Source organism: Sphingobacterium zeae (genome assembly GCF_030818895.1).
GTDB lineage: Bacteria > Bacteroidota > Bacteroidia > Sphingobacteriales > Sphingobacteriaceae > Sphingobacterium > Sphingobacterium zeae.
Genome location: NZ_JAUTBA010000001.1, coordinates 1,268,773 through 1,326,443 on the forward strand (window position 1 = coordinate 1,268,773; position 57,671 = coordinate 1,326,443).

Sequence of the window (57,671 nt, forward strand, 5' to 3'; positions counted from 1 at the left end):
GGATTATCGCCACCCATTGGGGTATCACCGATTTGAATTTCCCTCGTTTTCCATCTCGAATAATCTACCTTGGAATTGCAATAGATTCCAGGCAATGTCAACATATTACTTGTGTCCATATCTAACACAAAGTTAACTTTTCTTGACTAAAAATCGGCTGTCAATTAATATCTTCTAATTTTTATTGATGCAATACCACCGTTGATGTCAAAATCGAATTTTTGAGTAGCTGTGTCGTAATTTATCGATTTTGCTTCTCCTTCGCTTTTGAGGAAATCACCCTCATAATCTGTAGACGATAACGCATTATCGCTTGTAATACGGCAGGCCGCGTTTTTTGGGATCATGATTTCGATTGAGGACGCTCCGGCGTCCATCGAAATTTTTGTTGTAGCCAGTGGCTGACCCAATTTTAGTTTTAAACTTGTTGCACCGGCATCGATATCTAATGCCTCTATTTTATAGGGCGAAAGATCCAGCTTGGCATCAATAGCGCCCACATCAAAATTCAGGTTCCATACGATGTTAGGGTTTAAAGCAATAAAAGTATTATTATTTTTGCTATTGAAATCCTTGTTTTGGAATTTCCCTTTTAAGTTGATGTCAATTTTTTCGGTAGACTCTCCATGTACGGTTACGCCTAGTAAATATTCTTTTGAGGTATTATATGCCGAGAAGATCTGTGACGTCGTGCTGCTATCATTTCTTAATGAGGTGGCGCCTAGATCAAGATTCAAGGTAGCGCTATGGATTTTATCGTGCAGTGGTACGTTTAGCTTTTCTGTCGTATAGTTCGTTTTATCATTTGGATCATCATTATATTTGACGCCAAGTGTTTTACTTTTTAATAGCTGTGTTAAAAGTGGTTCTTTGGGGGTAGATAGGCCGATGTATGTCAGAAACCCTAAAATGACCACGGTAGAGCCAATGGCAACAAATTGTCCAATCTGTTGATCTCTGGGTACTAGCATACGAATTCCTGCAAGAACGATAAATAGCGGCCAATATCTAAAAATACCTGCCCAATTGAATGAAATTGTGTCAAGCTGTGACAATAATAAGACAACGCCTATAAAGAGAATGGTGATACCAGTTGTTATTCTTCGTGTATTCATAACTAATTCTGTTTGTTAATATATCTCAAAAGTAATTCGATTTGGGAGATACTGTATGAATGTTTAGGCTATTATACATAAAAAATCGGTAAATGTGACCAATTGATCGGTAAGTAATTTCGTTTTTCCTTTACTTTTTGGCTTTTCGCTTGTTTATATATTAGCGGGAATTAATTACCTTTAATGGATATCTCGGCTTAATATAGTCCTATAATTGACGTAAAACATTGAAATTAAATAGATAACATGATCTTTCATCACATTGGTGCATATCTCATACTCCTCAAATCAGTATTTAAAAGACCGGAGAAAGGCCGGATTTATTGGAAGGAGACTGTATTGGCAATGACCGATATTGGTATCGGCTCGCTCGGCCTTATCGTCATTATCTCCACGTTTATTGGTGCTGTTATGACCATGCAAATAGCCTTTCAAATGGTTTCGGACTTGATACCTAATTCGATTATAGGCTCTATCAATCGGGATTCGAATATCTTGGAATTGGGGCCAACAATCTCTGGCTTGGTTTTAATGGGAAAAATTGGTTCGTCTATATCTTCACAGATTGGATCTATGCGTGTCACTGAGCAGATTGATGCCTTGGAAATTATGGGGATCAATGCTCCTGGCTATTTAATTTTGCCTAAAATTTTGGCTGGTGTCACCATGATTCCGATGTTAGTGATTATTTCCATCGTGTGCGCCTTGGTGGGCGGCTTGTTGGGGGGATCCCTTTCGGGAGCTGTTACGCAGGCAGATTATATTTTGGGGATTCAAGATGGCTTTAATGGTTTTACCGTAACGGTGGCACTAGTAAAAGCGGTGGTCTTTGGATTTATTATTACATCGATATCTGCTTACAAAGGATATCATGTGAAGGGCGGGGCTTTGGAAGTTGGGCAGGCGAGCACGGAAGCTGTTGTGGTAGGCTGTATTACCATTCTAGCGGCGGATTATGTAATTACGGCACTAATGCTTTAAAAAGATTTTATGATTCAAATCGAAGATATTAACAAGTCGTTTGGTGATAATCATGTACTGAAAGGTATCAGTGCGAATTTTGAACCCGGTAAAGTAAGTTTGATAATTGGCGGTTCGGGGTCGGGAAAGAGTACCTTACTGAAGTGTATCGTGGGGTTGCATCAACCGGAAAAAGGAAAGGTCATTTTTGACGGTAAAGATTTTACTCGGATGAATTTTGAAGAGCGTGTTCCCATTCGTAAAGAAATAGGTATGCTTTTTCAGAATTCAGCATTATTTGATTCGATGACTGTCGAACAAAATATTATGTTTTCTTTGGATATGTTTACGGACATGTCGAAAGCGGAGAAATTAGACCGGGCAAATCATTGTCTAGAACAGGTGAATCTGGAGGGGAGGAATAAGCTTTTTCCTGCCGAGCTCTCAGGCGGGATGAAAAAGCGTGTAGGTATTGCACGTGCGATCAGTATGAATCCCAAATACCTTTTTTGTGATGAACCTAATTCGGGGCTGGACCCTGAAACTTCTATTGTTATTGATGAATTGGTTTTGAAGATTACTCAAGAATTAAAATGTACAACAGTTGTTGTTACGCATGATATGAATTCTGTGATGGGAATAGGGGAATATATTTTATTTCTTTACCAAGGCGCGAAATTTTGGGAAGGGTCCAATAAGGATATGATGCGCTCGGATGTGAAAGAATTGAACAACTTTGTCTTTGCAAGTCCATTGATGAAAAGTGCTAAGGCCTCAATGGGGGAATAACGCATGAAATTATTGTTTTAGTGCGCCCGATTTTTAGGCGTTGATCGTGCTTAGGATCAAGCGGATTTCTTTTATATTGAAATTTAGCTTAGTTTTGTCGGAAAATTTTGATTTTGGCAGCAACAAATATACAACTATTGACTCCACAGCATTGGAGCGACTATGAACTCATTGATTGTGGTGATTTTGAAAAATTGGAACGCTTTGGTGATTTAATTCTGATCAGACCTGAGCCTCAGGCTGTATGGCCTAAGGCGTTGAGCGAAGCAGAATGGAACAAGCGTTATCATATCAAATTCAAAGGTCGGTCGGCTACTTCTGGAGAATGGTTGAAGAAAAATCCGAAGGTTCAGGATCGTTGGCATATCGAATATAAAAATAGCGACGTGGCCATCAAATTTAGATTGGGCCTGACATCTTTTAAGCACGTGGGGATATTTCCGGAGCAGGCTGTAAATTGGGACTATATTTCGGAATCTGTTCGTTCGTTTAAAACGGAAAAACCGAAGGTTCTCAATCTTTTTGCATATACGGGAGGAGCATCTCTAATAGCGAAAGCTGCTGGCGCGGATACAACGCACGTGGATTCGATTAAACAGGTTGTTACCTGGGCGAATGAAAATATGGAAATTTCTAACTTGGATAACATTCGTTGGGTTGTTGAGGATGCGTTGAAGTTTGTAAAGCGTGAACTGAAAAGAGGTAATACCTATAACGGAATTATTTTGGATCCACCAGCTTATGGACATGGACCGAAAGGCGAGAAATGGAAATTAGAAGACCACATTATGGAAATGATGACAGAGGTTGTTCAGCTATTGGATCCTAAAGAACATTTTTTGATTTTAAATACGTATTCTTTAGGTTTCTCTTCGGTTATTGTGGAAAATTTAATTAAGACTGCTTTTCCAAAGGTTGAAAACTTAGAAATAGGTGAGCTATTTTTACAAGCAACTGCAGGGCCGAAACTTCCACTTGGCGTATTTGGTAAATTCCGTAAGATAGCGAAGTAAGACGGTCAAAAGATTTCTGATAACAACCACGGGGCGCTTAAACAAGCGCCCCGTGGTTGTTATCAGATACAATTTTTTAATATGTATTAGGGCATTACATATGGATGTCCTTCAACCGTAACGATGCGAGTTCCAGCTGCTTTGGGATGGCTGCGATCATGTTCTGTGGGATATGTGATAAATGTTGAACTAGCTCTTCATAGTAAGCAATTCCGGCTTGTAATTGCGCTTTAAATTTGGCTACGTACTTTATCTTTTTATCGTTTATGATGTTTTGATTGTCTGTTACATATTTTTGAATATGATCAATATACAGGTTGAGCTCGTTGATCAGGACAAATGGGCGATTGTTATTGTCAAAGACTGAGATACGGCCATAGATATGGTCGATCATTTCCCGTAAAGTATATTGTTTTTTAAACCAAACGAGATTTGGACCCGGGCAAATGGCTACGGCGGTCTGTTCTTTAGTCTTCTGGATATTGTACTTGAGATAGGCAGGTGCTGCGAGTCCTTCACAAAGACAGGTCTTTTCGGTAATGGCCTCAAAAGCTTTTTCGTATTCAGCAGCAGACAGGTTCTGTTGTGTTAGTTCCTGTATCTTTTGATGTTGATATACGCGTGATGCGGTGCAGATGGGCTTGTCACTGAACTCGGTGTTGGAAATGAGATACTCTTTTTTGCAGGGGCTTCCAGGGCGGCCTTTTTTAATTCGTTCTACCCGAAGGTGCTCAGCGCCACTTTTTCTAAAGTTGTTGAATGGAATCCCTAATGGAGATGCTCCACTGCAGTAGAAGTCTTCTTTTTCGGCAAGTTCCAATGTTTTCAACGTTTCTTGATCTACCGTAGTTGCTTCGGGTACCATTAGGAATGGAGATCCCCAGCCTACAGCGTCAAATCCGTAATAATCTAAAAAAAACTCATGTTCTAAAGCGGTACCCACCCCTCCTTGAACCGTATATTTGATAACGGGAGGTATGGTTAGAAAGCGCTTTTGAGCATTCCAATATTCTTTGTATATCTCGAAAAGTTCGGCTTTTAAACTTTCTTTCTTTTCTTTGAATTCTTGAAGGATTGGACCAAGAAGAAAGCCATCCGTTGCGAAAGCATGTCCACCGCAGTTCAAACCGGATTCTATTCTGAATTCAGATACCCAAACCCCTCTTTTGGCGAGATATTTTGCCTGAATGAGTGCCGATCGGAAATCACTTACTTTGAGTGTTACCTTTTTGTCGAACATACTTTCATTATCAGGGAAGAAAGCTGGCAATTCAGCAAGGTAAGCATATAAGTGTGGATTCATTCCAGCGGAAAGGATAAGTGAAGAATGAAGATTGGAATTTGCAAAGCCACGTAAGGCTGCTAGTGCATCAGAAAAGCGCTCGTCTAATACCTTACCGTTTTTATAATTTATCTTGTCAACTTTGGACATGATATTAACATCAATGTCACCTGCCTTTAGATAAGTGATCAATAAATCTTGGAGTTCGGTCTTAATGGCCAGATTTGTTTCAATTTCCATAGCGTGATACAGCGGCTTGGATGGATGTGAATCTGGTAGAAGCTGAAAGTATTTTGCCAATTCTGAGCCTTCTGTAAAGGGTTGATGTTTTAAGGCTGTAATTTGTTTATTGACCACAAATTGTACCAGATTGAGGTACGCTGTGATTCTATTTGCCCGATAATCTTCTTCAGATGTGAGGATTGGTTGATAGGGGATTTGATATTCTCCACAGTAATAGCAGCGCATGCGCTCGATTAGTTCATCGTCAACGATAGACATCACGGAGGAGATTCCGTACTGGGCAACCTTAATTGCTGAATCGATCGAGAAAGCTAAGCCTAATACGGGGATATGAAAAGTGTGCGTCATTCTTAAATATTTCTTTTACGAAATAATGGAGAATAACGCAAAAAAAAAGTAATGATTGTTTTATGGGGAGATGATTGTAATCACTATTCAAATACAATTGTTTTGTAGTCGTTGCGCATGACACGATCCTCGCTAAGCAGGCGAATTGCCCGGCTTAAAACGGCTTTTTCTATTTCCTTTCCGGCAGTAACCATATCCTTTACTGTGTAGGTGTGGTTGACATGCCGTATATCCTGGACGATGATCGGACCTTCATCAAGTTGGTCGGTCACGAAATGCGCTGTGGCTCCAATAATCTTAACACCTCTTGCATGTGCCTGTTTGTAGGGGTTGGCGCCTATAAATGCCGGTAGGAAGGAATGGTGGATATTCACTAATTTATTCTCAAAAGTTCCAACAAACGCTGGTGATAAGATTCGCATGAATTTAGCTAAAATGATATAATCGAAATGATATTGTTGGATTTGTGCTATCAGTTTTTTTTCGAACGTTTCCTTTGTCAGGTTTTCATGTGAGATACAGTGAAAAGGAATGTCAAATTTTTCTGTAAAAGAGCGTAGCGATTCATAATTGCCAATGACAGCCTGTACTTCGGCTCCCCAAGTTTCGAAATGCTGTCGTACGAGTATGTCTGCAAGGCAGTGATGCTCTTTGGTCACCAAGACAACAATCTTTTTTCGGGTATTGGGGTTGATCTGTATTTGAGCAGACGGAGGAAGTACCTCAGCCAAGGAGTCGGAAAGTTGTTTTTGATCCATTACTAGACCGTTACAGACTACACGCACGAAGAATTTATTGGCTTCTTCATCTACATATTCGCGCATGGTGACAATATTGAGCTGATATTTTGCTAGCGTGTTGGAGATGTTGGCGACTAGTCCAACGGCGTCTTGACATTGGATCAAAATTAAGGTTTGGTTGTACATGAAATTTGGATGTAGGTTATTGAAAAAAAGCGGGCTATGTTAACCCGCTTTTTTTGTTAGTTCTTCTTCAAGGTCAACTTCAACACGTAGATTTTCGACGATATGTTTTTGTCTATCGGGCGTGTTTTTACCCATGTAATATTCTAATAACTGTTGGATTTTATTGTCTTTGGACAAGATAACCGGGTCAAGGCGGATATCTTTTCCAATAAATAAACCAAACTCGGAAGGTGATATTTCACCCAGACCTTTGAATCGGGTAATTTCGGGTTTAGCGCCTAATTTTGCGATTGCTTTTTGCCGTTCTTCGTCGGAATAACAATAAATTGTTTCCTTTTTGTTGCGGACACGGAAAAGGGGCGTCTGCAAAATGGAAACGTGACCAGCTTTGACAAGGTCTGGAAAAAACTGCAAGAAAAATGTCAATAACAACAGACGGATGTGCATGCCGTCGACGTCGGCATCGGTAGCGATTACGATATTGTTGTAGCGTAACCCGTCGAGACCATCTTCAATATTAAGTGCATGTTGTAAGAGGTTAAATTCTTCGTTTTCATAAACAATCTTTTTGGACATACCGTATGAGTTTAACGGTTTTCCTTTCAAACTGAAAACAGCTTGAGTCTGCACATCCCGCGATTTGGTAATGGAGCCAGATGCCGAATCCCCTTCAGTGATAAACAAAGTTGTTTCTTGGTTACGTTCATTTTTATCGCTAAAATGCACTTTACAGTCACGTAGTTTACGATTATGAAGCGAGGCTTTTTTTGCCCTTTCGTTGGCCAGTTTTTTAATACCCGCGATGTCCTTGCGCTCACGTTCGGATTGCAGGATTCGTTTCTGAAGGGCATCTGCCGTAGCTGGATTTTTATGCAGGTAATCATCCAATGCTTTTTTTACAAAGTCATTAATGAAGCCTCTTACAGTCGGGCCTTCAGGACCGACACTTTGGGAACCCAATTTTGTTTTAGTTTGAGATTCGAAAACAGGTTCTTGTACTTTGATGGCGATTGCTCCGATGATTGAAGACCGAATATCCGATGCGTCAAATTCTTTTTTGTAGAATTCGCGGATCGTTTTGACGAGTGCTTCACGAAATGCTGCCTGATGTGTTCCCCCTTGGGTTGTATGTTGTCCGTTTACGAAGGAATAGTATTCCTCTCCATATTGTTGTCCATGTGTCATGGCAATTTCAATGTCTTCACCACGCAGGTGAATAATTGGATAGCGCATGGATTCGGCATCAATATTACGTTCCAATAAGTCTTTTAGACCATGCTCGGAAATAAATTTCTGATTATTGAAATTAATCGTAAGCCCAGAATTCAGGAACACATAATTCCAGATCATGTTTTCAACAAATTCTAGTCTGTATTTATAATTCCGGAAAATGGAGTCGTCTGGATAGAATGTTACCGCTGTGCCATTTCGTTGCGTTGTTTCTTTTTGTTCATCATGGACTAACTCTCCCTTAGCGAATTGCGCGATGCGGGTAATATTTTGCCGATAGGACTGTACGGTGAACTGACTGGACAAAGCGTTCACTGCTTTCGTGCCGACCCCATTTAAACCGACGGACTTTTGGAAAGCCTTACTATCATATTTACCACCTGTATTGATTTTAGAAACAACATCAACAACAGAACCAATTGGAATACCACGTCCATAATCGCGTACGGAAACCTTATTCTCGTTTACCGTGATATCAATCGTTTTACCAGCTCCCATAACAAACTCATCGATGGAGTTGTCAACGACCTCTTTCAATAAAACATAAATACCATCATCATAGGCCGAACCGTCCCCCAACTTTCCAATGTACATTCCCGGACGAAGGCGAATATGCTCTTTCCAATCCAGGGACCTAATGCTGTCTTCGTTATATGTACTCATAAATTTATGTAGAACTTAGCTAACAAAAGTAAAAAAAATAAACTACGATAAGTAGTTTAAAAGGCTAAATTTTTTAGATATCCCCAGTTTATGTCCACATGGTGAAAATTGCTGGTTTGCCGGGAAATGTTTACATTTAGTGTAAGTAATTTTAAAGCGAATAATTTATGGGATTCTTTGATAAAATCAGGAATGAGTTTGTCGATATTATCGAATGGGTCGATAATAGTACAGATACAATTGTGTGGAAATTTCCAAGGTATCAGAATGAAATAAAAATGGGTGCACAATTGACCGTAAGGGAAGGACAGGCTGCCGTATTTTTAAACGAAGGTGTGGTGGCTGATGTCTTTCAGCCCGGTCGTTACGAATTGACGACCCAAAACATGCCAATCATGACTACCATTAGAGGCTGGAAGTATGGATTCAACAGTCCTTTCAAAGCGGATGTTTATTTTGTGAATCTTCGTCAATTTGTTAATCAGAAATGGGGCACCAAAAATCCAATCATGTTGCGGGATCCTGAATTTGGCCCCATTCGTCTCCGAGCTTTTGGTAATTTTTCCTTTCAAGTGAAAGATGTTACTGTGTTTATGAAACAGCTGGTTTCAACAACACCGGTATTTACGGTTGAAGATATCACAGAACAGCTTCGAAACATTGCGGTATCGAGAGGGATGGATGCTATTGCTGAGTCCAAAATTCCTGCGTTGGATCTCGCATCCAACTACGATGAAGTATCGGCCTTGATACAGCAGAAAATTGGAGCCGATTTTGAAGAGTTGGGATTAAGTTTAACGAAGTTTTTAATAGAAAATATTTCTTTCCCAGAGGAAGTTGAAAAGGCACTTGATAAGCGAAGTAGCATGGGAGTTGTTGGTAATCTTGGGGCATATGCTCAATTTCAAGCGGCTAATTCGATGGAGAAAGCTGCTGAGAATCCAACTAGTGGAGGTATCGTCGGCGCGGGGTTCGGCGCTGGATTAGGGGCAGGAATGGTTGGTCAGATGGGAAATGTCTTTCAACAAAATAGTTTTGATGGAAATAATCCAACTGGAGCAGGGGGCGCAGGTGCTTCTGCTACAACAGCGGGGCCGCCGCCGCTGCCTAAAAGCGTGGCATATTATCTCGCGATTAAAGGAAAACAGGAAGGACCATTTGATCATGAACAGCTGCGCGGTCTTGTAAAAGCGGGCACGATGACACTTGCCACCTTGGTTTGGAAAGAGGGACTTGAAAACTGGATTGAAGCTGAAAAGGTAGGCGAATTAAAGGATCTGTTTTCGCAGAACCCGCCACCGATACCAGGAGTTTAGGATAAAACGGACGACCAAGTTTTATGAGTTTTGAAGAAAAAACCTCCGAGATAGAGCAAGGACTGAAATGTCAGGGTTGTGGTGCAATTTTGACTTATCAGCCTGGTACTTCCTATTTAGCATGTTCCTATTGCGGAACCAGAAATGAAATAGCTGATCAGTTGCCAGAAAATGGTCGTATTGAATCAACAGATTATAAGGTCTTTGGAGCCGCGATGGAAGGACTCGAAGATGAACGATATAGTTATTTAGCTGAGGTTGTGCATTGCGGAAACTGTGGTGCAAATTCAAGGTTAAATGCGCACGTCACCGCGGATTTGTGTGCTTTTTGTGCTTCACCATTGGTTATTGACCATCAGCAAAAGCGTATTGTAAAACCGCATGGTCTTGTTCCCTTTTCCGTTGATTACAAAAATGCTTTTGGGTTATTGACACAGTGGGCCGGTAAGATATGGTTCGCTCCGAATGACTTTAAGCGAATTTTTAATTCAAGAAATGATCGTTTAAAAGGAGTGTATATACCATTTTGGTCTTATGATGCAGATGTACATTCTGACTATGTGGGGTCACGTGGCGAGTATTATTATGTGACGCGTACAAGACGCAATTCGGATGGTGAGACGGAAGAATACCAAGAAAGACGAACAAATTGGTATCCAGCTTCAGGTAGTATCTATAGTCAATTTAAGGATATTGTCATTTCGGGATCAACATCTCTTCCCGAAAAGTTCTCTGATAAAATCGGACCTTGGAATTTGGGTTATCTAAAACCTTTCAATGAGCAATATTTAAGTGGCTTTATCGCGGAAACTTTCAGTGTAGATCATGTGAAAGCAGCGACAACTGCCCGAGCGATCATGGACCGGGAAATCGAGCGACAGGTTGAGCATGACATCGGTGGCGATACGCAGGATATCGATTCTATTGATAGTGATTTTAAATCCATTAAATTGAAATATATTCTTTTGCCAGTTTGGTTGTCTGCTTATCAATACAAGGGAAAGAGTTATCAGATCATGGTTAATGCATTTAATGGTAAAGTGTATGGGCAACGGCCTTATAGCTTTTGGAAATTAGCTTTTTTGATATTAGCAATCCTTATTGTTCTGTATGTCTTAAGCTTTATGGGATGAAACATAGCTAATAAAAGAAAGCGCTGTTCTCTTCGTTTGAGAACAGCGCTTTTTTATATGCTAAAAGGTGCCTATTTGTTTAACGATAGTAAGAATCCAATGGTAAAGTTGGCATCCCAATCAAAAACAAAGGTATCGCAGTTGGTCGCATCTTTAATTGCTTTATAAATGTTAACACCGCTTTTTGTTTTTATTTTATCTGTGTTGTAGGAAGCTGGGTCATTCAAAACGGTAAAACGTTCTTCTCCTTGGCGCGTTTGCGAAGCAAGTTCAAAAGGAACGCCACCGATGATAAAACAAACTTCTCTTTTATTTGCGGGAATCTTTTCGCCTAATTTTTTTACTTCTGCATAGACAGCATCATCTTTGAGATCTTTCTCATAGTACTTCGCACCGGGTGCTTCGACAGATTTTGTATCGCCATCGATCCATGAAATTTTTGTATTACCAGACCCAATGTCAACAACAAATGCATTGTCTTCATATGCTTTTGGAAGGACCGATTTTAATGCAAGCTTTCCTTCTTGCTCTGCTGTAACCAAGTTGACCACAAAGCCCATTTTTCTAAGTTCGCTGCTAATGATAGTTGTTTTGGGTTCCTTTTGCGCTCCAGAGCTAATGACAAAATGTATATTTTTCGATTTAACACCTTTATCCAGCATCATGCCGATATAGTCTTTTAATCCTTTGCGAATATCTTCGGTATTTGCCAATCCTTCATAAGCAAAAGATTTTCCAAAATCTTTGGAAACGATTTCCCAACGATTCTCTTTATCCATATTGACGACGAAGGAATTGAAACCAGAGGCGCCCACTTCAACCACTCCTTTGTATTCACCGTCAACAGGCTTTTCAGGTTGATAGTTGAATGAACGTGTATCTTTCGAGCCAGATGAGTGATTTGAATCCGCATTTTTGTGACTGGTTGAGTCTGTTTGTACAGTAGGGTTAGCATCAAATTTGCCCGATTGCATTGCCCAGTAACCGATTGCGAGGATAGGTAAGGCAATAATAATTGCTTTAATAGGCCATCTTAATCTTGCCCATGTTGATTTTTCTTCCATAATGTTGAAGTAATATAATTTTATAATTAATCAAGTAGTGTAAATCCTTTATCCACTTTCTCTTCGGGCTTAAGCTCATAGCTAGCGTCTGTCATCTGTGTTACATTCAAAACCTTCAGATTACGCTCGTCTACTTTGCGGATGAATTCCTCTAGTTCACCCTGGGTTGGCGCTCCACCGACAGTGATGTTGTTGTTTTGATCCAAAAAATCCAAATTGGACCGGATAGAGGCTATATTTTGGCTAATGGCACCTGTTGCGGCGTTCATGGCTTCCTGGAAGGCCCAGCCATCTTTGATATTGAACACATCAGCAAGACCGTCGGTGGCATTCTTCATTTTTTGGGTTGCTTCTAGCTTCTTTGAAATGATGGAAATGCTGCTATCTAAGGTGCTAACATAAATTCGGGCGGCGCTTTCATTGTCTTTGAGTACTTCCAATACTTTAGCAAACTGATTGGCATACTGAACATAGCTACGCGCATTTTGCTCTTCTGATTCTCCTTCTTTTCCCAATAGAAAGGCTTTAGTACGCGTTTCTTTAGCATCTCTTGCATAAGCATTTGCTTTTTCTGCGTTATTTTTATTGGCTTCTTCTTTTGATTTTTCATCGAGATTAGCTGCTTCCGCTGTAAAACGTTTGGCATACGTATATTTTTCTTCCGCAGTCTTTTGTGCTGTTTCACCGCTTTGAATCATATCAATGCGGACTCCATCGACATTGCTAATTTTTTCCTTTACTCGTTTCAGCGTGTCTTTTGCATCTCTTGACAGCAATTGTAAGGTTTCTATTGGGTTATTTCTAATGATCGATTTTTCTCCTTTAAAGAGTAAAACGGTGCCAAGTCGATGCAATAGTGCGATAATCTTGGGGGCTAACAGTAATAAGGTAATCAGGATAATACTAAATATGACAAAAAGTATGCTTTTTCCAGCATATTCCAACATAATCGGTAAATATTTGAAAAATGCAAAGGCGCCACCGAGTAAAATTGCCCAAAAGAAAACCTTTGATGCAGTCTTTTTTGCTTCTGTAGATTGTAGCTGTGCAGGCAGATGATCGCCCAATACCTGAAATATCGGAAGTTGCGTCTTTATCTCAGCGGGAATGTTAACATACTGATCTTTTCTTTCCATTGATTTATTTTTATGTTATCGATTGAATTAATCATACGTAGTGCAGTATTGATTTCGGTAACAACCTCATCAACGGCTGCATTGCCGATGTTTATTTTTTGTTCAATATCTTTAATTCTGGGTTCGTACTTTTCATTAATCTGTCCCAAAGCGAGCTGTTTTTTCTGTAAATCATCTTGCAATTTTGCAATATTTTCCGTTATTGTTTTGATTTCAGCAGTCAGATTTGCAATCTCCATGGTTCGGTCCTGTTCAGTTTTTCTCTTTTCAGCCTGTTTCTGTTCCGATTCTTTGACAATGGTTTCTTTGAGTTTATTAGCATAATTTGTGCCAGTTGCGATCAATTTTTCTTTAGACAATGAACTGTCTACAAATTTAAGTGAGGTATAAGCTGCTTTGAGTGTGTTTTCCTCCACTTTTCCCATTGCTGCTGCAGCATTCCATACCTCAAAAAAGTCTACCCCTTGTTCATTTAGTTTTTCTAGAATAGCATAGACCTTTAATTTCATTTCTTTAAGGTCGGTAGTTCCATCGTTGGCCGTTATCGGGATTGGAGGAGGTGTTTTTCCAGTTGTTGGCGGAGCTGGAGAATAGGATGGTTCCTTAAAAGGGGTGTTTGGAATAGCATTTGGTGCAGGCGCCGATGGCGTTTGTGGGCGCTGGCTTTGCTGGGGTTGATCATCTTCAAAAATTAATTTTTTCAGACTGTTTAATATACCAGATCCTCTTTTAGTGTCGTCGTTGCTCATCATGTCATAGTTGCTTATATCTTTACTAAAATAATAAAAAATACTATTCTCTTCTAATGAATTGCGCTATGGAATAGCTGAAATGGACACGGGGGTATGCGAGCTTGGATAAAAGCGATGAAATGCAACGTGGGGAGAGTGAATCAGCTGCTATGGCACTTTATGTTTGGGGTAAAAACAAAGATTCCCAATCAACAATTGGGAATCTTTGTTTTGGCGGTAACGGTCCTGTGGGACTATTATCTGCCAAAATCGTCCTGTACGCGAACGATATCGTCTTCATCAGAAGGGTTGTTGGCATCTGTATGTTGCCAAATTTCTGCTAAAATACCGAAGCCGTCCAATCCAATTAAACGGTGGCGTTGTCCTTGGCGCAACCGGATTGTTTCCCCTTCTTTCAATGTAGACACAACAGATTCTTCATCTGTGTCAGAAACCATAACCCCTACGTTACCTTGAATAACACGCCAGATTTCAGCCCGGCGGTGGTGGTATTGCCAAGATAGTCTTTTATCCGGTGCAACAATTAGAATTTTAGGACTTAATTTTCCGGATATTCTTAATTCTTGCACATCCATTCCGCCGAAATATTCATCTGCAAATTCCTGTGCCTGCGATTCGTCAATGACGAAAAATCCGCCCCAAGGACGTGCTGCATCTGATTTATCGATACGAAAACCTTTGGAAGTGAGCATTTCCTGTACATTTTCAAACAATGCAATTTTATCTATAGCCATATTACAATTCTAAAAATTTGTTATTTGTTAATTTAGCAGCTAAATATAGAAAAAATCTATTAATAATTTAAGTTAACCGTTTTAGCAATATTTATGTACTGACTATAGTCGTTTCTTTAGTTGTGCTCAATGCTATGTGCGAGGTAAAGTTAAAAATGAAATTGCTAATTTTGTGATCAATCTAATTTCAGGATATGTCAAACTTTCAAGTCGATCGGGAAAATACTGCATTTATGCAAGCTGTTGCTTTCGTTAACCAAACGAATCAAAACGTATTTATTACAGGGAAGGCAGGTACTGGAAAAACGACGTTCTTGAAGTATATAAAGGAGCATAGTTACAAGAAGATGGCGATTACCGCACCTACTGGGGTTGCGGCGATGAACGCCGGCGGAACGACTTTGCACTCTTTGTTTTGGCTTCCTTTTGGAACTTTTATAGAAGATTATGAGTTGCGGTGGGACGAGCAGGATAGTCATATTTACAATAAATCCCGTCTCTTTAGCACGATTAAACTGACGAAGCAACGCCGGGCGATTTTGCAGGAACTTGAACTGTTGGTGATTGACGAGGTGTCGATGGTTCGCGCAGATACATTGGATGCGATTAATGTGATCTTGCAATCTGTTCGTCGCGATATGCGGCCTTTTGGGGGATTGCAGGTTTTGTTTATCGGAGACTTGTACCAGCTGCCGCCTGTCGTGAAAGATGCGGAGTGGAATGTATTAAAAGATCATTACTCTTCTGTTTTCTTCTTCAATGCCAAGATATTGAGAGATAATCCTTTGGTGATGTTAGAGCTTAATAAGATCTATCGTCAGCAAGATGAGGGCTTCATTTCCATTTTGAATGCGATACGAAACAATCAATGTACAAGTGATATGCTCAAGACCCTAAATGGTTACTATCAGCAGGACTTTGTTCCGAATGAAGAGGAGCAGTATATTACATTGACCTCCCATAATCGAAATGCAGATGAAATAAACGGTGCTAAATTGGCCTCATTATCGGGTAAAATGTTAAATCTTAAAGCGGTAGTAAAGGACGATTTTGCACAGGGCTCCTATCCTGCAGAGGAAACATTGTCATTGAAAATAGGGGCACAAGTCATGTTTATTCGCAACGATTCCGGTGATGAACGTAAATATTACAATGGAAAGATCGGTACGGTAAAGGACATCGATACGGTGCAGGGCACGGTAACGGTTACATTTCCTGATGGGTCGGAATCTGTAACGGTAAAAAGGGAGACCTGGGAGAATATCCGGTATAATTACGATAAGGGGCAAGATCAGATTAAAGAGGAGATATTGGGTACATTTTCGCAATTTCCACTTCGATTGGCTTGGGCTATCACTATTCATAAAAGTCAGGGTTTAACTTTTCAAAAAGCGATCATTGACGCAGGGACCTCGTTTGCCGCTGGACAGGTGTACGTTGCATTGAGCCGTTTAACGAGTTTAGATGGACTTGTATTAAAATCCATTATCCCTTCTTATGCCATCCGTACCGATTACCAAGTGGTCGAATTTGCGCAGCGTGCTCAGGGTCAGGCTGATGTCAATGAGATTTTGGAGCAATGCCAACGGAATTATCTTGGCCAGATTTTAATGCACGGTTTCCGTTGGGACGGGCTATTGGCCGAGACTTCGGAGTTGCTAAAATCACTTGAAGAGCGTAATATTGATGGAAAGGAACAAGCCGTATTATTTTTCCAACAATTGGTCAAGCACCTTCAGACCCAAGAGAAGGTTGCACATAAATTTATTGTTGTACTGTATGATTTGTTGCGGGATAAAAACGCAATCGATTATGACGTCATCTGTGAACGTTCTACTGCTGCGGTCAATTGGTTTTTACCGAAAATGGATGTAGATCTGATTGAGGCTTTAACCAAACATATTGAGGAGTACCAGATACGAAAACGTACGAAGAAATATATTGATGAGTTAAAAGCATTATTGCTTGATTACAAGCGAAAACGCGAGCAGTTGCAACATTGTCTACTTATTGCTGATACGCTTTCAAAACGGGAAGATTTTCAAACAGCGATGCTCGATGTTGCCGCTAGTGTGAAGACCAAAGAAAAAGATGAATTGGCTGCGCAACGTGCAGATGAAGAAGGGCCGAAGAAGTTGGATACAAAGGAGATTTCCTTAGAAATGTTTAAGGATGGAATGAGCATCGCTGATATAGCAGGTAAGCGCGGGATGGTTGCAGGCACGATTTACGGACATTTGATTACCTTTGTAGGTACCGAAGTGGAGGCTACAGAATTGATCGAGCAGGAGAAGTTGGATCGTATACTTGATGTGATTCGGACAAACCCGGATAAATCGTCTTCTGAACTTAAAATGCTTTTAGGTACAGATATAGACTACCCAGATATTAAAATTGGACAAAAAGTTTTGGGATTGTAGGCAATAAGGATTTATGATGTATATTTGTAACAAATATTGTGATGTAGTTTGTTGAGAGCCCATTGATAACCTTAAGATTGCTTATGGAAGACAAGAAAGACCCTAACAAGTGGCTTGTGTTGACAACTATTTCTACTCAGATGGTTTTTACCATTTACGTATTTTATTTATTAGGAGATTGGTTGGACGGCAAGTTTGATAGTGATAACCAGTTATGGATGAAAATCCTTACCCTTGCTGGGATTGGGATTTCTCTCTACCAAGTCATTAGACAAGTGAATCGATTAAACGATAGATGATAGTATATTTAAAGCAGGCACTTATTTTATTTTTTGTTGCGGTATTGGTATTTGCCCTTCATTTCTTTTTGTTAAAATCTTTTGATGGGATACAAAATCTAGACGATCTACATTTTCCATTGTATGAAATATATGTTTTTCAATTGATTTTATCGATTATTATTATGGCAGGAGTGAGTTATTTTTCCACGCAATTTCCACAATATGTCGGTTTCGTTTTTTTAGGATTATTGACGTTAAAGTTTGTCCTAAATTATGTATACATCCATAATGGGTTGGCAAAACCACAGGCTGATATTTTAAAATATAACTATTTGATCGTTGTCGTTTTATTCCTTTTTTACGATGTAGGATTTGCTTATAAGGCTTTAAACAAATCCTAGGGGAGGAAACGATAGTTTTTTCAAAAAAATGTAATATTAGAGTAGCTTTTGTGCTTTATATGTAGTATTTTCGCAAAAATTTTAAATAACATAATAGTAGTATCGTGAGTCTTAAAAGAACACTTCAATTTTTAGCAGTTATTCTGTTTGCAGTTGCGCCATTTTTAACAAAGGCCAATGAGCATGCACACGGAGAAAAATCGCAGGCTGAGGAAATCAATAGCCATATTGAGCATCACTTACAAGATGATTATTATTTTAGCTTCTTTTCCGATGAAGAGACAGGTAAACATTTTGGCTTTTCATTGCCAGTTATTTTGATTGACAATGGCTTGAAAGTTTTTATGGCTTCTGCATTTGATCACGGTAATAAGGTTGCTGCGGTTGATGGTCAATACTATGCATTATACCATGGGAAAATTTACAAGACCGATGCTACTGGTAATTTAGCTGGTCATGAATACCGCAAAAATGCCGATGGTAGTTATGTTATGACTGTAAACGAGAAAGGAAAGGAAGTGAAAAAGGAATTTGAAACTTCTTATGTTGTCGGTTCTCATGAAATTCATGATGCTGTCGATTTTCATCCTACTGTAGCGATGCCTTTAGATTTCTCGATCACAAAGAGTGTTGTAGGTTTATTTTTGGCTGCATTTTTAATGTTTTGGGCATTTATAAGTTTGGCTAAAACCTATAAAAAGGGTGCTAACAACTTACCTAAAGGTGTAGGACGTGTATTAGAGCCTTTGGTTATCTATGTGCGTGATGAGATGGCAATTCCAAACATTGGTCATCGTTATAAAGAATTTATGCCCTATTTATTGTCTGTATTTTTCTTGATCTGGATTTTGAACTTGGTTGGTTTGACACCACTAGGATTTAATGTGACCGGTAACATTACAGTAACATTATGTTTGGCTCTTTTTACTTTTTTAATTGTAAATATCAAAGCAAACGCAAACTATTGGAAACACATTTTCTGGATGCCGGGTGTTCCTGTTCCATTTAAATTCGTTTTGGCACCAATTGAAGTGTTGGGGTTGTTCACAAAGCCATTCTCTTTGATGGTTCGTTTGTTTGCAAATATTACAGCTGGTCACACGGTAGTGATGGGATTGATTGCAATTGTTTATTTATTGCAACACCAATTGACAGTAGTGGGTAGTATAGGTGTTTCTATGTTCTTGACAATCTTCTTGATGGTTATTGAATTATTGGTTGCCTTTTTACAAGCGTTTATTTTTACGATGTTGTCATCCTTATTTATCGGTATGGCTGTGGAAGAACATCACGATCATTAATTAGCAAATTTTTTAATTATTCAAATCATACATTATGTACAATTTAATTGGAGCCGGTTTAATCGTTATCGGTGCAGGTTTAGGTTTAGGTAAAATTGGTGGTTCTGCAATGGAAGCTATCGCTCGTCAACCAGAAGCAGCATCTAAAATCCAAACTGCAATGATTATCATTGGTGCCTTACTTGAAGGTTTAGCATTCGGTGCTTTATTATTAGGTAAATAGTCACAACGGTTTTATGATATAACCTGCAACGGTTGGTTGCAGGTTATATTATTCCTGAATCTTAAAAAATAAAAATTATCATTATATAGTATAACAATGGATAAATTAATACATTCGTTTTCGTACGGTTTGTTTTTTTGGATGGTCATCGTCCTTGTAGTTATTATCTTTTTATTAGGTAAATACGCTTGGAAACCAATTGTTGATGCCCTAGACGAACGCGAAAAAGGTATTGCAAGTGCTTTGGAGGCAGCTGAAAAAGCTAAATTGGAAATGGCTCGTTTGACAAATGAAAACGAACAATTATTGAAAGAAGCACGCGCAGAACGCGACGTTATCCTTAAGGAAGCAAAAGAGCTTAAAGATAAGATCGTAGCTGAGGCAAAAACTCAGGCGCAGGCTGAAGGTGCAAAAATGATTGCTCAAGCGAAAGAAGAGATTAATGAACAAAAGAACAAAGCTTTGGCTGAGGTTAAGTCTCAGGTTTCTTCTTTGTCTTTGGATATTGCTCGTAAGGTGTTAAACAAAGAATTTGAGGACCAAGGAAAGCAAGAAGCTTTAGTAGCAGATTTGCTTAATGACGTTAAATTGAACTAATCCGGTCACTCAAATTACGAAATAGAATTATGTCAGTATTTAAAGTAGCATCGAGATATGCGAAGTCATTAATTGACTTGGCAGGCGAGCAAGGCTCACTGGAAACAATCAAGACCGATATGGATTCGTTCATTGCGGTTTTGAAATCCAGTACCGAATTGCAAGCTGTTTTGGCCAATCCTATTGTCCCTTTGGACAAAAAGAAAAACGTATTGGATGCGCTATTTAAAGATAAGATCAATCCAAATATCTTGGCGTTCTTTAAGATCATGATCAATAAAGGTCGTGGTGAGATAGTATATGCCACTGCTCAAGAATTTATTCGTGAGTATAATGAGGTAAAAGGAATTGTGAAAGCTACAGTTACATCTGCAGCACCACTTTCTGAAGCTAATTTGGCGGCGATGAAAGATGTACTTGCAAAAGAAACCAATGCTCAAGTGATATTGATCAATAAAGTTGATCATAGTTTGATCGGTGGTTTTGTGGTCAATATCGGCGATCGCCAGATTGACGCAAGTATTGCTGGTAAGTTGAATAAATTGGAAAGATATTTGAATCAGAATAATTAGTTTTTTCTGAGACTTGAAGTAAAATAAATCAAAAAACCCCTTATAATAATTAAAATGATAGAGGTAAGACCAGATGAAGTTTCGGCAATTCTAAGAGAGCAATTGTCGGGCTTTAAATCAGAAGCCGAACTAGAGGAAGTGGGTACCGTACTTGCTGTGGGTGACGGTATTGCTCGTATTTACGGCTTAACTAAAGTTCAGTCCGGTGAGTTGGTTGAATTTGATAACGGATTACAAGGTATTGTATTAAACTTGGAAGAAGACAATGTTGGTGTTGTACTTTTAGGTCCTTCTGATGAGATCAAAGAAGGAGATACTATTAAACGTACCAACCGTATTGCATCCATCAAAGTTGGTGAAGGCTTATTGGGCCGTGTTGTAAATACTCTAGGTCAACCAATCGATGGTAAAGGACCTATTCAAGGCGATTTGTATGAAATGCCTATCGAGCGTAAAGCTCCAGGTGTTATCTACCGTCAACCGGTAACTGAGCCATTACAAACAGGTATCAAAGCGATCGATGCGATGATCCCAGTTGGTCGTGGTCAACGTGAGTTGGTTATTGGTGACCGTCAAACAGGTAAAACAGCTGTTTGTATCGATACAATCTTGAACCAAAAAGAATTCTATGATGCAGGAGAACCTGTATTTTGTATCTACGTTGCCGTAGGTCAAAAGAATTCTACCGTTGCGAATATTGTGCGGACATTGGAGGAAAGAGGTGCTATGGCTTATACAGTAGTTGTTGCTGCATCTGCTGCTGATCCTGCTCCACTTCAATTCTATGCGCCAATGGCAGGTGCTGCTATCGGGGAGTTTTTCCGTGATACAGGTCGCCCGGCATTGATCGTTTATGATGATTTGTCTAAGCAAGCGGTAGCTTACCGTGAGGTTTCTTTGTTATTGCGTCGTCCACCGGGCCGCGAAGCGTACCCAGGTGACGTATTTTATCTACACAGCCGTTTGTTGGAGCGTGCAGCGAAAATCAACTCGTCAGATGATATCGCACGCAACATGAACGATTTACCAGAATCAATCAAACATTTGGTAAAAGGTGGTGGTTCATTGACTGCGCTTCCGATCATCGAAACACAAGCGGGTGACGTTTCTGCTTATATCCCAACCAACGTAATTTCAATTACAGATGGTCAGATCTTCTTGGAGTCTAACTTATTTAACGCAGGTATCCGTCCAGCGATCAACGTAGGTATCTCTGTGTCTCGTGTAGGTGGTAACGCACAGATCAAACCGATGAAGAAAGTATCGGGTACTTTAAAATTAGATCAAGCGCAGTACCGTGAGTTGGAAGCGTTTGCTAAATTTGGTTCTGATCTAGATGCTGCTACTAAATCTGTCTTGGATAAAGGTGTTCGTAACGTTGAGATCTTGAAACAAGGTCAATATTCGCCGGTTTCTGTTGAGAAGCAAGTGGCAATTATTTATATCGGAACTAAAGGTTTATTGCGTAATGTTCCTGTGAATAAAGTGCGAGAATTTGAAGAAGAATTCTTGACTCAATTGGAGCAACGTCATCCAGAAGTATTATCAGCTTTTAAAGCGAATAAGTTCTCCGATGAATTAACTGCAGTATTAGAAACAGTAGCTAAGGATTTAGCATCAAAATATTAATAGTAATGAGTATTTGGTATTGAGTCTGTCGTTAAGGCTCGATACTCAATACTAGGTACTTAATACTTAAAACAAATATGGCAAATTTAAAAGAAGTAAGAAACCGGATTACCTCGGTATCATCAACACAGCAGATCACGAAAGCTATGAAAATGGTTTCGGCTGCTAAATTGAAGCGCGCTACTAACGCTATCTTACAATTGCGACCATATGCGAATAAACTAAGAGATATTTTGGCGGATGTTTCTGCGAGTGTTGAGGGAAGTAACTCTCCTTTTACACTGGATCGCGAGCCAAATAAGGTGTTGATCGTTGTTGTTTCTTCTAACAGAGGTTTGGCTGGAGCATTCAACGCAAATGTTATCAAAGCAACTAATAACTTGATCGCTAACAAATATGCCGAGCAACATGCAAAAGGAAATTTGAGTATCATTGGTATTGGTAAAAAGGGTTATGATTTCTTTTCGAAGCGTAACTTTAATGTGGTAGCTAATCACTCTGATTTGTTTTCTGATTTAAATTTTGGTTCTGTATCCGTGGTAACTGAATTTATCATGGAACAATTCAAAGAAGGTAATTTTGATCGTGTTGAAGTGGTTTATAATCAGTTCAAAAATGCAGCAGTTCAAGAGTTGACTGCAGAGCAGATTTTACCATTATTACCTGCGGAGGAAAACAAACAACATACGCATAAAGCAAAAATAGAGGCTGAGGTGGATTATATCATCGAGCCTTCTAAAGAGAAGATTATCGAGGAGTTGATTCCTAAAGCAATCAAGATTCAATTATACAAAGCTGTGTCAGACTCGAATGCTTCTGAGCATGGAGCACGTATGACAGCGATGGATAAAGCGACAGAAAATGCAGGTGATTTATTAAAATCATTGAAGCTATCTTACAACCAGGCACGTCAAGCAGCAATTACAACAGAATTGACAGAGATCGTATCAGGGGCAGCTGCTTTATCAAACGGATAGTTATTCATTGGAAGAACGTACAAAGGGTGCTGATCATACGATTAGCACCCTTTTTTTATTGGTTGTATGTTCTACCATCGAATTAAGGCTGAACCCCATGTAAATCCTGCGCCAAAGGCGGCCAGACAGATAAGATCACCGTTTTTAATTTTTCCTTCTTCCCAAGCCTCGCATAGTGCTATCGGTACAGAGGCTGCAGTGGTATTGCCATATTTCTGAATATTGTTGAATACCTGATCTTCCCTTAATCCAAGTGTTTTCTGTACAAATTGCGAAATGCGAAGATTGGCCTGATGCGGAATCAATAAATCGATATCATTGGTTTTTAAATTATTTTTTGCTAGCGCTTCATGGATGACCTCCGGAAATTTGACAACAGCTTTCTTAAAAACAGCCTGTCCATCCATATTGGGAAACGCAGTTCCATCTTCGAGCATCTCTTTGGTCATCAATAATCCGCCTAATTCCTGCTCAGGCCATTTGGGCATTTCATCCAGCCATATTCCGCTGGATGCGCCAGGGTAGTACATGGCTAGCTTTTCAGCTTCTGCTCCGTCTGAATGTAAATGTGTACTCAGTATGCCTTTGCCATCTTCCGCTGTTGGTTGCACGACGACTGCTCCCGCGCCATCGCCGAAAATGACGGAAACAGCTCGGCCCCTGGTTGAAAAGTCGAGGGCAAAAGAGTGTTTTTCTGAGCCGACCACCAACACATTTTTGTACATCCCTGTTTTTACAAATTGGTCGGCTATAGAGAGGGCATATATAAAACCCGAACATTGGTTTCTGACATCCAGTGCGCCAACTTCATTCATCCCCATTTCCCGTTGTAGTAAAACCGCACATCCCGGGAAATAATAATCTGGTGATAGTGTTGCAAAGATGATAAAATCTACATCCTGAGGGGTAATTTGTGCACGTTCTATAGCAATTTTAGCCGCTTCGACTCCCATGGTTGTGGTGGTCTCGCCGATTCTGTCGGCATATCTACGTTCTTTAATTCCTGTTCGTTCCTGGATCCATTCGTCACTGGTATCCATAAAGCGTGTGAGATCGTCATTGGTATAGATGTTTTTTGGAACGTAATAGCCAATTCCGGCAATTTTTGACTGTAACATAATAAAATCTGCTAATTGATTGTATTCTTCCCTTTTATAATGTCGTTAATTTAGAAAAAAATATTCTATTTTTGCAGCATGGGTACCCAAACTGCTGAAGAAACCTTTACGTTAGAAGAGATTTTAGCCTCCGTCAAAGAGTCTAATCGACTTATTTTATGGAATGATGAAACCAATACGTTTGAACATGTGATTCACTGCTTGATTTATCATTTACAATATACCGAAAAGCAAGCTGAGAAGATTGCCTGGAAAGTACATACGGAAGGAAAATGTGCTGTATTGGAAGGGAGTTATACGGAGATGGAAATTTATCGCAAAATTTTGAAAGCCGAAGGATTAACTGTCTCTGTAGAATAACTTGCCATTCTTTTGTTACCGTAATAATATGGTTACGCTTCGGTTTTGTCTATAAGTTTTAGTTTTCTTTGTAGATCATAACTATAAACTAAGCTGAAGCTCTCATGTTGTTTAACGCTAAATCGTTTAAATCTTTTTTATTTTTGTTGTTTTCACCTGTTTTTCTTTTTGCTCAAACGGGTCAAATTAAAGCTATTTTGGTTGATAGCGCAACCGCTAAGCCTATATTATCCGCGAGTGCCGCACTCATGGACGCGAAAAATAATACCTTTGTGAAAGGTGGACAGTCTGTAGACCAAGGATTTCTCTTGTTGTCTGATATTAAACCCGGTAAATACAATATACGTTTTTCCTATGTCGGTTACGAAACAAAATCTATTGATGCTGTAGAGGTTTTAGGAGGCAAGAGTAAAGATCTAGGCCGAATTGCATTGAAGTCCATAGGGAATGTCTTGAATGAAGTGGTTGTTGAAGGTAGGGTTCCAGCCATGCAAATCGGTATAGACCGTAAAACGTTCAATGTAGGCGAAAGCTTGGTCAGTGCTGGCGGAACTGCAACAGATGTATTAGCTAATGTTCCAACCCTACAGGTTGATCAGGACGGATCGGTCAGTTTGCGTGGGTCGAGTAGCGTGAAAATTTTGATAGATGGACGTGAGTCTGCTTTAGCTGGAAGTGATGTGACTTCCTTGCTTCAAAGCCTACCTGCTAATTCAATCGATAAAGTTGAGGTCATTACTAATCCCTCTTCCAAATATGACGCCGAGGGACAGACTGGGATCATCAATATCGTTTTAAAGAAGAATATCAGAACCGGATTAAATGGTTCTATCAATACTTCTGCAGGTTCTTATGATAACTACATGGCGGGACTGACCTTAAATTATAGAGATAAAAAGTTTAATTATTTTGGATCTTATAATTTCAACAAACGCCATATGGTTGGAAGCGGTGCCGTTGATAATATATTTAAAAATAACAATAGTGAGATATCAAATAATTCGGAATCATCAAGAAAAGGTAATAGTCATACGATAAAAGCTGGTGTGGACTATAGTCTTTCCGATAAGACTTCCTTGAGCCTTTCCGGTAATGTGAGCATAAGGGATAATAACCGTGGTGAGGACTTAGGGTACCGTTATTTTAACCACCCAACCTTATCCGGCACAAGCACTAGAACTTCTCGCCAACTCGAGGATGATTTAGGCTATGAATTTACAATGGATTTTAGACATCAATTTAAGAGATCCGGTGAAGAACTGACCGCTAATGCAAGCTATGGCCGCGATCAGGAAGATGGCACAAATGTTTTTTTACAGGAGTTTAGCTCTGGGACACCTAGCACAGGCCGAAATAATGTCAGTTCGGAAGACGGTAAAAATATCAATATACAAGCGGATTATGTACTCCCTTTTTCCGAAGATAGTAAATTTGAGGCAGGTTATCGTTCGCAAATCAGAAAGTCATTTGATACTCAATTCTCGGATACGTTATCGGTAGCTAGTGGTAGTTATCTGCCAGACTATGGCATCAGTAATGATTTTGATTTTACGTCTACTGTTCATGCTTTATATGCCAACTACCAAGGGAAACTATCGGATAAAATAGGTTATCAAGTAGGTTTGCGTGCTGAGCAATTTAACTTAAATTCTACTTACTTTTCAAAAGATCCAACCGTTATCGACAAGGAAACTAAGGCCAGTCAAGATTTCTTTCGTCTATATCCAACCTTATTTTTAACATACAATGTTGGTGATGAAGGTGATAAAATCCAATTCAGCTATTCTAGAAGAGTTCAGCGAGCGAGAGGCTGGCAAGTCAACCCATTCTTGAACGTTTCAGATGACATGAACAGACGGCAGGGGAATCCCAACTTGAAGCCTGAAGATGTTCACGGCTTTGAGTTGAGTTTTGCCAAAACCTTCGGTAAGGTGAATTTGATTTCTTCTGCGTACTTCAATCATACCAATGAGGTGATGCAGCCTTATGTTTATTTTGTGGACACCTTGAGCAGTGTGACCTACAGCCGTTGGGAGAACTTGACAAGTAGAAATCTCTCCGGATTTGAATTTATCTCTAAAGTCAATGCAACTAAAGATTTTGATTTTACATTCAATCTTAATCTGATCAATATCAATTTTAAAGCGAATGAGGCTTATAATGTTAAAGCATCCAATGGTTTTGCATACAATACGAACTTAACGGCTAATTATCGTTTTACGCCAACGTTTTCCGCTCAAGTTCGTGGTGAATATAACTCGTCTAGGGTGATGGCACAAGGAAAGATGAACGCTATGAAAGGTGTTGATGTTGCGTTGAAAAAAGATGTGCTAAATAAGAAGGCATCTATTATGTTCAATGTTAGAGATGTATTTAATACTCGGAAAATGCAGGGCTTTACTGAGACACCACAATTGAGTTCTAATTTTGAACACCGTTGGATGAAGAGAATGTTTACTTTGTCGCTTTCCTACCGGTTTGGTAGCCAAGATTTAAACAAATCAAAGAAGAGGGTGTCAAATACAAATGAAGTAGGGGAAGGAGAGGAATATTAAAAAATATTGCTCTTTATAATCCCAAATGCTTAAATTTAATTTTAAAACAAACTTAAACTAAAAAGAATGAAGGTATTAAAAACAGTTCTTGCGGTATCGGTGATTGCTTTTTCGGCACACCTTAATACGGCCATAGGACAAACAAAAAAAGAGGTTCCTGCTTACAAAATCTTAGATTTACCACGTGTAGATATCAAGAAATTTAAAAAGAATAAGGCTGGAGCCTATGTTATTTTTGATGGCACTTCTATGGACGGCTGGAGAGGCTACGATAAGACTGTCGTCCCTAAAAGATGGGTAATTAATGAAGGTGCGATCAAATTTGATAGCCAAGCTAATCTTGGAAAGGAAGAAGGAGGAGATTTAGTTTTTGCTCATGATTTCAAAAATTTCGAATTAGAAATGGAATGGAAAGTTGCTAAAGGGGCAAATTCGGGGATTTTCTTTTTAGCCAAGGAGGTGGAGGGACAACCGATTTATATCTCTTCTCCAGAATGTCAGGTTTTAGATAATGAAAACCACCCTGATGCTAAAATGGGTGTTGACGGAAATCGAAAATCCACATCACTATACGATATGATCCCGGCCAAACCGCAGAATGGTAAACCTTATGGCGAGTGGAATAAGGTTAAGATCAGAGTCAACAATGGAAAGGTAGAGCATTTTCAGAATGATGTAAAAGTTGTAGAATATACATTGTGGGATAAGTCATGGATTGATTTGTTGCAAAAAAGTAAATTCAGTGAAGAGAAGTGGCCTTTGGCTTTTAAATTGTTGAGCAATGTTGGTGGCGATAGTAAGTCAGGGCTTATTGGTCTCCAGGACCATGGAAATGATGTATGGTTTAAGAATATTACGGTAAAGGTATTAAAATAAGAAAAGCAGCTTTAAGCTGCTTTTCTTATTTTTTAAAGTATCGATTGTAATTCTTTTAAATCGATAATCATATGCGTAACATCTTCCGGCTTTTCGATGTTACCAGGATTAAAGAAAATGGCGTCCATCCCGACATTTACAGCGCCACGGATATCCGCATCAAGGTTGTCCCCAATCATCAATGACTGCTGAGGTTGCGCAAAAGCTGTCGTCATGGCAAATTGAAATATTCGAGGATCTGGTTTGTTTATGCCGACCACCTCTGAAATAAAAATATGTTTGAAATACTTTTTTAAGTCGCTTTTTTCCAATTTTGTTTCACATGCTTCTTTAAAACCATTGGAGATTAAGTGAAGATTATATCTGTCACCTAGATAAGCCAGCGTTTCATGAGCGTTGGGAAACAGGTTTGTTTTTTGGGGACAGACAGCGAGATATTCTAACTCGAATTCTTCAGGAAACAATTTGGGATCCACACCGAGTTGTGTAAAGGTATCAGCAAACCGTGCCGTTCTGAGTTCCGGTTTTGTGATCTTTCCGTGATGATAAAGTCCCCAAAGCCGATGATTGTTGATTGTATAAGTTTCTATAAAACGGGTGGACGACTCTTGATTGAACAAGCGATCAAACTTGTATTTAAAATATAATTCGTGAAGAGTTTCTTCGGCATTTTTATCAAAATCCCAAATCGTATGATCCAGATCGAAGAAAATGTGTTTTTTTCCCTGATTAAACATATGCAAAACTAAAGTAAAATCCTCTGAAATACGAAAGAGTACCCGTTATTTAATGCTTAAATTGGTAGAAAGCCTGTTGTAGCGAAGAGATATCAGGGGTATTGTGATGATTTATTAATGTTGCGAATCGGTTAATTTTCTTCTTTGTGTCATAATCCTTAGGATATTTCCGAATACCTAGTTGAATAGTTATTTTTGTCACATGAAGAAAGCGCTGTTACTCTTTTATTTTCTATTGTTTTATGCGGTTATGCAATTGATCTGGTGGGGCGTGATGTTCGTTCGATTTGACCCCAGTAAGCAGAACATGATCATTGGAGAAGGGATTTTCTTCCTAATTATTTTCCTATGGGGAGCATGGCGACTAAAACGACTGGTGGAAAGAGAGCAGAAATTATTGCAACAGCAGCAAAACTTTCTTTTAGCCATTACACATGAATTGAAATCGCCTTTAGCTTCTGTCAAACTGTATATTCAAACGATTTTGAGGCGCGATTTGGATAAGGAACAACAGCAGACATTCTTGCGTAATTCACTAAAGGATATCGAGCGTTTGGATGATTTAGTGGAAAATGTGCTAATGACCACCAAATTGGATAGCCGTAATTATAGTATGCCGAAAGAGGATTTTAATTTTACTTCTTTGGTAGAACAGATCGTTGACAGGCTGCAAAAGAATTCGTGTAGTTCACAAGTTTTGAAACCTTATTTGGAAGCAGATATTGTTATTCATGCTGATAAGTTTGCGATTAGTAATGTGGTGACTAACCTGATTGAAAATGCGATTAAGTATTCACCCGCATGTGCAATGGTGGATGTGAAATTATATACGGAGCAAAATAAAATAATTTTTTCTGTTGCTGACCATGGTATTGGTATCAGCGATGAAGAGAAAAAGCTTATCTTTAATAAGTTTTATCGGGTGGGCAGTGAGGCTACGCGGAAAACCAAAGGCACAGGTTTGGGGTTATATATCGTGAAAACCGTGTTGCAGAAACACGACGCGATCATTAAAGTTAAAGATAACACTCCTAAAGGGAGTATTTTTGAAGTAACATTTGAAAGAAATGCAAAGTAAACAAAGAATATTACTTGTCGAAGATGAAGAACACTTGTTAGAAGCTATCAAGTTGAATCTCGAAATGGAAGGTTACCGTGTCACTACGGCTACCGATGGAAAAAAAGCACTAAAAGTCTTCAAGGAGGAGCGTTTCAACTTGGTTGTCTTGGATGTGATGATTCCGGAAATTGATGGATTTCAAGTTGCTGAAACTATTCGATTGCAAAATACAGAAGTTCCTATTATGTTTTTAACTGCCAAAAATAGCAGTGAGGATCGGATTACCGGTCTTAAGAAAGGAGCAGATGACTATTTGGTGAAACCTTTCAACTTAGAAGAGTTGATTCTGCGTGTTGGAAATTTAGTTCGTCGTGGCATGAAGCCTGATGATTTGAAAGAACTAAATTCGTATCAAATAGGAGATAAAACGATCTATTTCAATTCGTATGAACTGCATCATGCGGATGGTACGATAACCTCTTTAACGAAAAAGGAAACAATGTTGTTAAAGCTGTTGATTGAAAGACGTAATGAGGCGGTATCAAGGGAGCAAATATTGGAGACCGTGTGGAACTATGATGTTTACCCATCTACACGGACGATCGATAATTTTATTTTGACCTTCCGGAAATATTTCGAGCCTGATCAGAAACACCCAATTTATTTTCATTCTATCCGTGGTGTTGGTTATAAGTTTACCGACAATAATGCCTAGGTAATAAGAGATGATGACAATTAAGGCTAGAATAGCCGTTATTTTTATCGCTGCATTATTTCTGGGCTACGGAATATATCATGGCCATTATCAGACCGCTGTATTGATAGCTGGTGGAATAGGCTATTTGATTTGGAGCCATTTCAGAGAAGGGTCTGTTTTCCTGGCAACACAGGCTTTTCACAGACAAGATTATGAGAAAGCAAAAAAATTGTTGGCTGAAATTAAGAACCCCGATGCGCTGCGGAAAGGTAGGCGTAATTTCTATGAATTTATGATGGGAAATATTGCGCTGAAAGAAGAACGTGTCGATGAAGCGGAATATCATTTCCAGTTAGCATCACGTCTGCCTTGGAAAAAAGATAATGAAAAGGGCATGGTTATGATTAATCTAGCAAACATAGCACTTAGAAAATTTGATTACGAAAGAGCCAGAGCGTATACAGATGTGGCCAATAAATTGCATCTGACGGCTAGACAGAACAGCATTATTACAAAAATACAAAACGAAATTTCAAAACATTTATAGTGAGTACTACTTTACAAAACGACTTATTGATTAGGGCTGCATTCTCGCAGCAGACAGAGAGACCTCCTGTGTGGATGATGCGTCAAGCCGGGCGCTTTATGAAAGAATATTGGGATATCAAGAATAAATATTCCTTTCTGGAAATGTGCAAAACACCCGAAATCGCTGCTGATGTCACTATGCTTCCAGTTGATTTATTGGGTATTGACGCTGCTATCTTATTTTCTGATATTTTAGTGACCGCCGAAGCAATGGGCGGCGATCTTTCCTTTGAACAAGTTGTAGGACCTCGTTTTTCTAATCCTATTCGTTCTGTAAAGGATGCAGAAGCTTTATCTGTTAATTGTCTGGATAGATTGCAATATGTAGCTGATGCCATAAGGGTAATTCAGCAACGTCTTGATAGGCGTATTCCTTTGATTGGATTTGCAGGAGCACCGTTTACAATTTTAAGTTATTTGGTGGAAGGTGGATCTTCAAAAGATTTTAAGTTAACAAAATTGATGTTGAATAATCAGCCCGAGTTGGCACATATGATTCTTCAAAAGATTGCCGATGTTACTGTTGACTATTTGAACATGCAGATCGATGCAGGCGTTAATGCGATTCAATTATTTGATAGTTGGGCTTTGGCCCTATCATGGAATGATTACCGTGATTTCTCACATTATTATAATAAACAGATTATCTCAAGATTAAATCGTCAAGACATTCCAGTTATTTCATTTTGCAAGGGATCGTCTGTTTTTGCACCGATGATGGTCGAAGCGCAACCTGATGTGATATCTATTGATTGGAATGCAGATTTAAAAAATATAAAACAATCCCTACCACAGGGTATCGCTGTCCAAGGAAATTTAGATCCATTTGTTTTGTATGCTGATAAGGCCGTAATTAAAAGGAAGATTACAGAACTCTTTGAACGTATGCGAGGTGAAAACGGTTTTATCTTTAACTTGGGGCATGGTATTATGCCAGATATTCCATTTGATAATGTAAAATATGCCATTGAAGTAGTGAAAGAATTTCGCTATTGAGTATGCCCACTTAAAATATATAGAACGACTTGCGAAAGCGAGTCGTTTTTTTTTGCGCCAGGTCTGACCTCACTCAAGGATATTTTACTTTTGTATATTGGATGTAAGATTTATACAAATCATAGCTGCCAGTGACAATTGCTCCCAACTTTTCTTAATTTTGTAATTATGATCTATTTATATGCAAAAGCTGTTCATATAATCTTTGTAGTGTGTTGGATGGCTGGATTGTTCTATATTGTCCGACTATTCATCTACCATACGGAAGCTAAATCTAGGCCTGCGGAAGAATATGGAATTTTGCATAGGCAGTTCACTGTAATGGAAAGTAAGTTGTGGTGGATTATAGCCACTCCAGCCATGTACCTCACTGTAATTGCAGCAATTGTTATGCTTTATATGAATCCGGGTTTGCTGAAGATGGGCTGGATGCATGTTAAGCTTACGTTCGTTTTAGGGTTGATACTTTATCATTTCTCCTGCCAGCGGATTATGTTTCAATTACAAAGTGAGTCGTCCAATTGGTCTTCAACAAAATTGAGGCTATGGAATGAACTCGCTACAGTTTTATTATTTGCGATTGTTTTCACAGTAGTTTTAAAATCGGCCTTGAATTGGATATTTGGCGTTTTGGGACTGTTAATTTTATCAATTGCGCTGATGATGGCTGTAAAGCTTTATAAAAAGTATCGAACCAAGAATGTTGGGCGAAAAGGTTAAATTCTATACTTTCTTAATCCTTTGTAATTCTTGAGAGTCGAAAGATGATAAATAGAATAGGATTATGTATAGAAAAATTTTAGTTATGCTCTTGTTGCTTATTGTAGCACTAGCAGGTTTTGCGCAAAGATACAGGCCTTTGGGTGGTACATTAAATATCTACTCTACAGATGTACCCTTTTTTCTTTATATTAATGACATTTTGTATAACAATAGAGCTTCAAGCGATGTCAAAGTATCTCATTTGAAGAATAGGCGTTATAATTTGCGTATCGTGTTTGCCGATCGGCAGCGCCGCATATTAAATGGTACCGGAATACAACTTGTCGATAGAAATGGGCAATTTATGGACGTTGTGTTTTCTGTCAGTAACAGAAGAGGAAATAAGGGGATTATTTTAGAATCCATGCAACCTATTGATCGTTATGGTAATAGTAGTTATCGTAACAATTTACTTTACGATAATCAGAATAGAGCTAAAGACGAACAGTATGATGAGCCTTATAGACAATTGGAAAGTCGTGACGATTCACCGACCTATAATCGGGATGGCTATGATCATGAAAGAAGCAATAATCAACAGAGGCAGCCGGAGGAATTCAAAATTTATCGTAATGGTATAGATCGTCCTCATGGCAATGCTAAAGATGAAGGAAATGGTCAACTGGATAAAGAAGTATTCCTTAAAACAGATTCTAACCGATTGAATGACCTATTGAATCAGAAAGAAAATGATCAGGATAAACTCGCGTTAGCTGCTCGTGAGTTACAAAACATGCAACTTCGTATTGCTGAAATTGCCGACTTAATGGAATTGTTTATACGGGATGATAATAAGCTCACCTTTGCTAAATATGCTTATCCAACTTGTTTGGACAAGCAGAATTATGAGAAAGTAGGGGATGCCTTATCATTTAGTTCAACCCGTGAAAAGCTTTTGGATTTTCTAAAGAAATAAAAAGGAGCAATTTGCTCCTTTTTTATTCTCCCCCGAAACAAATATATTTTAATTCCATATATTCATCTAAGCCATGTTTCGATCCTTCTCGACCGACTCCTGATTGTTTTACCCCACCAAATGGTGCAGCTGCATTTGAAATAAGACCGGTATTAACACCAACCATACCGGCTTCAAGTTGTTCAGCTACCCGGAAACAGCGATTGACATTTGTACTATAGAAATAAGAGGCGAGACCAAATTCAGTATTGTTGGCCATCGCTATGCCATCTTCTTCTGTTTTAAAGCTGAAAAGGGCACAGATTGGGCCAAACGTCTCCTCCCTGAATATAACTGCTTCTTTTGGAATATTGGTCAGTACAGTGGGCTGGAAAAATAAGCCTTTGATTACGTTGCCTCCAGTAGCCAATTCGGCTCCATGATTTAGAGCATCTTGGACATGATGTTGTACTTTTTCTAAGCCTTTTGCATTGATTAGCGGGCCTACCTGCACATTTTTATCAAGCCCATTGCCAACCTTTAGTTTACTAACGGCCTGGGTAAGTTTCATTGAAAACTCATCGTAAACATCTTCTTGAACAAGAAATCTATTAATAGATACACATGTCTGTCCGGAATTTCTAAATTTACCGGCGAGAGCGCCTTCTACTGCAGCATCAATATCGGCATCGTTAAAAACTAGGAATGGGGCATTACCGCCAAGCTCCATTGATACTTTTTTGATGTTCGAGGCTGATTGTTCTATAAGTGTTTTTCCTACTTCGGTAGATCCTGTGAAAGAAAGTTTTCTCACCAGACTGTTCGTGGCTAACTCCCTTCCTATCCCAGCGCTATCCCTTCCTGTAATGACATTAAACACTCCCTTGGGAACGCCTGCCTCTTCAGCAAGTTTCGCTAATGCAATCGCTGAAAACGGTGTTTGTGAAGCTGGTTTGAGAATCACTGTACAACCAGCGGCCAACGCAGGGGCTACTTTTCGGGTCACCATCGCTATGGGGAAATTCCAGGGGGTAATTGCCGCGACTACACCTACACCTTGTTTAATTGTCATCATCCTGCTTCCTTTTTTCTGGGAAGGTATCGTTTCACCATAGGCTCTTTTTGCTTCTTCTGAGAACCACGCTACGAAAGAACTGCCATAATCCACTTCTACCTTAGATTCGCTTAGTGGTTTCCCACTTTCCAACGTCATGATTTCTGCAAGATCGTCCTTATGCTCTTGAATAAGATTGTACCATTTACGGACGATTTCAGAACGTTCCACTACAGTTGTATTTTTCCAGCTTTTCCAAGCTTTGTCAGCAGCATCTATTGCCTTACTGCAATCTGCCACTTTCAAATCGGGTAATGAAGCGATAACTTTTCCTGTAGCAGGATTTATTACGTCAAAAGTGTGCTTTGATGTAATAAATTTCCCATTGATATAAGCACTCTCAATTAAAAGTTTATTTTTCATCGATGTAAATTTTTATTGTTCCAAGTATAGTTTAAACACCTCAAACTGAAATTCTGTTCAATAATTTATTTCTCATTCAAATGAACCTTTCTCTTTCGGCTTTTGAAGGTATCCTACACGACTCATTTTTTCCAAACCATTGATAACGGTTCTTCGCAAAATAGTCATAAAGCGCGTCTCTCCATGCAATCGGTAAAATTTTCAGTAAATAACATATGGTGTAGGGAAAACCCAATTGCTTAATGATTTTGAGAACAGCTTCACTTTTGATAAAGCTACCTTCAGGAGATAAATAAACGATTGAATCAATGTTTTTAGGAATGTTTTTCAGCGTGGCGCTACTAAATTCGGACTGCAGGGAACTAAATAAGAATTTTTTTTTACGATCCATTCTTAATAGTTTTTGAACAAAGCGATTACAAATCAAGCAATCCCCATCAAAAAAGATGATATGTTTTCTTTGTTGTTCCATACGATGAATTTACTGCTATTTATTGAGAGTACTGCCATGGAAGGATCATAAAAAAGGAAAAAGTTACTATGATAGGGGCGTATAAATGTGAAAAAAGCGGTGCTTTTTGAGACACCGCTTTTTCGAAATCGTTTTTATAAATTTTTCATGATCGTATGCCCCATACGATCACGTTTGGTTTTTAGATATTCTTCGTTAAATGGATTTGCCGTTATTTCAATAGGTACATTTTCTACAATTTCAAGGCCATAGCCCACCAAACCAGCACGTTTTGTAGGATTGTTTGACATGAGGCGCATTTTTGTGACCCCCAGATTTCTTAGAATCTGTGCACCTACGCCGTAGTCTCTTAAATCTGCCTTAAATCCTAACTGTACATTGGCATCTACTGTATCTAATCCATTTTCTTGCAATTTATATGCGTGTAGTTTATTGATTAGTCCAATACCTCGACCTTCCTGATTCATGTACACGATGACACCTTTACCTTCCTGCTGGATCATTTCCATTGCTCTGTGCAGCTGCGGGCCACAATCGCATCGGCAAGACCCAAATATATCTCCTGTAACACAAGAACTATGTACACGTACTAAAATAGGCTCATCTTCATTCCAGTCGCCTTTGTAAAGCGCTAAATGCTGTTCGCCTGTATCTTTCTGCGTAAAAGCTTTCATTTTAAAATCACCATATTGTGTTGGCATATTAACGGTGACTTCTTCATTGATTAGAGAGTCGTGTTTGAGGCGGTACTCAATTAGATCTTCAATACTTACGATCTTTAAATCGAATTTTTTAGCAACTTCCATAAGTTCGGGAAGCCTAGCCATTTCGCCATCTTCTTTTAAAATCTCAACCAATACACCTGCAGGTTCAAACCCTGCTAATCGAGCCAGATCAACTGTAGCCTCAGTATGGCCAGTACGACGTAACACGCCGCCATCTTTTGCTATTAAGGGAAAAATATGACCTGGTCTACCTAATTCTTCGTAATGAATATTAGGATCAATCATTGCTTTAATTGTTTTCGAACGGTCTGACGCAGAAATTCCTGTAGTACAACCATATCCCTGTAGGTCAATTGAAACAGTAAAGTTAGTTTCGTATACCGCTGTATTCTGTCCTACCATGAGATCAAGGTGTAATGCATCTGCTCTTTCTTTTGTTATCGGAGCACATACCAATCCGCGACCGTGAGTGGCCATAAAGTTTATGATTTCAGGAGTGGCATTGCGGGCAGCAGTGACAAAGTCTCCTTCATTTTCGCGGTCTTCGTCATCCACTACGATTACTACTTTTCCTGCTTGTATATCAGCGATCGCTTCTTCGATCGTGTTTAATTTGAAATCCATTTATTGATATATTGTAATTGGTACAAAGTTAGTGTAGAATCTAAATTTATTTATAATAACCCTGTCACAATCTAATGTGATTCTTTTAAATTATTCTTTTTTGAAAACTTTTCTTTCACCCATCTCCACGCGGCCTCTATTTTTAACTTGTATTGATCAATATCAAATAAAGCGGAGTCTGTTGTCGATTTGTACGTTAGAAAAGCAGCAAGTGGTGTTAAGACAATGATTGCCATCCACATCCCCATACCTGATGATATCGCGCCATCTTTCGCCGTTTTTTCTGCTACCGTAGAAATTATATGATAAATCAGAAAGAATATAATGGCCATAACTACAGGAAGACCAAGCCCTCCCTTTCTGATAATGGCCCCAAGCGGAGCTCCGATGGCAAACAATAAAAGACAGGAGACAGCAAGGGTAAACTTGCGATGCCACTCAATGCGATAGCGGATATCTTTCGACTTATAATCTTTAAACTCAAGTGTACGGCCATTCAGATCTTCCTTCAGATAATTCAACTGGTTTAGTGCATTCATAGTGACCTGTGAACGTTGTTCTTGAGGTACAAGATCGGTAATCAGATTTTTAAAAGGCTTGATTTTAGCTTCTTTGACCTTGGGCTGTCCAGGTTGATTGGCACTAAAATATTTCGAGTAAATATTATAGCGCGTATCTAATGTCCGGGAAATTGCTTTTCCCATACTATCTAACTTAATATGGTTCGAGTCGATATACATGTCCAACTGTTTCAAATTTAACATGGCATGGTGGCTCTTGAAGAGGTTTTCATCTGTTTTACCTTGTTGAAAGCTTCCCATATCAAACTTTTGCTCAGTTTCTTTGAATTTAAATCGCGTAAATTGCTGACGTGGATCGTAGGTTTTGGAGTTTTTAGTCCGCGCTTCCTCGTAACGTATACCATCCTTAAGTTTAAGAATCATATAATTGTTGTCGGGAGAATTGTAGATATAGCCTTCTTTTGCCATAAGTACATTATTGGCCGTATTGCCACCGCGGTGATCGTAGATCATCAAGTCGTAGAGAATTGTTCCCGCTTTGTTTTTTCCTCGAGCGCGGATGGAATAACCTGGGATAGTATTGTTAAATATTCCGGGTTTGATAAGGAAATCGGCCTTTTTATTACGTACATCTGTAAGTAATGTCCCCATTTTCAGATTCACTACAGGAAGGATATAGTCGGAGAAAAGAAAAGAACTTGTTGCGAAAATTGCGACGAGTACAAATAGCGGAGTCATCGCCTTGCGCAAAGATACGCCGGCAGCCTTAATAGCAACCAATTCATAGCTTTCACCGAGATTTCCAAATGTCATAATGGAGGAGAGTAACATGGATAAGGGCATTGCCATTTGAATTTGAACAACGCATTGATAGCCAATTAACTCCATGATCGTGTACCATTCGAAGCCTTTTCCAATCAAATCATCTATATACTTGAATAGAAAAAGCATCAATAGCACAAACATCACAATAAAAAATGTGACAATAAATGGTTTTATGAAAGCTTGAAGAATAAGTAAATGAACTTTTTTCATCCGTGACGCTAAGCAAATCGATGCCTTTGCATTAAGGCATCTCTACACCAAAGAACTCCCCTAGGAGTCCTTGGTGGATTATATTGCAAAGATAGGCTTTTTTATGCACCTATAACACTCTGGAGGTAGACTATTGAATTTTTCCAAATTAATTTTCTGTTTTCAAGATCTTCTTCCTTAGCGAAATCAGTAATTTTAAGTGCAACATCATTTGTTAGTTCATCTTGGTCGATCTCCAGATCGAAATAATAGGGATCATCATCGAGCCATTTAAAGCGTACGGATTTATTTTCTTTCGATGCTACAATTTTTGCTCGGTGTGGTTCATCATCCCAAATGAAAGTATAAACGGTGTCTTTATAGTTTACATCATCTGCAAACCATTGTGCCAATTCGTTTGGTTCTTGCAAATACGGAAATAAAATTCTAGGTGAAGAGTTGATGATATATTCTAGTTGGAATTTTATTTTATCTGCCATATAAATGTTTTTTTTAATATTAGTTTGTTTAAATCAAAAATAAGCTATATTTGCATTCCCAAAACGGCGGGGTAGCTCAGATGGTTAGAGCGTTGGATTCATAACCCAAAGGTCGGCAGTTCGATTCTGCTCCCCGCTACAAATCTCTTCCAAAATTGCTTTTTATTGCATAAACTTATTATTTGTAATAATACATATTTATTTTGTTATTGCAAGTTTTTTTATAAAAAGTTGACTCCTTATTTAGATAAATATTACGTTTTTAGTACGATCAAATTTTTAAAGGTTATGTACATGTTTACAATAATAAATTTACTTGGTTAAAAATGAGTTTGTTGCACTTAATAGACGGTTTTAATACTAGATAATTGGTAAAAAAATAAAAAAATCTTTTGAATTGACGCATGAAGTGGTATATTTGCATACCGAAACGGCGGGGTAGCTCAGATGGTTAGAGCGTTGGATTCATAACCCAAAGGTCGGCAGTTCGATTCTGCTCCCCGCTACTAAAAGCATCAGTCTCTTTAGATTGATGCTTTTTTTATATAATATATCTTTCTCTATTGCAAAACACCTTATTTTGGTGACGAGATGAAAGTATAGTCCTTTTTGTTGCCTTATGGATAGCAGGCATATTGATGACTCCCCCTTGATGCTGCTTACATCATTAGATAATCGGCTAAAGAGGTTGAGCGTTTTCGGCAAAAATATTTGTTCAAGTGTTGTTCGTTGGTGTTAGCCAATCTGTATGTTTCATCAATTGTCGTCATAAGCAAGGCTTTTCCAATCTTCTTTCTGTAAATACTTTAACATCAAAAAGAATATAATCCATGCGAGTCCGGCCAAGATCCAAATTAGCGTTTCGAAATGGAAGATTGTTTTATGTATGAAGCCCACTATTCCCAAAATACCTAAGATGAATAAATTCGTTATTGCTTTAGAATTGGATTGGTTCGCTTTTGAAAACGGGTAATTTTTGACCATAAAAAGCATAATCAAAATACTTTCAATGCCGCCAACTGCAGAGGACAATAGTAGATCATTAAATGAATTGAGGCCAAATAGGGGTATACAGATACATAAAAACAGAACGTTGAAAGGTAAAACATACTTAATGAGACAAGCCTTAAGAACGCCAGTCATCAACTGTCCCGGCTTGTGTATGGGGGCGGTATGATAGATCCAAGCTGCTTTATACTTGTTGCTTTGAGTAATAAGCTGGAAAACGGTTAAAATAGTGAGTAATGAAAGATAGAACATAATGATATACAGGCCTGAATCCTTAATTTTTAATATCTTGTCCGTCATTGGGAGCTCTTCCCCAGTACGTATAAATAAAAAAGTAAAGTAAATAGGCAAATAAGCCAACGAAGGATAGAGCTGTTGTTTAAATTCTCTTGTTTTAGCACTTATCAGCCATACAATGCCGAATCCTGCCTCTTCAACTGCGGATGAACATACCTTCGCGGATATCCATTTATATACAGGCAGTTTAGGTTTATGATTCTGCTTCGAAGGTAAATTTTCATTATGGGAGCTGTCTGCGCTTGCCAATGCAGCTATTTTTGCATTAAATCCACGTGAAAATAACTTGATACAGGCATAGACACCTGCAAGGGGAGTGAGTGCCCCCAATATGGATAGCATGATAACGGGTAAATTTTGGTCTCCAAAGATTAAGGGTTGAAAAGATGCAATCCATGTACTCGGAAATATCCAAAGAAATCGGAGCTGTTCCATCGTCAAATGAGATTCTACAATAGATTGAATCAGATTTGGACCAACATAATAGGACAGGAAAAGAAGCAGTGAGAGGCCTATCTGTATATAAGTAATCACATCTTTAAACTTTTGGATGGGCAGGTATTTAATACTGATCAGGTAAAATCCGTTAACACCGATGAGAGCGACTAAGGTGCTGAACATAAGCTGTAAACATAGAACAAGGACTGAAGTAATATCCCAATTAAGCAATACATAAACAAGTACTGGTGCGGTTAGTGCAATTATTTGGTTAGACAGCTTTATTGCGATAAAAGTTAATCGTGCAATCGATAGGGTCCTGTCATTAACTGGTCGCGGCAAAATGATGTACTGGTCTCGGGTATCTAATAATAGAGGTGAAAAATCAGTAACCAATGTAATACTCAGCATACTGATAAAGGTGAGCAGCATGCTAGAAACAGCTAAATATCTATCTGGAATCGACACAAGTATGACCATGAATACCAAGCCAATCATCAGATACACCACAGATTGTAAAATCGAAGACGATGAGGAGGATTTATTCTTTCTACGTCTCCGAAAACTAATAGGTTTTCGGTCCTCTAAAATGATTTTTGTTTGTAAGATGATCTTAAACTGTTCAAAATTAATGCCTAAGCTTTTCCAAAACCCAGGAAACAGAAGAATAAACTTTAAGATGAGTTTTTCCATGCTATTGAATTGCTCTAATGATATTGGAGACATCCAATGTGTTGCTGCAACTATGTGTTAATTTTGCAAATATATGCTCCAAAGATTCGTTAGCTTCTGTTTTTAGCTCTTCAATTGTACCATCCGCAATAATGCTTCCCTGGTTTATAAGTAAAATCCGATCGGATACTTTTTCGACAACATCCATCATATGGGAGCAGTAGAAAATTGTTTTTCCTTCTTTTGCAAGTAAGGAAATAAGTTCCTTAACAAAAATAACGGCATTCGCATCAAGTCCAGATAAGGGTTCATCCAGAACAATAATTTGAGGGTTGTGAATAATTCCTGAGATCAAGAGTACTTTTTGACGCATTCCTTTTGAGAAGGTGTCCATCCTATTATTCGCGTTTGATTCAAGACCAAAAGCAGTCAATAACTTTAAGGAACGTTCCAGAATACTATTATTTTCCATTCCATAGAGCTTACCTACAAAATCTAAATATTCAATTGGAGTCAGTACTTCATATAATTCAGCGTTCTCGGGAACATATCCTAACATTGTTTTCACGGCCAATGGATCTTCTTGAATGTTGATACCATTAATTTCTACAGTGCCTGTAAAATCTTCAATTAGTCCTGTCAATATATTAACAGTGGTGGATTTGCCTGCCCCATTTGGGCCAATATATCCGATCACTTGGCCTGGAAATATGTCGAGGTTGATTCCTTTCAAAATTTCCTTTGTGCCGTACGATTTTTTGAGGTCAACGATCCGGATGAGCGGTAATATACTTTCCATATGATAACAATCTTCAAAGTAAACTTACGTAAAAATTGGGAGTTATGGTTACTGTTGAGATCGTTATAATCTGTATTTTTTAAATTAGAGATCCTTATTTCAAAAATAGAAAAAGGGACCTTTTGGTCCCTCACAATGATTTTTTTTTCGGAAGCTATCGGTCATTTTTAGGATATCCTTCTTCATCAAGATCATCTCTCAAATCTTCTTCATTCTCTGCCAATTTCTTGTCTAAAGGTGATAACCGTTCATGGTCAAAAGTCTCAATTCGCATGTTCGCCTGATCCAAGTCTTCGCCCTGAAGTTCATCTTTCGAAGCATATTCATCGCCCACAAATGGGTTTGAATTGTCATAGGTTGAATCGTCATCAACAGCACCCTCTGAAATAGTGTCGTAATCAGCCGGATGAGCATAATCTGGATCGTTACCGTTGACATCCATTTCATAACTTTCAAACGCTTTGTTAAAAGTAAGGTCCTGCTCTTTATCTGGATAGTCTTCCTCAACTTTCCCGTTTCTATATTCTTTTTTTGACATAATTCTGCTAATTTTTATTTATTAATAAAACAGCTCACATAAAAAAAAGTTTGGATTTTACTAGACAATGTAGGGCTCAAGTGCTATTGGAATATCAGTTGAATACCAAAAAGATAAAATTTTATTTTAAAAACGGCAGAACATATTAGTTTTAGGAGAAGCCATTCAGCTTTGTCTAAATTAAAGTCTTGATAGTATAATTAAGATTGACCATTCATCATGCGCTATTTTTAGCTCTTTTATAAGAGCTTGGTGTAGCATTTCGTTTCTTCTTATAAAAATTAGTCAAGTGACTCTCATCGCTAAATCCAAGTTCTTCTACAATTTGTTTCATGCTATAGCTATTGGAAGCTAACCTATCTTCAATAAGTTTAATACGAATAGCATCGATATATGTTTTATAACTCACAGCATATCGCTTTTTAAAAAATGCACCAAAATAATTAGCGGAAATTTGAAACTGATCGGCGATCGATTTAATTTGTAATTTGTCGGGAAAATAAATGTTTTGCTGAATATATTGCTCGATCTCTTGAGACATTTCATAAGAGGCATGAATAGGAAGGCCCAGGTCTTTTACAATATTTTCCACTAAGGCGAAAAGAGACATAATTTGGTGGAATATGAAAATAGAAGTCGTTGCGTCCTCACGGTCATATTGATGTATCAGTTCGAATACCTGCTCTGTCAATTTTTTATTTTCTTTCTTGAGGGATAGGCTCCTATTTAAAAATGTCTCCGAATTGAAAATATCTACCGGGCTGAAAGACAGTCTGAAATTTTGCTGTATAAAATGAAGATCTTTAAAATAGGAACCTGAAAAATAAAGGACAAATACTATTGCATCTTTCTTAGTTTCAAGTGTTTCAAAGGTCTTATTCAAAAAGAGTAAATTTCCTTTTGAAAATTTTAACTTATTTTCCTTAGATAGGATCGATCCTTCCAATACATATACTAAAGCAAAATCAAAGACTGATTTATTTAGTTCTATTTTTTGTTTCTGCTTGATTTTCTGAGCAGCGAAAGATAAATTCGTCATATGTAAGATTCTATGGGATAAATACCAACTACAAACCTAGGAAAAATAGAATAAACACTTAATTTTTCATGTTGTTATAATGGAACAATTATGGATTTACATTCATGTTAAAATATAAATAATTTGTGATGCCGATGAATTGTTACGTGCTTTTTGCGTTCCGAGTCATCTTTTCAATAGAATCCCATTGAGCTTCGGGAATAATATCCAAACCATTAAACTCACCGGCTCCTTTAAGCCACTCTCCACCATCTATAGTGATGACATCACCATTGATATAACTTGCATAGTCAGATACTAAATAAGCAGCGAGGTTAGCAAGTTCCTGTAGTTCACCCAGGCGACCCAAAGGGATACGTTTGGTTGGGGAGAGAAGTTCGCCTAATTCTCCGGGCAACAAGCGTTCCATGGCTCCGGAGGTTTGAAATGGGCCTGGTGCTATAGCGTTTAGTCGTATCCCTTTTTTTCCCCATTCCACAGCCAGCGAACGGGTTAATGCTAGGACTCCAGCTTTGGCTGTTGCAGATGGTACTACATATCCAGATCCCGTCCATGCATAGGTTGTGACAATACTGAGTACAGCTTTATTTTGTTCATGTTGCGCGATCCACCTTTTTCCCAGCGCGAGGGTATAATTTATACTCCCTTGAAGTACAATTCCAATGACAGATTCAAAAGCTCGATGGCTTAAACGTTCAGTAGGGGAGATAAAATTTCCAGCGGCATTATTTATGAGAATATCTATTCCGCCAAAATGTTCATATCCAAATGAAACGACGCGTTCAACATCATCATAATTGCGAACATCCCCCGCCACAGCAAGGCATTTTGCCCGATGCTTTTCAGATAGCTCGTTTGCTGTCTGTTGTATAACATCCTCTTTGCGACTTGTAATCAGACAAGAGGCTCCAAGCTCAAGAAAGTAATCTGTCATCGCTTTTCCTAGCCCTGTACCACCACCTGTGATTAATATTCGCTTCCCTTTCAGTGCGTTCTCCTTTAACATGCCCATATGCTGTCCGTTTTTTTATGTGTCCTTAAGTTACAAAAATTTAGAAATAAAATAAAAATGGATTTAAGCGATAACAGTTAGGAACCGGATGGAGGAGATATAAATAAAAACAGGGACTATTCGATGAATAGCCCCTGTTTTAAAGTATTTCCATTTCTAATAATAGCGTGGAAATATGCTTATGCGCCTAACTGTACGCGTTTGAAAGCAGTTACAGTCAATCCTTTAGAAACTGAATCTAAGAATTGAGCGATGTTTTTAGAAGAATCTTTTACAAACTCTTGATTTAACAAGGTTGTATCTTTGAAGAATTTGTTCAATTTACCTTGAGCAATTTTTTCAGCCATTTCAGCTGGTTTTCCTTCAGCGATGATTTGTTCTTTTGCAATAGCGATTTCACGCTCAATTGTATTTTGATCAACACCGTCTTTGTCAATTGCAATAGGGTTCATTGCAGCAATTTGCATTGCTACATCTTTGCCCGCTTCTTCAGCACCAGCTGCATCGGCAGAAAGACCTACCAATACACCTAAACGGTAGTTACCGTGAATATAAGCGATAACTTTTTCAGCAGTGATTGTTTCGTATTTAGAAACGTCAATTTTCTCACCAATGACACCAGTTTGCTCGATTAAAGAATCAGCGATATTTTTGCCATCAAGTTCCAAACCTTTTAATTCTTCCAAAGAAGCAGGCTTATTGTTTAATGCGATATCTGCAATTTTTTCAGCGAAGGCTACGAAGTCTGCGTTTTTAGCTACGAAGTCAGTTTCACAGTTAACTTCAACTACAATGCCTGACTTGCCATCAGCAGTAGCTTTAGCGATGATAACACCTTCGTTAGAGTCGCGATCCTGACGGCTAGCAGCTACTTTAGCGCCTTTTTTACGCAAGTAATCTACAGCAGCTTCAAAGTCACCATTAGACTCAACCAAAGCTTTTTTACAATCCATCATACCAGCGCCAGTTTGTTGACGCAATTTGTTTACATCTGATGCAGAAATTTGTACTGACATGTTTATTTCTTTTTGTTATTATTTACGACTAAAATTTGTACAATATTAACTTAAAAAAGGTTAAGCTAATATGAAGTTTAACATTCCTTGTTAAACGGGTTCTGTTAAACAAAAAACCGGACAGATAGGCTAGTTCAAGAAAAGTAAACTTTTCCAGAAACTAACGCTACGCCATCCGGTTTGGAATAAAAATATTATTCTCCGTCTTTCGCTTTGCGAGGACGTTTAGCTTCTGAAGCTTCACCATTATCAGCTTTTGCTTTAGCAGCAGCAGCATCTTTTTCAGCTTCTTCTTCTTTGTCGCGTTTGCGCTCGTCCAAACCTTCTTGGATTGCTTGACCAATGATACCTGCGATTAAGCTAATAGATTTGCTAGCGTCATCGTTTGCAGGGATTGGGAAATCAATGTTCGAAGGATCAGAGTTTGTATCTACCATTGCAAAAGTAGGGATGTTTAATTTCATTGCTTCAGAAACAGCGATGTGTTCTTTTTTCACATCGATGATGAATAAAGCAGCTGGCAAACGGTTCAAATCAGCGATACCTCCTAAAAGATTTTCTAATTTGATACGCTCACGTTGAATCATCAACTTCTCTTTTTTAGACAATACATCATAAGTACCGTCTTTTTGCATTTTGTCAATGTTAGACATTTTTTTGATAGACTTACGAACTGTAGCGAAGTTTGTAAGCATACCACCTAACCAACGCTCAGTCACGAAAGGCATGTTGACCTCTTTTGCTTGTTGTGCGATGATCTCTTTTGCTTGTTTTTTCGTAGCTACGAATAAAACTTTGCGACCTGATTTTACGATTTGTTTGATAGCTGAAGCAGCTTCTTCTAACTTCGTAAGTGTTTTGTTCAAGTCAATGATGTGGATACCGTTGCGCTCCATGAAAATGTACTTAGCCATTTTCGGATCCCATTTACGTGTAAGGTGACCAAAGTGCACACCTGCATCCAATAAATCTTGATAAGTAGTTCTTGCCATTTTTTGATCCTCCTTTGATTAACGTTTACTGAATTGGAATCTTCTACGAGCTTTACGACGTCCTGGTTTCTTACGCTCAACCATACGGTCGTCACGCGTTACTAAACCTTTAGCACGTAATGCAGGTTTAACTTCTGGGTTAAGTTCAACCAATGCTTTTGCGATCGCTAAGCGAACAGCTTCTGCTTGACCTTTAACACCACCTCCGTTAACGTTTACTTTTACATCAAAGTTTGCTAATTCACCAGCTACGTTCAACGATTGAGTAGCGATGTATTGCAAAGGTAATGTTGGGAAATACTCTTTGTGGTCTTTACCGTTTATGATTATGTTTCCGCTACCAGCAGTTAAGTAAATGCGGGCAACAGCAGTTTTTCTTCTTCCTGAAGTATTAGTTGTTGACATGTCGATTCTCCTTAAAATTTAACTGGTTTTGGATTTTGTGCTTCATGCTTGTGCTCAGTACCAGCATAAACGTAAAGGTTCTTAAACAATTGACGACCTAAACGGTTTTTAGGAAGCATACCACGAACAGCTTTTTCAATGATGCGCTCAGGGAATTTAGCCATTAACTCTTTAGGAGAAACGAAACGCTGACCACCTGGATATCCAGTGTAGCGTACGTAAACTTTGTCGCCTAATTTGTTTCCTGTCAATTTGATTTTGTCTGCATTGATAACAATAACGTTATCTCCACAGTCTACGTGTGGGGTGAATGTAGGCTTGTGCTTACCACGAATTACTTTCGCGATGTTGCTCGCCAAACGCCCCAAAATCTCTCCTTCAGCGTCAACAACGATCCACTCTTTGTTAACGGTGTTCTTGTTGGCAGAGACAGTTTTGTAACTTAACGTATTCACTTGCTTTTGTTTAAATAATTTATTAAAAAATTTTTGTTTCCCTTATCTCAAGGGTTTGCAAAGGTACATCTAATATTCTATATTTTAAAATCTATTTTGCTTATTTTGCTGAAAACGAATCGAATTTCTCACACCTCCCGCTAATCTCAATATTTTTACAACTACCTCGAATGAATATTGTTACATTAGTTAGTATATTGCAGGAACAAATTTTTAATTATTTAGCGGAAGTAGATGAGATTTAATTTTTTGAATAAACGATTTTTAAGTTGTATCGGCGTGTTCCTTTTGGTCGTGAATTCATTGCACGCGCAATCACAAGACAGGAAAACAAAACCATATGATGCCCGATTCAAAAATGTGCAAGAGATATTGAAGCAAGGCAAAATTGGACCGGGTATGGATTCTCTTGACGCTATCATCGCAGACTTTCCGCAGGCAGACGATATCTATTTCACTAAAGCGATTCTCCTTGCTCAGATGAGAAATCAAGACGGAGCGATTCAAGCCATTAAGCAAGCGCTGGATATCCAGTCTAAGCCAGAATATCTGAGTTTCGCAGTCGACGCATTTAAAAGTAAAAATGATGCTGACAGTGCATTGATTTATCTTGATAGGCTGATTGATCAGGATGATAATAACACCGCGTCGCTTAAACGCGAACGCATCATGCTTCTTTTTAATGGCGGATATAAAGATGTGGCCTTAGAGTATTTTTATAAAACCAAAGAAATCGCAGGTGCATCAGATACGTTGGATATGGTCGGTAGTGTATTGTTGAATGATGCTGGCAACTATAAAAGTGTCATTGAGCTTTTGAAGCCCTGGGCAGATAAAGGGACTTCTTTAGCCCAGGTATATGGTCAGCTGGCACAAGCTTACAATCTTTCCAAAAACTCGAAGTTAGCACTTGAATATATCAATAAAGGAATTCTCACCACAAAAGAGGACTTTCTTTATTTTGATTTAGCTGATCTATATCGATTTGATAAAAAGCTCAAGTTATCCATTGATGCGCTCAAACAGGGGTTTCAATCTAAAAAGATAGACTTTGCTGATAAAAATCGGATAATTATGACCTTATTGAATCCCAAGGGACCTTATACACCGGATCAACTACTCGAGTTGGCTAACATCTTGGTGGAGGTTCATCCGCGGATTGCTGAAAGCCATATGGCAAAGGGACAGGTACTATGGCTAAAAGATGATAAAACTGCTGCCCAAAGCTCTTTGGCGGTAGCCGTTAGTATGAACCCTTATCAGATCGATGCTTGGCGAATGTTAATGAGCTTGGATATGGATAAAGGTGAATTTGATCAGGCAATCGCTCATGGAGGAGAGGCTTTGCATTATGTGGCTAATAACGCTACAATACTCTATTTTACCAGTATGGCTTATCTGATGAAGAAGGATATGGAAAATAGTCGGAAGTTTATGGAAGCAGCATTAAACAATGCACAGGAGGAATCTCCATTTTTACAGGCAAATATCTATGGCGGCTTGGGGGATATTTATAATTCGCTTAAAATGTATAAAGCCTCCGACGCAGCTTACATGGAAGCCATCCGACTCGATAGTACAAATGTGACAGCAATGAACAATTTAGCGTACTATTTGTCGTTAAGAAAGGAACGACTTGATGAGGCTACGAAATATGCTGCTATGGCAACAGATTTGCAACCCAATAATGGTACGTTTGAGGATACTTATGCTTGGGTGCTATTTGCCGATGGAAAATATGACGAAGCATTGGTTTGGATCCAAAAGGCATTAAAAAATACTAACCCACAAACTTCGGTTTTGCTGGAGCATTATGGTGATATTCTGTTTAAATTAGGGAAAAAAAGCGATGCCGTTAAACAATGGACCTTGGCCTTGGAAAAAGGAGTGGATTCGGATGATAATAAAGTGAAATTGAAAAAGAAGATTGACACAAAAAGTTATGTGGAATAAAATTGTTTGGGCTTGTGCTGTAGTGGTGTTGCTCTCTTCCTGTAGTTCGAAGAAGAAGATGCTAAAAGAAGCTGAGCTGAGGGCTCAAAACGAATTGATCATAAAGGATAATACCAGAGAGGCAAAGAAAAATAGTTTACGCAATCTGTTTTTGACCAATTTGAATTATTCGACTTTTTCGGGAAAAGCCAAAATGAGGCTTGATATGGGAAAGGACAATTATGACGTCAATTCGACGATTAGAATTGAGAAGGACAAGCGAATCTGGATTTCTATCTCTGCTACATTGGGTATTGAAGTGGCACGTGTTCTAATAACTCCAGACAGTGTTCAGATCCTCAATAAGTTTCAAAGTGAGTATATGGTTAAGCCTTTTAACTATCTATACCGTTTCGCCAGTTCCGATCTGACCTTTGGAAACTTACAAGACTTATTGCTGGCCAACCTATCTGTGGATCTCTTGTCTGATATTGATCAGGTAAACTTTAAGCAGGATTCAATGTCCGTTCAGTTGGACGGTAAACGCAATGAATTGGATTTTTTGTATAAGTTGAATAATAACAATAGGCCTTATCAATTTAGATTAGCTCAGCTTTCGAAGAAACAATTATTGGAAGCTAACTATGGCGAATATGCTATGGCTTCGGGACAGGAATTTCCGATGCTTTTAAAAATGATCATTTCTGACGGTCGCCAAGAAATTAAGACAGAAATTAATTTTAACAAAGTTACTTTTAATGAACCTGTCGAAATGCCTTTTTCAGTATCGTCGCGATATAAAGTAATCCGATGACAGGCTGTCTATATCCTTTAGATTTATTACTTTCGCAATTAGTTTGCTAAAGTAGGATGTGAAGTGATAGGTTAGAAAGATGGCAAACACAACAAAATAGTACTGTAAATGAACTTTAAAAAGACAATACTTGGTATAGCTGTTTTCCTATTCATGATTGGGATTTCATCGGCGCAAACTCGAGCTGAACTTGAAAAGCAGCGTGAGAAGCTCAATCGTGAAATTGCTGAATTACAAAATACGGTCAAAGAAATTGCGAAAGAAAAATCATTGACCCAACAACAGGTGACAGCATTGAGTAAGCAGATTAATTTGCGCGAGCAGAAGATAAATACCATTACATCTGAAGTAGCTGTGATTAATAGACATATTAATGCCAATACGGCTGCAGTGAGTAAATTAAAGGCTGAATTGGAGAAGATGAAACGTGACTATGAGAAGATGGTTATGTTTGCTTTCAGAAATCGGAACGCATACAATAAATTGATGTTTATTTTTGCATCGAAAGATTTCAATCAAGGGTTTAGAAGGGTAAAGTATTTACAGCAGTTCAACGATTCTAGAAAGCTCAAAGCTGCAGACATCGAAAATACAAAGAAGCAGATTGAACAGAAAATTGCTCAGTTGCAAGCTGATCGCAACAAACAGGTTGCTTTAATGAAAGAGCAGGAAAATGAAAAGAGAACCATATCGCAACAGAGATCGGTTTATTCAGGGCAACTAAGCGAATTGATTGTTACAGAGCGTGGCGTGAAAAAAGATATTACGCAAAAACAAAAAGAGGAGCGTCGTATCAATGCAGCCATTAAGGAAATTATTCGAAGAGAAATTGAGGCTGAACGTCGCCGGGCTGAAGCTGCGCGCCGTGCTGCTGAAGCTGCAGCTGAACGAAACCGTAAAGCAAATGAGCCTACCACGAATACAAAAAATAAAAATGCTGCAAGTTCGAAAAGCAGCAATACCGCTCGAAAATCAGACTCTGAAGTCTTGCGTAGCACACCGGAAGCTGTTAAACTTTCGAATGATTTTAGATCTAATCGCGGTAGTTTACCTTGGCCTGTTTCCAATGCGAAGATCATGCAAGAGTTTGGTTCTGAAAGTGTCGGTAGAAATGTCAATTGGGATCATGAGACGGTTAAAATACAAACGTCGAGCGGTGCAGCTGTGAAAGCAGTGTTTAATGGAGAAGTGTTAAGTATAGTTTCAATGATGGGGCAGCGTATTGTCATGATTAAACATGGGGAATACTTTACAGTGTATATGAATTTGGCAGGTGTAAATGTTTCAAAAGGACAGAAAATAAGCACAGGACAAACCATAGGGACAGCTGATGTGGACTCCGATACTGGGGTTCCGATGGTAGAGTTTTCTGTATTACAAGGAACGACACCACTCAACCCAATGTCATGGTTGGCTAGATAAGAAATAATTACTATATTTAATAATTATCCTTACCTTTGTAAGGAGAGCGAGAAATTTAGTTTAAAAGAATTGAAAAACAAGAAATTATAGTTATGTCAACATCATTATTAATCATGGGAATCGGGGGGCAAGAGTTAATTGTCATTGTCGTAATATTGTTACTATTATTTGGTGGCAAGAAGATTCCCGAATTGATGCGCGGGTTGGGTAAGGGCGTTAAGGAGTTTAAAGATGGCCAAAAAGAGGACTCTCCAACAGAGAAAAAAACTGAGGTAGAAGATAATAAATAAGGGAAGTTTAGATCCCATTATATCATGCATACGATTTTGCGAGGAGCAAAATCGTATTTTGCTTTATACTCGACCTAAAGCTAAATAAGGCGAAAACCATTTTTATACTAAAACCCATTTCTAAGCGTTTAGATTATTGTTGATTTTTCAGTAGATCAATCAAACTCGAATTTAACAGTAAATTTATGATCGGAAAACAGGCGTTATTTTCATTACTCGGAGGGGTATGCTTTGTGCTGCCGATTAAGGCCCAAGAAAGCGCTGTAGAAGGTATGAAAGAAGCAGCACAAAACTTCTTTCAAAAAAGCATCGAAAAGGAAAAACAGGAGATTTACCAATACCTAGATAGTATAAAATCTACGGGAAATAACGGACAGCAGCATTCGGAAATAACAGACGAAGATATACAGCTGGTTCGGAAATTGAAGGCAATAGAACGAGAGGTCCCGCTAGACTACTCGCCTCGGGTAAAAGAGCTGGTAGCGAAATACACCTCAGACAATTATAATCCTTATATGTGTAGAATGATGGGATTAGGACAATACTATTTTCCATTGTTTGATAAAATTTTGGATGAGGTAGGTGTACCACGCGAACTTAAATACCTAAGTGTAGTTGAATCATCCCTAAATCCGCGCGATATTTCCAGTGCAGGAGCGACAGGTTTATGGCAGTTAATGTATTACGAAGCCAAAACTTATCACCTTACTGTAGACAGTTATACCGACCAGCGTATGGATCCGATCGCTTCCAGCTATGCAATTGCAAAGATTTTAAAAGAAGCCTATGAGGAATATGGCGATTGGCTATTAGCGATAGCATCCTATAATGGCGGTAAAGGAGCCGTTAGCCGCGCAATTCAACGCTCAGGAAAGGATAAGGCAACTTTTTGGGATGTTGCACCTTATTTGACACAACAAACCCAAAACTATATCCCTAAATTTATCGCTATGACCTATGCGATGAAGTATGCAGATGAAAATAATATCAATGCGGCAGATACCGAACTTTCATTAAGAACGCAGGTCTTGGATATCAATAAGCGGATATCATTGAGCCAAATAGCAGATGCATTACAGGTGTCTAAAGAAACATTACGCGCATTAAATCCTAGTTTTAAAAAGAATGTATTAAACGGTACCGAGGATGCCCCGTTGCGGTTAGTTTTACCTGTAGTGGACAAGAAAATTGCTACAGAGGAGTTGTATGCAGCACTTAATACGCCAGTCGCCCCGTCAAATGCAATCCAAAATGAAAACATAGTGCAGGCCCTACTCAATGGAAAGTATAAAGTGAAAGTTGGCGAAACATTTGCATCCATCGCTGATAAGTTTGACGTGACAGTTCAGGATATAAAATCCTGGAATAATCTGCGCGGCAATCAAATTGTTCCTGGACAAAACCTACTAATAAAAAAGGAGAATGATTTTGTAAATACAAAATTAGCCCGTAATACAGAGCGATCTGCAAAGAAAAGCAAACAACATGTAGCTAATACCACACGTACAGCTTACTATGTCGTAAAGAAAGGCGATACATTATCTGAGATTGCAGATAAAAATGGAACTTCAGTGGGGCGGCTTAAAAGTGAAAACGATTTGAGCGGCAGCCGGATAAAACCAGGTATGAAATTGAAAGTCTCAAAAAAATAACAGCATGGGTTAAATTAACCATGCTGCATCCTCTTCATTGTCAAATTCTTCGAGCGTAACAGTTACGTGCTCCCGTAATATCGTAGAAAGCTTTGTGCCGTAGTAATCGCTAAATATTGGGAATTTATGGTGGCTTCTATCAATTAATACAGCAGTTCTCATTTTTTTTAACGGTACATTCAAAAATACACCCAGCCCATAAGCTAGTGCTCGGCCACTATTAAGTACATCGTCAACAAGGATAATTGTCTTATCTTTTGCAATGTCAACAGCTAAGTCTGTGTTTGCGCTTAATGACCTGCTGGTCTTCTTCATTGTGACCTTAATCAATAGAATCTCTTTGTCCGAAATGTCCTGCAAAATTGCTTGAAGACGTTGAGCAAATACATAGCCGCGGTCAGCAATACCTACCAATACGAGCGTTTCATCTTCAAAATTGTCTTCCAATATCTGATAGGCAATCCGAATAGATTTTTGTTTTATTTGTTCTTTATTTAAGATGAGCGTTTTCTTTGAAGACATAATAGTATTTCCAATGATTATTGGGTAAAAATAGGATATTATATTGTATAAAAAAAGTCCAAAACGAGTTAAACGCTTTGGACTTTCTGCGAGTGAATCTACTTTTATTAATTCAATTTATTATCTTTTTCTGCTTTGATTATCTCCGCAGTAAGCGTTCTATTATCTTCTGGTAAGCGACCTCCATTGTAGTAATAACGTCGCCAGTATGGCTCATCTAGGTTGCTGATCATGACACCTTTACTAGAAGATGCATGTGCAAATTTATTATCTCCGATATAAACCCCTACATGGGTAATACTTCTACTTCTGATTTTGAAGAATACCAAATCACCAGCTTTAAGCTCATTCTTTTCGACAGTTTTTACTTGGGAGTATTGATTTCTACTATTATACCCCAGCGATGTGTTGAACACTTTGTCGTATAACTCGTAAGAAAATTTTGAACAATCAATGCCTCTCTTTGAATCTCCTCCTAAACGGTAAGGAGTACCTAGCCATTCATAAACAAATTGATAAAGTTTGGTGTTTGTTGTTGCTGATACTGCAACTCCCATGATTTGTGAAAAGTATTCCTTCGCTAAGTTGTCAGGATCTGATTCTGGTTTGGAGTTTCTGTTGGTTTGTGCCTGCGACACTAGACATAAGCCGATAAATAGCATTGACGCTATAAATTTCTTTGTTTTCATTAAATCGCTTTTTTGTACAACATTTAACTTTTAAAAATTGAATACTGTCATCTATTTTGGACAGCACTGTTGCGAATATAATACAATAACACTTTAAGGTCAAATTTATTTTCACGTATTTAACGAAATTTTAACAATTTTAACATCTCCAAAGATGTATTTATACTTATTGAGTACGATTTTATCTGATGCGTTTCCGTATTTATTAAAGACAACACATAAGCGGTTTGAACATACTTATGTGATGATAAAATACTACCTTAATGAAGTTACAATTGTGAATCTTAAAAAAAATATTAATTTTCTTTGGTAAAGTGATAATATTTGTTCTATATTTACAAAACATAATTAAAAGCAATGAACACAACGTCAATTATTACGTCGATTATTATTACCACCGGGATAAGACTCAGGAGGAAGTAGTTTCGTTGTATATAATTGTAGACACAATATTTAGAAGCGCTTTCCTCAAAAAAGGAAAGCGCTTCTTTTTTATCGCAAAATCATCAATCTAAACAAACAGTATAAAGTAGCATGAAAGTTTTAAAATTTGGAGGCACATCAGTCGGTACAGTAGAAAGCTTAAAGGCAGTCCTGGGCATCGTGAAGAAATCTTATGATGCAAAGGAAAAACCATTGGTTGTGTTGTCAGCTATGTCGGGTGTGACAAATTTGCTTACGCAGTTAGCTGAAGACGCTGCAGAAGGAAAATCCTTTTCAGAGGGATTGAAATCCTTGGAAGATAGGCACTTTACAGTAGTAAAAGAACTTCTGGCTGTGAAATATCAAAATCCTGTATTTACAAAGCTGAAATTATTTTTTAATGAAATAGAAGATCTTCTTCAAGGAATTTTTGCACTTAAAGAGCTGAGCTATCAAAGCAAAGATTTGATATTAAGCTACGGCGAGCGTTGTTCGAATTATATGGTATCTAAAGTGATGGAACAATATGTTCCAGAATCATTATTTGTGGATGCTTCTCACTATGTGAAAACTGATTCTAACTTTGGTAATGCGCATTTAAATGAAACATTGACCGAGCAATTAGTGAAATCACTATACATATCACATGGCGATAAATTATTGTTTGTGACGGGTTTTATCGGTAGTAACGAAAACGGTCGTATTACCACGCTAGGAAGAGGCGGTTCCGATTATACAGCAGCTATCTTCGGATCCATATTGGACGCAGCAGCCATTGAAATTTGGACAGACGTAAATGGCATGTTGACAGCGGATCCACGCATTGTAAAAAAAGCTTTTTCTTTACCTGTTTTATCATACACCGAGGCCATGGAATTGTCTTACTTTGGTGCTAAGGTGATTTATCCTCCTACCATGATCCCTGCTTTCTTGAAGAAAATTCCGATTGTTATTAGAAATACCTTTGAGCCTGATTTCTCCGGAACCGTCATTCAGTTTGATAGCGGCAAAACAGCGCTGCCAATAAAAGGAATTTCCTCTATATCGGATATTTCAGTTATCAATCTGAGTGGTTCAGGCATGATCGGTAAGTCGGGCTTTAGTGGAAGGCTTTTTACTCTATTGGCTAGAGAGCAAATCAATGTGGTGTTAATTACACAGTCATCTTCCGAACATAGCATCACATTTGCTGTAAACCCATCTGACGCCAAACGCGCGATACAATTGATCGAAGTGGAGTTTGAATTGGAGATCCAAGCCAATAAACTCATCGTTCCAGCGATTGAAGATAACCTTTCAGTCTTGGCCATCGTTGGCGAAAATATGAAAAAGACACCTGGTATGTCCGGTCGATTATTTGCCGCGCTAGGGAGGAATGGCATTAATGTTCGCGCTATAGCACAGGGCTCATCTGAATACAATATATCTGTTATTATAGGTAAGGAAGACCTGGCGAAGGCACTCAACGCTGTACATGACGCTTTTTTTGCCGAGCTAAAGAAAACCCTTCATGTGTTTAATATTGGTACGGGTAACATCGGCGCAACTTTATTTAAACAGCTGGAAAGTCAACATGATTTCCTACTGGATAAAAACGATATCGAAATTAAAGTCGTCGGAATTTCGAATAGCCGTAAGATGCTTTTTAATACCGAAGGTGTTGATTTAACTAATTGGTCTAATGAACTCGACAAAAATGGAACTGAATCAGACTTGGCCCTGTTTATTGACCGGATGAAGGCACTCAATCTGCCAAACTGTGTTTTTATAGATAATACCGCGAGCAAATTACCGGCAACCTATTATGAAGATATCTTTAAATCCAATATTTCGATCGTTACCTGCAATAAAATTGCGAACTCAGGTAAATATGAGCAATATAAAACACTCCGCGATACCGCTCATCGACACGGTGTGGACTTTTTTTATGAGACCAACGTAGGGGCGGGGCTACCGATCGTCCGCGTACTCAAAGACTTGATGTTGAGTGGCGATCGTATTGTCAAGATAGAAGCTATTTTATCTGGAACAATCTCGTATATCTTCAACAATTTTAAAGCTGATGCTTCTTTTTACGATGTTGTTAAACAGGCGCAGGAACTAGGATATACTGAACCAGATCCAAGGGACGACTTAGGCGGTATAGATTTTATGCGTAAAATGCTCATATTAGC

Annotated in this window: 56 protein-coding genes and 2 tRNA genes (2 of these 58 only partly in view); 31 read left to right on the top strand and 27 right to left on the bottom strand. The window is 38.5% G+C overall.

All coding sequences use genetic code 11. The features are described 5' to 3' along the window. Both ispG and QE382_RS05145 read right to left on the bottom strand, forming a co-directional pair. Positions 1 to 119: the 5' end (the start) of a (E)-4-hydroxy-3-methylbut-2-enyl-diphosphate synthase gene (gene ispG / locus QE382_RS05140; protein WP_307184959.1), read on the bottom strand. Its footprint begins 1,888 nt before the window's first position; 119 of the gene's 2,007 nt are visible here — the first part of the coding sequence; the start codon lies at positions 117 to 119; the stop codon falls past the left edge of the window. A 45-nt stretch (positions 120 to 164) separates the two neighbouring features. Then, positions 165 to 1,115, bottom strand: a complete 951-nt coding sequence (locus QE382_RS05145; protein ID WP_307184960.1) for a toast rack family protein — start codon at positions 1,113 to 1,115, stop codon at positions 165 to 167. Positions 1,116 to 1,361: 246 nt separating this feature from the next. On the opposite strand from QE382_RS05145, the gene QE382_RS05150 reads away from it, so the two are divergent. The 3 genes from QE382_RS05150 (at position 1,362) to QE382_RS05160 (ending at position 3,877) form a co-directional block, all read left to right on the top strand. Further along, positions 1,362 to 2,096, top strand: a complete 735-nt coding sequence (locus tag QE382_RS05150; RefSeq protein ID WP_293956721.1) for an MlaE family ABC transporter permease — start codon at positions 1,362 to 1,364, stop codon at positions 2,094 to 2,096. Positions 2,097 to 2,105: 9 nt separating this feature from the next. Beyond that, the gene (locus QE382_RS05155) at positions 2,106 to 2,864 is read left to right on the top strand and encodes an ABC transporter ATP-binding protein (RefSeq protein WP_307184961.1); all 759 of its coding nucleotides are present in this window, start codon (positions 2,106 to 2,108) and stop codon (positions 2,862 to 2,864) included. 107 nt (positions 2,865 to 2,971) lie between these two features. Continuing rightward, entirely contained in the window at positions 2,972 to 3,877 is a 906-nt protein-coding gene (locus tag QE382_RS05160) for a class I SAM-dependent methyltransferase (RefSeq protein ID WP_307184962.1), read from the top strand. A gap of 94 nt (positions 3,878 to 3,971) precedes the next feature. On the opposite strand, the gene QE382_RS05165 is transcribed toward QE382_RS05160, so the two are convergent. The 3 genes from QE382_RS05165 to QE382_RS05175 all read right to left on the bottom strand — a co-directional run bounded on the left by QE382_RS05165 (position 3,972) and on the right by QE382_RS05175 (position 8,569). Beyond that, positions 3,972 to 5,750 carry a hypothetical protein gene (locus QE382_RS05165; RefSeq protein WP_307184963.1) on the bottom strand — a complete coding sequence of 593 codons (1,779 nt, stop codon included), beginning with the start codon at positions 5,748 to 5,750 and terminating at the stop codon, positions 3,972 to 3,974. Between the two features lie 83 nt (positions 5,751 to 5,833). Continuing rightward, positions 5,834 to 6,676, bottom strand: coding sequence for a formyltetrahydrofolate deformylase (purU, locus tag QE382_RS05170; RefSeq protein WP_307184964.1), 843 nt, complete (start codon positions 6,674 to 6,676; stop codon positions 5,834 to 5,836). A gap of 39 nt (positions 6,677 to 6,715) precedes the next feature. Next, entirely contained in the window at positions 6,716 to 8,569 is a 1,854-nt protein-coding gene (locus QE382_RS05175; protein WP_307184965.1) for a DNA topoisomerase IV subunit B, read from the bottom strand. Positions 8,570 to 8,736: 167 nt separating this feature from the next. Here QE382_RS05175 and QE382_RS05180 point away from each other — a divergent pair, with 167 nt between their 5' ends. Together QE382_RS05180 and QE382_RS05185 are read left to right on the top strand one after the other, a co-directional pair. Then, on the top strand, positions 8,737 to 9,885 hold the full coding sequence (locus QE382_RS05180) for an SPFH domain-containing protein (RefSeq protein WP_307184966.1): 1,149 nt from the start codon (positions 8,737 to 8,739) through the stop codon (positions 9,883 to 9,885). 23 nt (positions 9,886 to 9,908) lie between these two features. Next, positions 9,909 to 11,018 (top strand): zinc finger domain-containing protein, encoded by a 1,110-nt coding sequence (locus QE382_RS05185; protein WP_307184967.1) that lies wholly within the window; start codon positions 9,909 to 9,911, stop codon positions 11,016 to 11,018. Positions 11,019 to 11,089: 71 nt separating this feature from the next. Here QE382_RS05185 and QE382_RS05190 read toward each other — a convergent pair whose 3' ends face one another. The 4 genes from QE382_RS05190 to QE382_RS05205 all read right to left on the bottom strand — a co-directional run bounded on the left by QE382_RS05190 (position 11,090) and on the right by QE382_RS05205 (position 14,704). Beyond that, positions 11,090 to 12,082 carry a hypothetical protein gene (locus QE382_RS05190; protein WP_307184968.1) on the bottom strand — a complete coding sequence of 331 codons (993 nt, stop codon included), beginning with the start codon at positions 12,080 to 12,082 and terminating at the stop codon, positions 11,090 to 11,092. Between the two features lie 26 nt (positions 12,083 to 12,108). Next, on the bottom strand, positions 12,109 to 13,218 hold the full coding sequence (locus QE382_RS05195; RefSeq protein ID WP_307184969.1) for a hypothetical protein: 1,110 nt from the start codon (positions 13,216 to 13,218) through the stop codon (positions 12,109 to 12,111). Beyond that, positions 13,176 to 13,970 (bottom strand): hypothetical protein, encoded by a 795-nt coding sequence (locus QE382_RS05200; RefSeq protein WP_307184970.1) that lies wholly within the window; start codon positions 13,968 to 13,970, stop codon positions 13,176 to 13,178. Before QE382_RS05200 ends, QE382_RS05195 begins: the two co-directional genes overlap by 43 nt. Positions 13,971 to 14,206: 236 nt before the next feature. After that, positions 14,207 to 14,704 (bottom strand): cupin domain-containing protein, encoded by a 498-nt coding sequence (locus QE382_RS05205; RefSeq protein ID WP_209581364.1) that lies wholly within the window; start codon positions 14,702 to 14,704, stop codon positions 14,207 to 14,209. 194 nt (positions 14,705 to 14,898) lie between these two features. On the opposite strand from QE382_RS05205, the gene QE382_RS05210 reads away from it, so the two are divergent. The 9 genes from QE382_RS05210 to atpG all read left to right on the top strand — a co-directional run bounded on the left by QE382_RS05210 (position 14,899) and on the right by atpG (position 23,105). Then, entirely contained in the window at positions 14,899 to 17,124 is a 2,226-nt protein-coding gene (locus QE382_RS05210) for a helix-turn-helix domain-containing protein (RefSeq protein ID WP_307184971.1), read from the top strand. Positions 17,125 to 17,207: 83 nt separating this feature from the next. Continuing rightward, entirely contained in the window at positions 17,208 to 17,423 is a 216-nt protein-coding gene (locus QE382_RS05215) for an AtpZ/AtpI family protein (RefSeq protein ID WP_307184972.1), read from the top strand. Next, the gene (locus QE382_RS05220; protein ID WP_307184973.1) at positions 17,420 to 17,806 is read left to right on the top strand and encodes a hypothetical protein; all 387 of its coding nucleotides are present in this window, start codon (positions 17,420 to 17,422) and stop codon (positions 17,804 to 17,806) included. Before QE382_RS05215 ends, QE382_RS05220 begins: the two co-directional genes overlap by 4 nt. A gap of 104 nt (positions 17,807 to 17,910) precedes the next feature. Then, positions 17,911 to 19,107 carry a F0F1 ATP synthase subunit A gene (gene atpB, locus QE382_RS05225; protein WP_307184974.1) on the top strand — a complete coding sequence of 399 codons (1,197 nt, stop codon included), beginning with the start codon at positions 17,911 to 17,913 and terminating at the stop codon, positions 19,105 to 19,107. 34 nt (positions 19,108 to 19,141) lie between these two features. Continuing rightward, positions 19,142 to 19,330: an ATP synthase F0 subunit C gene (gene atpE / locus QE382_RS05230; protein WP_021188666.1), complete on the top strand. Its 189-nt coding sequence runs from the start codon at positions 19,142 to 19,144 to the stop codon at positions 19,328 to 19,330. A gap of 96 nt (positions 19,331 to 19,426) precedes the next feature. Then, positions 19,427 to 19,927, top strand: coding sequence for a F0F1 ATP synthase subunit B (locus QE382_RS05235; protein ID WP_209581373.1), 501 nt, complete (start codon positions 19,427 to 19,429; stop codon positions 19,925 to 19,927). A gap of 29 nt (positions 19,928 to 19,956) precedes the next feature. Further along, entirely contained in the window at positions 19,957 to 20,499 is a 543-nt protein-coding gene (atpH, locus tag QE382_RS05240; RefSeq protein WP_307184975.1) for an ATP synthase F1 subunit delta, read from the top strand. 54 nt (positions 20,500 to 20,553) lie between these two features. Beyond that, positions 20,554 to 22,128, top strand: a complete 1,575-nt coding sequence (gene atpA, locus QE382_RS05245; RefSeq protein ID WP_075994168.1) for a F0F1 ATP synthase subunit alpha — start codon at positions 20,554 to 20,556, stop codon at positions 22,126 to 22,128. 77 nt (positions 22,129 to 22,205) lie between these two features. Next, positions 22,206 to 23,105, top strand: a complete 900-nt coding sequence (atpG, locus tag QE382_RS05250) for an ATP synthase F1 subunit gamma (RefSeq protein ID WP_307184976.1) — start codon at positions 22,206 to 22,208, stop codon at positions 23,103 to 23,105. A gap of 71 nt (positions 23,106 to 23,176) precedes the next feature. Here atpG and QE382_RS05255 read toward each other — a convergent pair whose 3' ends face one another. Next, positions 23,177 to 24,223, bottom strand: coding sequence for a 3-oxoacyl-ACP synthase III family protein (locus tag QE382_RS05255; protein WP_307184977.1), 1,047 nt, complete (start codon positions 24,221 to 24,223; stop codon positions 23,177 to 23,179). A 78-nt stretch (positions 24,224 to 24,301) separates the two neighbouring features. On the opposite strand from QE382_RS05255, the gene QE382_RS05260 reads away from it, so the two are divergent. The 3 genes from QE382_RS05260 (at position 24,302) to QE382_RS05270 (ending at position 28,014) form a co-directional block, all read left to right on the top strand. Continuing rightward, positions 24,302 to 24,583, top strand: coding sequence for an ATP-dependent Clp protease adaptor ClpS (locus tag QE382_RS05260; protein ID WP_209581393.1), 282 nt, complete (start codon positions 24,302 to 24,304; stop codon positions 24,581 to 24,583). A 104-nt stretch (positions 24,584 to 24,687) separates the two neighbouring features. Further along, positions 24,688 to 27,138, top strand: a complete 2,451-nt coding sequence (locus QE382_RS05265) for a TonB-dependent receptor (RefSeq protein ID WP_307184978.1) — start codon at positions 24,688 to 24,690, stop codon at positions 27,136 to 27,138. 66 nt (positions 27,139 to 27,204) lie between these two features. Continuing rightward, a complete protein-coding gene (locus QE382_RS05270) occupies positions 27,205 to 28,014 on the top strand; it encodes a 3-keto-disaccharide hydrolase (protein WP_307184979.1) in 810 nt (269 codons plus the stop codon). 32 nt (positions 28,015 to 28,046) lie between these two features. Here the strand turns inward: QE382_RS05270 and QE382_RS05275 are convergent, their stop codons facing one another. Then, entirely contained in the window at positions 28,047 to 28,751 is a 705-nt protein-coding gene (locus tag QE382_RS05275; protein WP_307184980.1) for a YjjG family noncanonical pyrimidine nucleotidase, read from the bottom strand. 202 nt (positions 28,752 to 28,953) lie between these two features. Here QE382_RS05275 and QE382_RS05280 point away from each other — a divergent pair, with 202 nt between their 5' ends. The 6 genes from QE382_RS05280 to QE382_RS05305 all read left to right on the top strand — a co-directional run bounded on the left by QE382_RS05280 (position 28,954) and on the right by QE382_RS05305 (position 33,770). Next, complete coding sequence (locus tag QE382_RS05280) at positions 28,954 to 29,829, top strand: sensor histidine kinase (protein ID WP_307184981.1); 876 nt, start codon at positions 28,954 to 28,956, stop codon at positions 29,827 to 29,829. Continuing rightward, positions 29,819 to 30,526: a response regulator transcription factor gene (locus QE382_RS05285; RefSeq protein WP_070563139.1), complete on the top strand. Its 708-nt coding sequence runs from the start codon at positions 29,819 to 29,821 to the stop codon at positions 30,524 to 30,526. The genes QE382_RS05280 and QE382_RS05285 overlap by 11 nt, the downstream gene beginning before the upstream one ends. Before the next feature lie 10 nt (positions 30,527 to 30,536). Then, on the top strand, positions 30,537 to 31,055 hold the full coding sequence (locus tag QE382_RS05290; RefSeq protein WP_307184982.1) for a tetratricopeptide repeat protein: 519 nt from the start codon (positions 30,537 to 30,539) through the stop codon (positions 31,053 to 31,055). After that, complete coding sequence (gene hemE, locus QE382_RS05295; RefSeq protein ID WP_307184983.1) at positions 31,055 to 32,092, top strand: uroporphyrinogen decarboxylase; 1,038 nt, start codon at positions 31,055 to 31,057, stop codon at positions 32,090 to 32,092. The genes QE382_RS05290 and hemE overlap by 1 nt, the downstream gene beginning before the upstream one ends. A 168-nt stretch (positions 32,093 to 32,260) precedes the next feature. Then, a complete protein-coding gene (gene hemJ, locus QE382_RS05300) occupies positions 32,261 to 32,812 on the top strand; it encodes a protoporphyrinogen oxidase HemJ (RefSeq protein ID WP_307184984.1) in 552 nt (183 codons plus the stop codon). Between the two features lie 64 nt (positions 32,813 to 32,876). Further along, the gene (locus QE382_RS05305) at positions 32,877 to 33,770 is read left to right on the top strand and encodes a proline and serine-rich protein 1 family protein (protein WP_307184985.1); all 894 of its coding nucleotides are present in this window, start codon (positions 32,877 to 32,879) and stop codon (positions 33,768 to 33,770) included. A gap of 22 nt (positions 33,771 to 33,792) precedes the next feature. On the opposite strand, the gene QE382_RS05310 is transcribed toward QE382_RS05305, so the two are convergent. The 5 genes from QE382_RS05310 to QE382_RS05330 form a co-directional block, all read right to left on the bottom strand. Next, complete coding sequence (locus QE382_RS05310) at positions 33,793 to 35,226, bottom strand: NAD-dependent succinate-semialdehyde dehydrogenase (RefSeq protein ID WP_307184986.1); 1,434 nt, start codon at positions 35,224 to 35,226, stop codon at positions 33,793 to 33,795. Positions 35,227 to 35,302: 76 nt separating this feature from the next. Continuing rightward, positions 35,303 to 35,698, bottom strand: coding sequence for a thiol-disulfide oxidoreductase DCC family protein (locus tag QE382_RS05315; protein ID WP_307184987.1), 396 nt, complete (start codon positions 35,696 to 35,698; stop codon positions 35,303 to 35,305). A gap of 134 nt (positions 35,699 to 35,832) precedes the next feature. Then, positions 35,833 to 37,047, bottom strand: coding sequence for a bifunctional 3,4-dihydroxy-2-butanone-4-phosphate synthase/GTP cyclohydrolase II (locus QE382_RS05320; protein ID WP_307184988.1), 1,215 nt, complete (start codon positions 37,045 to 37,047; stop codon positions 35,833 to 35,835). A gap of 71 nt (positions 37,048 to 37,118) precedes the next feature. Next, positions 37,119 to 38,603: an LptF/LptG family permease gene (locus QE382_RS05325; RefSeq protein WP_307184989.1), complete on the bottom strand. Its 1,485-nt coding sequence runs from the start codon at positions 38,601 to 38,603 to the stop codon at positions 37,119 to 37,121. Positions 38,604 to 38,704: 101 nt separating this feature from the next. Then, positions 38,705 to 39,082 (bottom strand): START-like domain-containing protein, encoded by a 378-nt coding sequence (locus tag QE382_RS05330; protein ID WP_028070596.1) that lies wholly within the window; start codon positions 39,080 to 39,082, stop codon positions 38,705 to 38,707. A 65-nt stretch (positions 39,083 to 39,147) separates the two neighbouring features. On the opposite strand from QE382_RS05330, the gene QE382_RS05335 reads away from it, so the two are divergent. Next, a tRNA-Met gene (locus QE382_RS05335) sits at positions 39,148 to 39,221 on the top strand. A 293-nt stretch (positions 39,222 to 39,514) separates the two neighbouring features. Further along, a tRNA-Met gene (locus QE382_RS05340) sits at positions 39,515 to 39,588 on the top strand. Between the two features lie 250 nt (positions 39,589 to 39,838). On the opposite strand, the gene QE382_RS05345 is transcribed toward QE382_RS05340, so the two are convergent. The 9 genes from QE382_RS05345 to rplM form a co-directional block, all read right to left on the bottom strand. Further along, the gene (locus QE382_RS05345) at positions 39,839 to 41,518 is read right to left on the bottom strand and encodes a hypothetical protein (protein ID WP_307184990.1); all 1,680 of its coding nucleotides are present in this window, start codon (positions 41,516 to 41,518) and stop codon (positions 39,839 to 39,841) included. 1 nt (position 41,519) lies between these two features. Continuing rightward, a complete protein-coding gene (locus QE382_RS05350) occupies positions 41,520 to 42,296 on the bottom strand; it encodes an ABC transporter ATP-binding protein (protein ID WP_307184991.1) in 777 nt (258 codons plus the stop codon). A gap of 154 nt (positions 42,297 to 42,450) precedes the next feature. Then, a complete protein-coding gene (locus QE382_RS05355) occupies positions 42,451 to 42,834 on the bottom strand; it encodes a hypothetical protein (protein ID WP_307184992.1) in 384 nt (127 codons plus the stop codon). A 217-nt stretch (positions 42,835 to 43,051) separates the two neighbouring features. After that, entirely contained in the window at positions 43,052 to 43,873 is an 822-nt protein-coding gene (locus QE382_RS05360; RefSeq protein WP_307184993.1) for a helix-turn-helix domain-containing protein, read from the bottom strand. A 142-nt stretch (positions 43,874 to 44,015) separates the two neighbouring features. Next, positions 44,016 to 44,879, bottom strand: coding sequence for an SDR family oxidoreductase (locus QE382_RS05365; RefSeq protein WP_307188013.1), 864 nt, complete (start codon positions 44,877 to 44,879; stop codon positions 44,016 to 44,018). Between the two features lie 185 nt (positions 44,880 to 45,064). Further along, complete coding sequence (gene tsf / locus QE382_RS05370) at positions 45,065 to 45,901, bottom strand: translation elongation factor Ts (RefSeq protein ID WP_293956687.1); 837 nt, start codon at positions 45,899 to 45,901, stop codon at positions 45,065 to 45,067. Positions 45,902 to 46,095: 194 nt separating this feature from the next. Further along, the gene (rpsB, locus tag QE382_RS05375; protein ID WP_075994149.1) at positions 46,096 to 46,893 is read right to left on the bottom strand and encodes a 30S ribosomal protein S2; all 798 of its coding nucleotides are present in this window, start codon (positions 46,891 to 46,893) and stop codon (positions 46,096 to 46,098) included. A gap of 18 nt (positions 46,894 to 46,911) precedes the next feature. After that, positions 46,912 to 47,298 (bottom strand): 30S ribosomal protein S9, encoded by a 387-nt coding sequence (gene rpsI / locus QE382_RS05380; RefSeq protein ID WP_209581462.1) that lies wholly within the window; start codon positions 47,296 to 47,298, stop codon positions 46,912 to 46,914. A gap of 11 nt (positions 47,299 to 47,309) precedes the next feature. Beyond that, the gene (gene rplM / locus QE382_RS05385) at positions 47,310 to 47,753 is read right to left on the bottom strand and encodes a 50S ribosomal protein L13 (RefSeq protein ID WP_046671993.1); all 444 of its coding nucleotides are present in this window, start codon (positions 47,751 to 47,753) and stop codon (positions 47,310 to 47,312) included. Positions 47,754 to 47,987: 234 nt separating this feature from the next. Between rplM and QE382_RS05390 the strand changes: the two genes are divergently transcribed. The 5 genes from QE382_RS05390 (at position 47,988) to QE382_RS05410 (ending at position 53,863) form a co-directional block, all read left to right on the top strand. After that, positions 47,988 to 49,706, top strand: a complete 1,719-nt coding sequence (locus QE382_RS05390; protein WP_307184994.1) for a tetratricopeptide repeat protein — start codon at positions 47,988 to 47,990, stop codon at positions 49,704 to 49,706. Next, positions 49,696 to 50,499: a lipoprotein insertase outer membrane protein LolB1 gene (lolB1, locus tag QE382_RS05395; protein ID WP_307184995.1), complete on the top strand. Its 804-nt coding sequence runs from the start codon at positions 49,696 to 49,698 to the stop codon at positions 50,497 to 50,499. Before QE382_RS05390 ends, lolB1 begins: the two co-directional genes overlap by 11 nt. Positions 50,500 to 50,607: 108 nt before the next feature. After that, positions 50,608 to 51,921 carry a murein hydrolase activator EnvC family protein gene (locus QE382_RS05400; RefSeq protein WP_307184996.1) on the top strand — a complete coding sequence of 438 codons (1,314 nt, stop codon included), beginning with the start codon at positions 50,608 to 50,610 and terminating at the stop codon, positions 51,919 to 51,921. A 92-nt stretch (positions 51,922 to 52,013) separates the two neighbouring features. Further along, on the top strand, positions 52,014 to 52,211 hold the full coding sequence (gene tatA, locus QE382_RS05405) for a twin-arginine translocase TatA/TatE family subunit (protein ID WP_209581473.1): 198 nt from the start codon (positions 52,014 to 52,016) through the stop codon (positions 52,209 to 52,211). A 185-nt stretch (positions 52,212 to 52,396) separates the two neighbouring features. Then, positions 52,397 to 53,863: a LysM peptidoglycan-binding domain-containing protein gene (locus QE382_RS05410; protein ID WP_307184997.1), complete on the top strand. Its 1,467-nt coding sequence runs from the start codon at positions 52,397 to 52,399 to the stop codon at positions 53,861 to 53,863. A 9-nt stretch (positions 53,864 to 53,872) separates the two neighbouring features. Here the strand turns inward: QE382_RS05410 and QE382_RS05415 are convergent, their stop codons facing one another. Beyond that, a complete protein-coding gene (locus tag QE382_RS05415; RefSeq protein WP_209581480.1) occupies positions 53,873 to 54,385 on the bottom strand; it encodes a phosphoribosyltransferase family protein in 513 nt (170 codons plus the stop codon). 107 nt (positions 54,386 to 54,492) lie between these two features. Next, entirely contained in the window at positions 54,493 to 55,074 is a 582-nt protein-coding gene (locus QE382_RS05420) for a C40 family peptidase (RefSeq protein ID WP_209581483.1), read from the bottom strand. Between the two features lie 534 nt (positions 55,075 to 55,608). Here QE382_RS05420 and thrA point away from each other — a divergent pair. Continuing rightward, on the top strand, positions 55,609 to 57,671 hold the 5' portion of the coding sequence (gene thrA, locus QE382_RS05425; protein WP_307184998.1) for a bifunctional aspartate kinase/homoserine dehydrogenase I. It continues 385 nt past the right edge of the window; 2,063 of the gene's 2,448 nt are visible here — the first part of the coding sequence; the start codon lies at positions 55,609 to 55,611; its stop codon lies off the right edge, out of view.

What these genes read in the sequence shown, in the direction of transcription:
- hemJ (WP_307184984.1), top strand. Translation starts at nt 32,261, where the DNA reads ATGATCTATTTATATGCAAAAGCTGTTCATATAATCTTTGTAGTGTGT.
- QE382_RS05280 (WP_307184981.1), top strand. Translation starts at nt 28,954, where the DNA reads ATGAAGAAAGCGCTGTTACTCTTTTATTTTCTATTGTTTTATGCGGTT.
- QE382_RS05355 (WP_307184992.1), bottom strand. Translation starts at nt 42,834, where the DNA reads ATGTCAAAAAAAGAATATAGAAACGGGAAAGTTGAGGAAGACTATCCA.
- QE382_RS05420 (WP_209581483.1), bottom strand. Translation starts at nt 55,074, where the DNA reads ATGAAAACAAAGAAATTTATAGCGTCAATGCTATTTATCGGCTTATGT.
- QE382_RS05210 (WP_307184971.1), top strand. Translation starts at nt 14,899, where the DNA reads ATGTCAAACTTTCAAGTCGATCGGGAAAATACTGCATTTATGCAAGCT.
- QE382_RS05285 (WP_070563139.1), top strand. Translation starts at nt 29,819, where the DNA reads ATGCAAAGTAAACAAAGAATATTACTTGTCGAAGATGAAGAACACTTG.
- tsf (WP_293956687.1), bottom strand. Translation starts at nt 45,901, where the DNA reads ATGTCAGTACAAATTTCTGCATCAGATGTAAACAAATTGCGTCAACAA.
- QE382_RS05365 (WP_307188013.1), bottom strand. Translation starts at nt 44,879, where the DNA reads ATGTTAAAGGAGAACGCACTGAAAGGGAAGCGAATATTAATCACAGGT.
- QE382_RS05180 (WP_307184966.1), top strand. Translation starts at nt 8,737, where the DNA reads ATGGGATTCTTTGATAAAATCAGGAATGAGTTTGTCGATATTATCGAA.
- QE382_RS05165 (WP_307184963.1), bottom strand. Translation starts at nt 5,750, where the DNA reads ATGACGCACACTTTTCATATCCCCGTATTAGGCTTAGCTTTCTCGATC.
- QE382_RS05305 (WP_307184985.1), top strand. Translation starts at nt 32,877, where the DNA reads ATGTATAGAAAAATTTTAGTTATGCTCTTGTTGCTTATTGTAGCACTA.
- QE382_RS05215 (WP_307184972.1), top strand. Translation starts at nt 17,208, where the DNA reads ATGGAAGACAAGAAAGACCCTAACAAGTGGCTTGTGTTGACAACTATT.
- tatA (WP_209581473.1), top strand. Translation starts at nt 52,014, where the DNA reads ATGTCAACATCATTATTAATCATGGGAATCGGGGGGCAAGAGTTAATT.
- QE382_RS05275 (WP_307184980.1), bottom strand. Translation starts at nt 28,751, where the DNA reads ATGTTTAATCAGGGAAAAAAACACATTTTCTTCGATCTGGATCATACG.
- QE382_RS05150 (WP_293956721.1), top strand. Translation starts at nt 1,362, where the DNA reads ATGATCTTTCATCACATTGGTGCATATCTCATACTCCTCAAATCAGTA.
- QE382_RS05310 (WP_307184986.1), bottom strand. Translation starts at nt 35,226, where the DNA reads ATGAAAAATAAACTTTTAATTGAGAGTGCTTATATCAATGGGAAATTT.
- lolB1 (WP_307184995.1), top strand. Translation starts at nt 49,696, where the DNA reads ATGTGGAATAAAATTGTTTGGGCTTGTGCTGTAGTGGTGTTGCTCTCT.
- rpsI (WP_209581462.1), bottom strand. Translation starts at nt 47,298, where the DNA reads ATGTCAACAACTAATACTTCAGGAAGAAGAAAAACTGCTGTTGCCCGC.
- QE382_RS05320 (WP_307184988.1), bottom strand. Translation starts at nt 37,047, where the DNA reads ATGGATTTCAAATTAAACACGATCGAAGAAGCGATCGCTGATATACAA.
- QE382_RS05190 (WP_307184968.1), bottom strand. Translation starts at nt 12,082, where the DNA reads ATGGAAGAAAAATCAACATGGGCAAGATTAAGATGGCCTATTAAAGCA.
- QE382_RS05195 (WP_307184969.1), bottom strand. Translation starts at nt 13,218, where the DNA reads ATGGAAAGAAAAGATCAGTATGTTAACATTCCCGCTGAGATAAAGACG.
- QE382_RS05390 (WP_307184994.1), top strand. Translation starts at nt 47,988, where the DNA reads ATGAGATTTAATTTTTTGAATAAACGATTTTTAAGTTGTATCGGCGTG.
- atpE (WP_021188666.1), top strand. Translation starts at nt 19,142, where the DNA reads ATGTACAATTTAATTGGAGCCGGTTTAATCGTTATCGGTGCAGGTTTA.
- QE382_RS05350 (WP_307184991.1), bottom strand. Translation starts at nt 42,296, where the DNA reads ATGGAAAGTATATTACCGCTCATCCGGATCGTTGACCTCAAAAAATCG.
- QE382_RS05185 (WP_307184967.1), top strand. Translation starts at nt 9,909, where the DNA reads ATGAGTTTTGAAGAAAAAACCTCCGAGATAGAGCAAGGACTGAAATGT.
- QE382_RS05410 (WP_307184997.1), top strand. Translation starts at nt 52,397, where the DNA reads ATGATCGGAAAACAGGCGTTATTTTCATTACTCGGAGGGGTATGCTTT.
- QE382_RS05360 (WP_307184993.1), bottom strand. Translation starts at nt 43,873, where the DNA reads ATGACGAATTTATCTTTCGCTGCTCAGAAAATCAAGCAGAAACAAAAA.
- QE382_RS05145 (WP_307184960.1), bottom strand. Translation starts at nt 1,115, where the DNA reads ATGAATACACGAAGAATAACAACTGGTATCACCATTCTCTTTATAGGC.
- QE382_RS05155 (WP_307184961.1), top strand. Translation starts at nt 2,106, where the DNA reads ATGATTCAAATCGAAGATATTAACAAGTCGTTTGGTGATAATCATGTA.
- QE382_RS05175 (WP_307184965.1), bottom strand. Translation starts at nt 8,569, where the DNA reads ATGAGTACATATAACGAAGACAGCATTAGGTCCCTGGATTGGAAAGAG.
- atpA (WP_075994168.1), top strand. Translation starts at nt 20,554, where the DNA reads ATGATAGAGGTAAGACCAGATGAAGTTTCGGCAATTCTAAGAGAGCAA.
- QE382_RS05415 (WP_209581480.1), bottom strand. Translation starts at nt 54,385, where the DNA reads ATGTCTTCAAAGAAAACGCTCATCTTAAATAAAGAACAAATAAAACAA.
- QE382_RS05260 (WP_209581393.1), top strand. Translation starts at nt 24,302, where the DNA reads ATGGGTACCCAAACTGCTGAAGAAACCTTTACGTTAGAAGAGATTTTA.
- QE382_RS05315 (WP_307184987.1), bottom strand. Translation starts at nt 35,698, where the DNA reads ATGGAACAACAAAGAAAACATATCATCTTTTTTGATGGGGATTGCTTG.
- QE382_RS05400 (WP_307184996.1), top strand. Translation starts at nt 50,608, where the DNA reads ATGAACTTTAAAAAGACAATACTTGGTATAGCTGTTTTCCTATTCATG.
- QE382_RS05235 (WP_209581373.1), top strand. Translation starts at nt 19,427, where the DNA reads ATGGATAAATTAATACATTCGTTTTCGTACGGTTTGTTTTTTTGGATG.
- atpH (WP_307184975.1), top strand. Translation starts at nt 19,957, where the DNA reads ATGTCAGTATTTAAAGTAGCATCGAGATATGCGAAGTCATTAATTGAC.
- QE382_RS05290 (WP_307184982.1), top strand. Translation starts at nt 30,537, where the DNA reads ATGATGACAATTAAGGCTAGAATAGCCGTTATTTTTATCGCTGCATTA.
- QE382_RS05345 (WP_307184990.1), bottom strand. Translation starts at nt 41,518, where the DNA reads ATGGAAAAACTCATCTTAAAGTTTATTCTTCTGTTTCCTGGGTTTTGG.
- QE382_RS05200 (WP_307184970.1), bottom strand. Translation starts at nt 13,970, where the DNA reads ATGATGAGCAACGACGACACTAAAAGAGGATCTGGTATATTAAACAGT.
- QE382_RS05270 (WP_307184979.1), top strand. Translation starts at nt 27,205, where the DNA reads ATGAAGGTATTAAAAACAGTTCTTGCGGTATCGGTGATTGCTTTTTCG.
- rpsB (WP_075994149.1), bottom strand. Translation starts at nt 46,893, where the DNA reads ATGGCAAGAACTACTTATCAAGATTTATTGGATGCAGGTGTGCACTTT.
- QE382_RS05205 (WP_209581364.1), bottom strand. Translation starts at nt 14,704, where the DNA reads ATGGCTATAGATAAAATTGCATTGTTTGAAAATGTACAGGAAATGCTC.
- QE382_RS05220 (WP_307184973.1), top strand. Translation starts at nt 17,420, where the DNA reads ATGATAGTATATTTAAAGCAGGCACTTATTTTATTTTTTGTTGCGGTA.
- purU (WP_307184964.1), bottom strand. Translation starts at nt 6,676, where the DNA reads ATGTACAACCAAACCTTAATTTTGATCCAATGTCAAGACGCCGTTGGA.
- QE382_RS05265 (WP_307184978.1), top strand. Translation starts at nt 24,688, where the DNA reads ATGTTGTTTAACGCTAAATCGTTTAAATCTTTTTTATTTTTGTTGTTT.
- QE382_RS05255 (WP_307184977.1), bottom strand. Translation starts at nt 24,223, where the DNA reads ATGTTACAGTCAAAAATTGCCGGAATTGGCTATTACGTTCCAAAAAAC.
- atpG (WP_307184976.1), top strand. Translation starts at nt 22,206, where the DNA reads ATGGCAAATTTAAAAGAAGTAAGAAACCGGATTACCTCGGTATCATCA.
- QE382_RS05325 (WP_307184989.1), bottom strand. Translation starts at nt 38,603, where the DNA reads ATGAAAAAAGTTCATTTACTTATTCTTCAAGCTTTCATAAAACCATTT.
- QE382_RS05330 (WP_028070596.1), bottom strand. Translation starts at nt 39,082, where the DNA reads ATGGCAGATAAAATAAAATTCCAACTAGAATATATCATCAACTCTTCA.